Here is a 56,577-nt window from a genome sequence, read left to right on the forward strand (position 1 = left end):
CAACACCCGCCCCAGCACCCGCGCCGCATCCGGGAACCGCTCCGGCCCCGGCCCGGAGTAGTTGAGCCGGATAAAGGCACCCGAGGGCTCCGCGGGGAACCACTCCCCGCCAGGCGCGATCACCACACCCTCGGCCTCGCACTCCCGAACGAGCCGGTCCAGGTCGGTCGCGTCGGGCAGCCGGGCCCAGAGGTTGAGCCCACCGGGCGGCACGTGCTCCAGGTGCGCGTCCGGCACGTGCTCGGCCAGGCTCCGCACCAGCAGGTCACGTCGGGCGCGCAGTTGGTGGCGCAGGTTGCGCAGGTGGGTGCGCCACCCGGGCTGGGTGACGATGTCGAGCGCCGCGGCCTGGAGCACGCCGCTGACGTACATCGACTCCGCGCCCCGGTCGGCGAGGACGCGGTCGCGCGCGGGGCCGCGGGCGATCACGGCGGCGACCCGCACGGCCGGTGACGCGCTCTTCGTCAACGAACGCAGGTAGACCACGTGGCCCGCGTCGTCGTGCGCCGCCACGGGCCGCGCGCTGGTGTCGATCCCGAAGTCGTGCGCCCAATCGTCCTCCACCAGGAACGCGCCGTGGGCGCGCACGACGTCCAGGACCTGGCCGGCCAGTTCCGGCGACCACTGCGCGCCGGTGGGGTTGGCGTAGTTCGGCTGCGCGTAGAACGCCCGCGCCCCGGTCTCCTCGAAGGCACGTGCCAACTCGCCCGGGTCCGGCCCGCCCGCTCCGCTGGGCACCGGGACCACCCGCACGCCGGCCTGCGCCGCGGCCAGGATCGCTCCCCAATAGCCAGGCGACTCGATGAGCAGCGGCTGCCCGGAACCGACCAGGGCGCGGAAGATCGAGCTCAGGCCGCTCTGGCTGCCGGGCAGCACCACGACGTCGCGCGGCGCGGGCGGGGTGATGCCGGTCGGCGTGGCCTCGGCGAGTTCGCTCGCGAACCACGCCCGCAGCTCCGGCAGCCCGGCGGAGTCCGACTTGACCAGTGCCGCCTCGGTGCGGGCGGCCCGGGTGAGCGCGGCGCGCACCAGCCGTTCGGGGAGCAGGTCGCGGTCGGGGTAGCCCGCGTGCAGGCCGATCGCGTCCGGCGGGTTCCCGCGCAGGGGCGTGGCCAGCACCGGGAGGCGGGCCTGCGGTGAGCGCAGCGCGCCGGTCTGCCAGCCGTAGTCCGGCGGCCGCACCGCCCGTGCCGCGCGGACGAACGTCCCCACGCCGGGACGGGCCTCGACGAGCCCGAGGGCGGCCAGCGCGTGCATCGCTTTCTGGACCGTCACCGGGCTCGCGCCGTACTCGGCCATCAGCGCCCGGTTGGCCGGCACCCGCGCGCCCGGCGGAGCTTGGGCGATCCACTCGCGCAGACCGGCGACGATGCGCGCGGTGCTATCGTTGGACATGTCGGGACACGATAGCGTTACTGTCGGATCGACGCCGGTGCTATCGACTCCCCGAGCGCGAGTGGACGGCCTGGCCTGGGGACTGCTCGGCGTGCTGGCGTTCTCGTTCACCCTGCCCCTCACCAGGGTCGCCGTCGTGGGCCTGTCGCCGCTGTTCATCGGCTCGGCACGGGCGGTCGTCGCGTCGCTGCTCGCCGCCGTCGCGCTCACCCTGACCCGACAGCCCAGGCCGACCGGCACGCAGTGGGCCCGGCTGGCCGTGGTCGCCGGCGGGGTCGTCGTCGGCTTCCCGCTGCTGAGCTCCTACGCGCTCACCACCGCGTCGGCCGGGCACGGCGCCGTCGTGATCGCACTGCTGCCGGCGGCGACCGCGGTCATGGCCGTGCTGCGCGGCAAGGAACGGCCGCCGTCGGCGTTCTGGGGGACGGCCGTGGCGGGCGTGCTCGCCGCGCTGGTGTTCGCGTCGCTGTCGGGCGGCGGGTTCGGGCCGCCGCGCTGGTCGGACCTGCTGCTGTTCGGCGCGGTCGCCACGGCGGCGGTCGGCTACGCGGAAGGCGGGTTGCTCGCCCGTGAGCTCGGCTCCTGGCAGACGGTGTCCTGGGCCCTCGTGCTGTCCTCGCCGGTGATGATCACCTTGGCGGCGGTCTCGGCGGTTCGGCAACCGCCGGCGGGGACCGCGGTCCAGTGGGCGGCGTTCGCCTACCTGGCCGTGGTGAGCATGTTCCTGGGCTTCTTCGCCTGGTACCGCGGCCTGGCCATCGGCCCGATGGCGCGGGTCAGCCAGGTGCAGCTGGTCCAGCCCGTGCTGACCATCGGGTGGGCCGCGCTGTTGCTGCGCGAGCACCTGACCTGGCCGACCGCCCTGGGTGGACTGGCCGTCATCCTCTGCGCGGGCTTCGCCGTACGCATCCGACTCGACCGAGGCTGACGCCGCACAACCGTCCCAGCCGGTAGCGCTCAACAGCCCGCCGCGCGATCGAGCAGCAACTTGCGCTCCCGCTCGTTGCGGGTGAGCCCGGCCGCCCGCTCGAACTCCTCCCGCGCCTCACCGTGCCGGCCCAGCTTCGCCAGCAGGTCACCGCGCACGCTCGGCAGCAGGTGGTAGCCCTTCAGCGCGGGCTCGTCCACCAACTCGTCCACCAGCTCCAAGCCGACCGCCGGCCCGAACGCCATCCCGATCGCCACCGCGTGGTTGAGCTCGACGATCGGCGACGGCGCGACCAGCGACAGCGCCTCGTACAGGCCCGCGATGCGGGTCCAGTCGGTGTCCTCCGGCACGCGTGCCCGCGCGTGGCACGCAGCGATCGCCGCCTGAAGCGCGTACGGGCCGCCCGCGCCGCCCAACGACTCGGCCTTCGCCAACGCCGCCAGCCCCCGGCGGATCAGCAGCTGGTCCCACCGCGCCCGGTTCTGCTCCAGCAGCAGCACGGGTTCGCCGTCCGGGCCGACGCGGGCCTTGGCCCGGGACGCCTGCACCTCCAGCAACGCCACCAGGCCGTGCACCTCGGGTTCGCGCGGCATGAGGCCGGCCAGCACGCGGGCCAGCCGCAGCGCGTCCTCGCACAGCGCCGGGCGCATCCAGTCCTCGCCCGCGGTGGCCGAGTAGCCCTCGTTGAAGATCAGGTAGATCACGCCGAGCACGGACGCCAACCGGGCGTCCCGCTCGTCCTCCGCCGGCACCTCGAACGGGACACCGGCCTTGGCCAGCGCCTTCTTCGCCCGCACGATCCGCTGCGCCACGGTCGCCTCGGGCACCAGGAACGCACGGGCGATCTCGTCCGTGGTCAGGCCGCCCAACATGCGCAGGGTCAACGCCACCTGCGCCTCGGTCGACAGCACCGGGTGGCACGCGGTGAACACCAGCCGCAGCAGGTCGTCGTCGATGTCACCGATCTTGGCGGCGGCGTCCGGCGCGTGGTCGAACTCGGTGTCCCGCCCGATCTCCGCGAGCTTGCGCCGGTAGTTCTGCCCGCGCCGGAACTGGTCGACCGCCCGGTTCTTCGCCGTCGTCATCAGCCACGCGCCCGGGTTGCGCGGCACGCCCTGCTCCGGCCACTGCTCCAGGGCGCTGACCAGCGCGTCCTGGGCCAGTTCCTCGGCCAGTCCGACGTCGCGCACCATCCGCGCCAGACCGGCGATCAGGCGGGCGGACTCGATCCGCCACACCGCCTCGACCGCACGACGCGCATCGGTAGCCATCACGACCCGTGATCAGATCAGCTACCGATGCGCGTCGGCAAGCGGACGTCGCGCGCGCCGCCGGTCGGCTCAGCCCTTGGCGCGGGCGTCCTGCTCCGCGCGCAGCTCGCGCTCGCGCGCCTTGAGCTCCTCCGAGGCGTTGACGAAGTCGTCCTCGGTGAAGACCTGCCGGATCTCGATCTGGGACTCCTCGCCGGTGGGGTTCGGCACCCGCTTCACCCACTCGACCGCCTCCTCCAGCGACTTGAGCTCCAGCAGCCAGAAACCCGCGATCAGCTCCTTGGTCTCGGTGAACGGCCCGTCGACGACGGTGCGCTGGTCGCCGGAGAAGTAGACCCGCGCGCCCTTGGCGCTGGGGTGCAGGCCCTCGCCCGCCAGCAGCACGCCGGCCTTGACCAGCTCCTCGTTGAACGCCCCCATCTCGTTGAGCTGCTCCTCGGTCGGCTGGGCGCCGGCCTCGGTCTCCTCGGTCGCCTTCACGATCACCATGAAACGCATCTCGATCTCCCTGTCGGGTTCGTCGGCCGGTCCATCCTGGCCCTACTGACGCGACGATCGAACGGGGTGCCGGATCGACACGCGACCCGAGATTCTTCCAAGATTTTTTGGCGAGCCTCTGACCAGCGGTTCTACGTGATCGGCGAGCCGCCGGTCACGCCGATGACCTCACCGGTGATGTAGCTCGACTCGGACGAGGCCAGGAAGACGTACAGCGGCGCGAGCTCGGCGGGCTGCCCGGCCCGGCCCATGGGCGACTGCTCGCCGAAGCCCTCCACCTTCTCCGGCGGCATGGTCGCCGGGATGAGCGGCGTCCACACCGGACCGGGTGCGACCGAGTTCACCCGGATCTTGCGGTCGACCAGGTTCTGCGCCAGGCCCTTGGTGAAGTTCACGATCGCGGCCTTGGTGGTGGCGTAGTCGAGCAGCTGGAACGAGGGCTGGAAGCCCTGGATGGACGACGTGGTGATGATCGAGGAGCCTTCGGGCATGTGCGGCACGGCCGCCTTGCACAGCCAGAACATCGCGTAGACGTTGGTCTTCATGACCCGGTCGAACTGCTCGGAGGTGATGTCGAGCAGGCCGCCCTCCTGCGCCATCTGGTAGGCGGCGTTGCTGACCAGGACGTCGATGCCGCCGAACTCCTCGACGGCGCGGGCCACGACGGCCGCGCAGTGCGACTCCTCGGTCAGGTCGCCGGGGACGGTGACCGCCTTGCGGCCGGCCTCCTCGACCAGCCGGGCGGTGTCGCGGGCGTCCTTCTCCTCCGCCGGCAGGTAGGCGATGAGCACGTCGGCGCCTTCGCGGGCGAACGCCAGCGCGACGGCGCGGCCGATGCCGGAGTCGCCACCGGTGATCAGGGCCCTCTTGTCGGTCAGTCGTCCCGTGCCGCGGTAGGTCGTCTCGCCGTGGTCCGGCGTGGGGCGGACGTCGTCGGTCAACCCTGGGTACTTGATCGGGGTCTCGGCCATGTCCGCAGGGTGCCCACGCAGGTGGGGCCTGAACACACCGACGGCGCACCTCCCGGTGGAGGCGCGCCGTCGGCGAGCTGTCGTTCCGGCTACCGGCTACCGGCCGGTGCGCGTCCGCTTGCGCAGGGCGCGCTGGAGCGAGAAGGCGCCGGGGCCGAAGGCGGCGAGCAGCAGGAACACCCAGCTGTAGACGGCGGCCAGCTCACCCATGTTGTGCGCCGGCAGGAGCGCCTCGGGCTGGTGGACGGTGAAGTAGGCGTAGGCCATCACGCCGGAGAGCACGAACGCCGCCGGGCGCGCGGCCAGGCCGACCAGCACCAGGACCGCACCGACCAGCTCGATCACGCTGCCGTACCAGCCCGGCCAGGAGCCGAACGGCACCGCCGTGCCCTGGCCGTCGATCCCGCCGAGGAAACCGAGGCCCTGCAACCCGTGGCAGCCGAACAGGAACGACACGACGATGCGGAACGCGGCGAGCACCAGGTCGTTGCGCTTGGCGGCGCCTGCGCTGGTGGCGGTGCTGACGGCGGTGGTGTGGGCGGCGGCGCGGCGGGTGTCGGACGTCGTGGTCATCTCGGGCTCCCCTTCTCGGTGGTCTCACCTAGGCGACGAACGGGGACCCCGCCGGATCGACACCTACGCCGAACTTTTTTCCGGGAAGTCGAGCCGCAGGGTGAAACGGCTGGTCGGAGCCGGTAGGCGTTGGCCGCGGCGGAAGAACCGGACCGGCCGCGGGTCGGTCGCCTCGGCCCGCATGGCCGCCAGGTCGGCCTCGGTGGGCACGCGGGCGACCGACGGGCCGGGTCGGTGGTCGAGCGGTGGCGCCGGCGGGAGGTGCTCGTCGGGCAGGGCGGGGCGGTCGAGCCGGCACGCGACCAGGCCGGGTGTGTCGGGGAGGTCCAGCGGGAACACCGGTCCGGGCCAGACGTAGTCGAGGTCGTCCGGGACGTCGGGGAACAGCGGGCGGTAGAAGTCGGGGTCCTTGCGCAGGAGGGCGGACCGGTGGCTGCGGTGCAGGTCGTCGTCGCCGAGCCAGGGCGGGAGCAGGCCTTCGGCCAGGCACCACGACCACGACGGCTCCCGGCCGCCGGTGTAGTCGAGCAGCACGGCGCGCACGCCGTCCCGGTGCCCCCGGCGTCGCCACTCGTCGCACACCGCCACGCCGTAGGCGACCAGCGCGGGCGTGAACCCGCGCCACATCGCCACGGCCGGGTGGTTCTTCCAGCCGTACTCGGGCCAGACCAGGGCCCGCAGGATCTGCAAGGTCTCCACGCGCTGCTTGCCCAGGCGCCGGGAGTCGAGGGCGGCGGCGCTGCGGCCGAAGGTCGCGCACGGCAGGAACGTCTGCACCTCAGCCACCTACCCCGCGGGCCGGCACTCAACCGCACCGCCGGGCGGCAGGCAGGCAACAGACCGGTGGGCTGTTAACCTGCTGCGGTGGAGTTCCAGCGCGCCAGGCGGCCCGAGCAGGTGGAGCAGCGGCGGCGGACGATCCTCGACACGGCGTGCGCGATGCTGCGGGAGCGGCCCGTCGCCGACATCAGCCTGCGCGAGCTGAGCCACCGGGTGGGGCTCGCGAAGTCGAACGTGCTGCGGTACTTCGACAGCCGGGAGGCGATCTTCCTGGAGGTGCTGGACGAGGAGTGGGGCGCCTGGCTGGACGAGGTGCAGGAGCGGCTGGCGGCGCTGTCCGACCCGGTCGAGGTGGCGACGGCGGTCGCGACGTCGCTGTTGCGGCGGCGGCTGCTGTGCGAGCTGGTCAGCGGCATGGCGGGGGTGCTGGAGCGCAACATCCGGGTCGACTTCGCGCGCGTGTTCAAGCGCCGGGCGAGCGCCCGCACGGCCCGGCTGGCCGACCTCGTGCGGGCACGCGTGCCGGTGCTGGACGAGGCGGCGGCGCGGCACTTCGCCGGTGCGGTCCTGGTGATGACGGCCGGCCTGTGGCCGCACGCGAACCCGACCGACGCGGTCGCGCAGGTGATGCGGGAGATGGGCGGGCCGACGGCGGCCGACCTGGTCCGCGACGGCCTGACCGAGGGCCTGGTCAACCAACTGGTCGGCCTGGTCGCCCGCGCCACGACGTGACCACCGGCCCGGGGTGCCCGGCCGGGTCGCGCCGATCGACCACCCCACCGCCCCACGCCGCAACACGTCCCGGGCACGGCCGCCACGACCGGTCGATCGCCTAGGGTTCGGTCCCGTGAAGGCACTCGTGGTTCGCGGTGGCTGGGCCGGGCACTCGCCGGTCGAGGCCACCGACTCCTTCCTGCCGTTCCTGCGGTCCTCGGGTTTCTCCGTCGACGTGTCGGACTCGCTGGAGGTCTACGACGCCGGGCTCGGCGCCTACGACCTGGTCCTCCAGTGCTGGAGCGACGGCGTGCTGACCGACGACCAGTTCGCCTGCCTGGAAGCCGCGGTGCGGGGCGGCACGGGGCTGGCCGGCTGGCACGGCGGGCTGGTCGACGCCTTCCGCCACTCTCGTGGCTACATGCAGTTGGTCGGTGGCCAGTTCGTCGCCCACCCGGGTGATTTCGTGGACCACCGGGTGGAGATCACCTCGACGCACCCCGTGGTGGAAGGCCTGTCCGGGTTCCCGTTGCGGACCGAGCAGTACTGGGTGCTGTCGGACGGCCTCAACGACGTCCACGCGACCACCACCTTCGCCGCCGCGGCTCCGTGGCACGCGCAGCTGACCGTGCCGGCGGTGTGGACGCGCCGCTGGGGCGCGGGTCGGGTCTTCGCCTGCACGATCGGCCACCTCCCCGCCGACCTCGCCCTGCCGCCCGTCCGCACCATGGTGGAACGCGGCCTGCTCTGGGCCGCGCGCTCCACGCACTGACACCGCAGGCAACAGCCTCAACGGCAGGTCAGCCCTCCGCACCGCGGAACCCGCTCACGCCCCCGAAGCGGGCAACGCGGCGGGCTCGGAGTCGGCCAGGTTCTCCGGCAGCCGCAGACCCTCGTGCAGCGGCACGAGCTCGGATTGCAGCACCAGCGCCGCGCCACCGATCGCGGACGCCGTGGCGGCCGAACGGGACAGTCGCACGTCGACGCCGTGCGCGGCGCGGGAGAAGAAGGCGCGGTCCAGTTCGTCGCGCACCACCGGCAGGTAGACCGACCCGGCGATGGCGAAGCTCGGCCCCGTCAGCACCAGGACCTCCAGGTCCATGATGTTGGCCAACGTGCGCGCCGCCACCGCGATGTACCGCGCGGACCGCTCCAGGATCGCCAACGCCGACGGCTCGCCCCGCCGCGCCGCCCGGCTCACCGCCGCGAAGTCCGACGACACCGACTTCGCCCGGCCGGTCAACCCCGCGGAGCCCGCCAGCGCCGCGTCCGCCCGCGCGGCCGCGACCACCGCCGCGGGACCGGCCAACGCCTCCACGCACCCGCGCGCGCCGCACCAGCACTGCGGCCCGTTCGCGTCGACGCAGATGTGCCCGATCTCCCCGGCGTTGCCGCTGCTGCCGCGGTAGGTGATGCCGTTGATGACCAGACCCGCGCCGATGCCCGTGCCCATGTACAGCGCCGCCGAGATGGCCGTGCCGCCGATGCCGCCCGACCAGTGCTCGCCCAGCGCCGCCGCCGTGGCGTCGTTGTCCAGCACCACCGGCAGGCTCGTGGCCCGCTCCAGCTCCTGCGCGAGCGGGAAGTCCTCCCACTTGCGCATGGCCGGCGGGGTCAGGCCCATGCCGGTGTCCGAGCTGAGCGGTCCGGGGGAGACCAGGCCGAGGCCCAGCACGGTGGTGTGGTCCACGCCGACGCCGTCGATCAGGCCCTTCACCTCGGCGGCCATCCGCGCCACCACGGTCCGCGGTTCGGCCGCGCCCGCGCCCGCCCTCGAAATGCGCGCGACGACCGATCCGCCGAGATTGGTCAGCACGTAGGTGATGCCCGCGTGGTCCAGGTGCACGCCCACGGCGTACCGGGAGGAGTGGTTGAGCTGGAGCAGCACCCTCCGCTTGCCACCGGTGGACTCCGCCCGGCCGGTCTCCACGACCAGGCCCTCGTCGATGAGCTTGCGGACGACCGTCGAGATCGTGGCACCGGTGAAACCCGTGGCGTTGATCAGGCCGACGCGGCTGATCGTGCCCGCCGCGCGGATCACGTCGAGCACGGCGGACTTGCTGCTCGCGTGTTGCGTCGCCCGCGCCGGTCCGCTCACGAGGTCCCCCGCGTCCGTCTTAGTTCGTTCGTTGGACGAAGGGTAGCAACTTGACCGGTAGATGACGCCGAGGTGTTGACTTCGTTTCTTCGATGACTTAACAATCTGCCTCAACGCGGGACCGCGGCCGGTCTCGGGCCACGAGAGGAATCGACGATGTTCCTGAAGGCAAGGCGCTTCTCACGGGCGCGCACGGCGGCGGCCGGACTGGCCGCGGTCGCCATGCTCGCAACTGCGTGTGGCGGATCGGGTTCGAGCGGTGACGAGAACAAGGACACGCTGATCGTGTACACCGGGCAGTCCGGTGACTGGCAGCTGAACTTCAACCCCTTCTCGCCGACGATGCTCGAAGGCCCCGGCACGATCTTCGAGCCGCTGTTCTTCTTCAACAACATCCGCGACGTCGAACCCAGGCCGCGGTTGGGCAAGAGTTTCGAGTGGAACGCCGACGGCACCCAGCTCGACATCGTGCTGCGCGACGACGCCAAGTGGACCGACGGGCAGAAGTTCACCGCCAAGGACGTCGTCTTCACCCTCGACATGATCACCAAGAACCCGGCCATGAACGGCACCGGCTACAAGGGCGTCGCGACCGCCGTGGACGACACCCACGTGTCGGTCAAGTTCTCCGAGCCGTCCTACATGGAGGGTCCGCAGGTCCTCGGCCGGATCTGGATGGTCCCCGAGCACAAGTGGAAGGACATCTCGAACCCGTCGGCGGACGTCGTCAAGGAGCCCGTCGGCACCGGTCCGTTCATGCTCGACGAGTTCAAGGCGCAGGCCTTCACGCTCAAGGCCAACCCGGGCTACCACTCCGGCGAGCCCGCCCTCAAGAAGGTCCGCTACCTGGCGCTCTCGGGCAACCAGTCCGGTGAGGCCGCGCTGCGGCAGGGCCAGATCGACTGGCAGACCGGCCCGGTGCCCGACATCGCCAACGTCGAGAAGAACTACCCGGGCTACAAGGCCATCACCATCCCGATGAACCAGACGGCCCTGTTCACCTGCTCCAACGCCGCCCTCGGCTGCCAGGGCCCGCAGACCGACGTGGCCGTGCGCAAGGCGATCTTCTACGCGATCAACCGCACGCAGATCAACGCGCTCGCGTTCGAGAACACCTCCAGCGAGGTCTCGCCCGGCGCGGCGCTGCTCGACCGGGACAAGGACCAGATCTCCGGCAAGCTCAAGGAGAAGACGGCGCCGATGCAGCCGGACGAGGCCAAGGCCACGCAGCTGCTGGAGAGCGCCGGTTACACCAAGGGCGGCGACGGCGTCTACGAGAAGGACGGCAAGCCGCTGGCCTTGACCCTCAAGGTCGTCGCCGGCTGGACCGACTACATCACCGCCGTCGACACGATGAGCCAGCAGCTGCAGAAGGTCGGCATCAAGGTCACCGCGCAGCAGCTGTCCTGGAACGAGTGGTCCGACGCACGCGGTCGCGGCGAGTTCGAGCTGCTGATCGACTCGCTGCACCAGGGCCCCGCGCCCGACCCGTTCTACAACGCGTCCTACTTCTTCAGCACCGCCACCACGGCCAAGGTCGGCGAGGTGGCGAACCCGAACTTCGCCCGGTTCTCCAACCCCGAGGTCGACGCCGCGCTGGCCGCGCTGAAGGGTGTCGACCCCGAGGACGACGCCGCCCGGCAGCCGTACTTCGACACCATCCAGACCAGGATCGAGGAGTCGATCCCGTACATCCCGGTCCTGACCGGCGGCACCACCAGCGAGTTCAACGCGAAGAAGTTCACCGGTTGGCCCACCAAGGACGACCTCTACGCGTTCCCGGCCGTCTGGGCGCGCCCGGAGCACTCCGAGATCTACCTGAAGCTCAAGCCGGCCGGCCAGTGAACGACTGAGTGAGGCGATAGGCGGACCGATGAGGTACTACGCCCGAAAGTTCGCGTTCTACCTGGTCGCCCTCTGGGCGGCGCTGACGCTGAACTTCTTCATCCCGAGGCTCATGCCGGGCAACCCGGTGGACATCCTGATGGCGAAGCTGGCGCAACGCGGCGGAACCGTGGACCCATCGGCCCGCAGGGCGTACGAGCTGCTGCTCGGCACGAACAGCGGCGAGTCGCTCTTCCAGCAGTACACCGCGTACCTGGGCAACATGTTCCGCGGTGATCTGGGCATCTCGGTGAGCTCGTTCCCGACACCGGTGTCCCAGATCATCGCGGAGGCCCTGCCCTGGACCCTGATGCTCGTCGGCATCGCGACGTTCCTGTCGTTCGCCCTCGGCATCGTGCTGGGCACGTTCGTCGGGTGGCGGCGCGGCACGTGGTTGGACAACCTCGTGCCCGCCACCACCGTCCTGGCCGCCGTGCCCTACTTCTGGCTGGCCCTGATCCTGGTCGCGGTGCTGTCCTCGGCGTGGGGCTGGTTCCCGTTGCAGGGCGGCTACGACGTCGTGCTGTGGCCCGGCTGGAACGCCGACTTCATCGGCTCGGCGATCTACTACGGCACGCTGCCCGCGTTGACCATCGTCATCTCCTCCGTCGGCGGCTGGCTGCTCGGCATGCGCAACATGATGGTGTCGGCCACCGCCGAGGACTACGTGCTGACCGCCAAGGCCAAGGGCCTGCGCGACTCGCGGATCATGATCAGGTACGCGGCCCGCAACGCGGTGCTGCCGTCGGTGGCCGGTTTCGCGATCTCGCTCGGGTTCGTGGTGTCCGGCTCGATCATCACCGAGCAGGTGTTCTCCTACCCGGGCATCGGGTCCAAGCTCCTCCAAGCGGTGCAGAACAACGACTACGCCCTCATGCAGGGCATCTTCCTGGTGATCACGGTCGCCGTGCTCGGCGCGAACCTCGTGGTCGACCTGCTCTACGCCGTCATCGACCCGCGCACCCGCGTCAGCGGCTGAGAAGGAGAACGGACACCGTGACGAATCTCAGTGCTGTCACCGTCGAGCCTCCGCGCGGCCGGGCCGGCTGGCGGTCCATGCTGCCGCGCCGGTCGCCCAAGCTCGGCGTCGGCCTGGTCCTGATCGCGCTGATCACGCTGCTCGGCGTGGTCGGCCCGCTGCTGGTCGGCGACCCGAACGCGATCCGCGACATCAGCCTGACCCCGCCGGGCGGCGAGTTCTGGCTGGGCACCACGTGGACCGGCCAGGACGTCGTGGCGCAGCTCGCGCACGCGACCAGGGGATCGCTCTACATCGGCCTGATGGTCGGCGTGATGGCGACGTTCCTGTCGGCGCTGTTCGGCATCGTCGGCAGCTACATCGGCGGGTACGTCGACGAGGGCTTCAACCTGTTCTCGAACGTGATGCTGGTGATCCCCGGCCTGCCGCTGGTGATCGTCATCTCCGCGTTCGTGCCCGCCGACCAGCGCGGCACGTGGACGATCGCGGTGGTGCTGGCGATCACCGGCTGGGCCGCGTCGGCCCGCGTGCTGCGGGCGCAGACGTTGTCGCTGCGCAACCGGGACTACGTGGCCGCCGCGAAGGTCTCCGGCGAGAAGCCGTGGCGGGTCATCACCGTCGAGATCCTGCCGAACCTGCTGCCGCTGCTGGCCTCGCAGTTCGTGTTCTCGGTGATCTACGCGATCCTGAGCGAGGCGGGCCTGTCGTTCCTCGGCCTCGGCGCGTCCAACTCGTCCACGCTGGGCACGATGCTCTACTACGCGCAGAACAGCTTCGCGCTGCAACGCGGGGCGTGGTGGTGGTTCGTGCCACCCGGCCTGATCATCGCCCTGTTCGGCTGCGGCATGGCGTTGGTCAACTTCAGCATCGACGAGATCATCAACCCGAAGCTGCGCGACATCCCCCGGCGCGCCAAGACCGAGGCCGCGCGCACGCCCGAGCCCGCGGACCGCACGGACGACGACGTGGTGCTGACCGTGGACGGCCTGTCCGTCGTCTACCAGGTGGAGAACCCGGTGCACGCGGTCAAGGACGTGTCGATCACGTTGCGGCGCGGCGAGATCCTCGGCCTGGCCGGCGAGTCCGGCTGCGGCAAGACGACCCTGGCCTACGCGATCAACCGGCTGCACCGCCCGCCCGCCGAGGTGACCACCGGCTCGGTCACCTTTCACGACCGCGAGGGCGGTGACGTCGACGTGCTCGCGCTGACGCCCGGTGAGCTGCGGGCGTTCCGCTGGTCGAAGCTGTCGATGGTGTTCCAGGGCGCGATGAACGCGCTGAACCCGGTCATCACCGTCCGGGCGCAGCTCGACGACGTGCTCACCACGCACCGGCCGGAGATGACCAAGGCGCAGCGCAGGGCCAAGTGCGAGGAGGTGCTCAAGCTGGTCGGCGTGGACGTGCGCCGGCTCAGCTCCTTCCCGCACGAGCTGTCCGGCGGCATGCGGCAGCGCGTGATGATCGCCATGGCGCTGCTGCTCGACCCGCAGGTCATGATCATGGACGAGCCGACGACCGCGCTGGACGTGGTCGTGCAGCGCGGCATCCTGCGCGAGATCCTCCGGCTGCGCGACGAGATCGGCTTCGCGGTGCTGTTCATCACCCACGACCTGCCGCTGCTGCTCGAACTCGCCGACCGCATCGCCGTGATGAAGGAGGGCGAGGTCGTCGAGTACCGGCCCGCGCAGGACATGTTCGAGCGGCCCGAGCACCCCTACACCCGCCAACTGCTCGACTCGTTCCCCAGCCTGACCGGCGAACGCGGCTCGTTCGTCCGCTCCGGCGAGCAGATGACGCCGGTCGACCGGTCCGGCGAGCCCACCCCGTCCGGAGGCGTCCGATGACCACGTTGGCGGCGAACGAGCTGGTCAAGGACTTCCACGTGCGGGTCGGCCTGCGCCGGGTGCGGCTGCGCGCGGTGGACAACGTGTCGTTCACCCTCACGCCCGGCCGCACGGTCGCGCTGGTCGGCGAGTCCGGTTCGGGCAAGTCGACCATCGCCCGGATGATCGCCCGGCTGGAGAAGCCCAGCGCCGGTTCCATCACGGTGACCGGGCCGGACGGCGACCGGGTGCCCGAGCGGGCGTACCGGGACAACGTGCAGATGGTGTTCCAGGACCCGTTCGCCTCGCTGAACCCGTTCCACACCATCGAGCACCACCTGGCGCGGCCGTTGAAGCTGCACGGCAAGCCGCACGGCTGGCACGACGTGGTGCGGCTGCTGGAACGCGTGTCGCTGCCCGGCCGCGAGATCGCCGGCCGCCGGCCGCACGAGCTGTCGGGCGGTCAGCGGCAGCGGGTGGCCATCGCGCGGGCGCTGGCGCCGGGGGCGAAGGTCGTGGTGGCCGACGAACCGGTGTCGATGCTGGACGTCTCGATCCGGCTCGGCGTGCTGAACCTGATGTCGCGGTTGCAGCGCGAGGAGGACCTGGCCGTCCTCTACATCACCCACGACCTGGCCACCGCACGGCACTTCTCCGACGACATCCTCGTGCTCTACAAGGGGCGCGTGGTCGAGCGGGGACCGGCCGACGAGGTGATCCTCAACCCGCAGCACCCGTACACCAAGATCCTGGCCTCGGCCGCGCCGAACCCGGAGGCGCGCGGCCGGGCCGTCGAGATCGACCCAGCCGACGTGGAACGAGCGGGCGCCGCCGCCGCGTACGACCACAACACCGGGGCGTGGGAGGAAGTCGCCACATGACGGTCACCTGGTCCACCGGCGGGATCCGGTTGGTGCTCGGCCACGCCGAGGACCGGCCGGTCAGCCTGGTCTCGACGCGGCCGGGCGGACCGCCGGACGGCGTCGGCGTGCCGCTGGTCGAGGTGCAGGCCCTCGGCCACGGCCGGTTCCCCGGCAGCCACCGCTACGCCGACACCACGATCGGCGCCCGCCTGCGGTACCGCTCGCACGTCGCCTCGGTCGACGAGCTCCGGGTCGTGCAGCACGACCCGGGGAGCGGGCTGGTGGTGACGTCGGTCTTCCAGGGGGTGGCCGGCGTGCCCGCGGTCCGGACGTGGACCGAGGTCGACGTCGAGGGCGACGGCGAGGTCCGCCTGCAAGCCGTGACCTCCCTGTCGACCGGGGCGTTCCTGGTGGACGCCGGCCGTTCGGTGGACGAGGTCGACCTCGTGCACGGCGACTCGGACTGGGTCGCCGAGTCGCGCTGGCACCGCACGCCGCTGCGCGAGGCCGGTCTGGTGTCCATGGACCCGACCGTGCACCACCACGCGTCGCGCAGCAGGTTCGCGTTGACGTCGCGCAGTTCGTGGTCCACCGGCGAGCACCTGCCCACCGGTGTGCTGGTGGCGCGGGACGACAGCTGGGCGATGGCGTGGCAGGTCGAGCACAACGGCGCGTGGCACTGGGAGGTCGGCGAGACCGTCGCCGGCGCGTACCTGGCGGTCCTGGGGCCGACCGACGCCGAGCACCAGTGGTCGCGGGTCGTGTCGGCCGGGCACGGCTTCACCACCGTGCCGGTGTCGGTCGCGGTGGCGGCGGGCGGCGTGGACGAGGCGTTCGGCGCGCTGACGCGGCAGCGCCGGGCCACGGTGCGCGACCGCCGTGCGCCCGAGCTGCCGGTGATCTTCAACGACTACATGAACACCCTCATGGGCGACCCGACCACGGAGAAGTTGCTGCCGCTGGTCGACGCCGCCGCCGACGTCGGCGCGGACTACTTCTGCGTCGACGCGGGGTGGTACGACGAGGACGGCAAGTGGTGGGACAGCGTCGGTGAGTGGCGCCCGTCGCGGACCCGCTTCCCCGGCGGGTTCGGCGAGGTCGCCGACCGCGTCCGGGAGCGCGGGATGGTGCCCGGGATCTGGCTGGAGCCGGAGGTCGTCGGCGTGCGGTCGGCGTTGGCGAGGTCGTTGCCCAACGAGGCGTTCTTCCAGCGCCAGGGCGCGCGGGTGGGCGAGCACGGCCGGTTCCACCTGGACTTCCGGCACCCCGCGGCGGTCCGCCACGTGGACGAGGTCGTCGACCGGCTCGTCGGCGAGTTCGGCATCGGCTACCTAAAGCTGGACTACAACATCATGCCGGGCGCCGGGACCGACGTCGGCGGCGTCGCGCCGGGCGACGGGCTGCTCGGGCACAACCGGGCGCACCTGGCGTGGCTGGACGCGCTGCTGGCGCGCCATCCCGGGCTGCTGCTGGAGAACTGCGCGTCCGGCGCCATGCGGATGGACTACGCGATGATGTCGCGGCTGCACGTCCAGTCCACCTCGGACCAGCAGAACCCGTTGCTGTACCCGCCGATCGCGGCCGCCGCGCCCGCGTCCGTGCTGCCGGAGCAGGCGGGCAACTGGGCTTACGCGCAGCCGGGGATGACCCCGTCGGAAGCCGCGTTCACGCTGGCGACCGGCATCCTGGGCCGGCTCTACCTGGCGGGCCGGGTCGACCTGATGGACGCGTCGCAACGGGCGCTGGTCCGCGAGGCCGTGACCGTCCACAAAGGACTGCGGCCGGAGATCGCCACGTCGGTGCCGTTCTGGCCGTTGGGCCTGACCGGCCGCAGCGGTGCCTGGGTGGCGCAGGGACTGCGCGCGGCGGAGAACGGCTACCTGACGGTGTGGCGCCTGCCCGACGCCGCACCGGCCGTCGACCTGCCGGTGCCGCACCTGCGCGGGCGGGACGTGGCGGTGTCCCCGGTGTTCCCGGTGACGTCGCCGGAGTGGGCCTTCGAGTGGGACGTGGCACGAGGGGTGCTGCGGGCCGCCCACACCGGCGCCACCCCGGCCGCGGTCGTGGTGCGCTTGACGGCCTGATCGTCACACCGGAGCTAGGGCAGCCTCGGCTCGACCAGTTCGGCGACGCGCATCGCCGCCGGGCACGGGTCCTCGTCGGGGCTGCCCGAGTTCAGCACGACGTCGACCCGGGACGACTCGGTGACGCCGATGAAGATCCCGCAGCTGCCCGTGGCGCCGATGGCCTGCTTCGCCTGGTGGCGGCCGATCACGAGGTCCTGCACCACGTTGCCGTTCGACTGCACCTGGTCCAGGCCGGCCGTGGTCCGGATACCGACGCCGAGCCGTGCCTTCTGGGGCGCGAAGTTGCACACCCGCGCCGAGCCGAGCTGCTCCACCACCGGGTCGGCGGTCTGCGCGCCGGTGACCTGCTCGGCCTCGCCCTTGGTGAGCAGGCCGCACGGGTCGGCGCCGTCCAGCGGGCCACCCCTGCTGGGGCCGACCTGCGGCGCGGTGGTGCTCTGGGAGGTGGGGGTGCTCTGGGACGCGGTGGTCTGGCCGAGCTGACCGTCGGCCGGGCCGCCGCAGGCGGCGAGGGCCGCGACCACGACAGCGACACCGGCCAGGATGAGTCGAGGGTTCACGGGTTCTTCCTGGTCGGTCAGCTGACGCTTCGTGCGTCGACGGTAACCAATCGCACCGGACCGCCGCTAGACCGCCGTGCCACGCTCCAGCGCCGGCCGGGCGCCTGCGCGCCGGCCGTCCCGGCACCGACCGGGAGGCGGTGGCCGGCCGTCCCGCGACCGACCGGGAGCGTGGTGCCGCGGGCTCATCCCGGGTCCGGGCCCCGGCTGCGCAGCCAGTCGTCCAACCGGTCGCGGAACGCCCCGAGCTCGCCGGGTGCGGAGCGGGGTGCTCGGACGACCGGGACGTCCGGCTCGGCCGTGGGCCAGAACTGGAGCAGGAAGCTCTCCACCCGGTGCACGGGGGCGTGCGGGTTGGCGCGGAAGACGGCTTCGGCGGTCTCGGCGCCCCAGCGGAACGCGCGGGCGTGGTACGTGCCGGCGGGACCCAGTTCGAGGACCGCGGTCTCGGGCGCGGTGGCCGACACCGCTCGCCCGTGCACCGCGGCCTCGGTGAACCGCACGGTCCGCTCGCCGCGCCGCGCGCCGTCAGGTCCCCCGGTGACCGGCGGCACGTCCCACACCTCGACCTGGAGGAGGGCGTGCCGGGTGACGTCGGAGGCGACCCTCAGCGCGATGACGTCGTCCATCGCGCCGAGGAATCCCCCGTCATCGTCGAAAAGGAATCGCGGGGGCTCGCGCAACCCCCGCGATTCGACGTAGAAGTGTCCGTACTCGATGCCGACCACTCCACCCGTCGACCGGATCGGCTGGGCCACCATGGGGGCGACGGTATCAGCTGTCAGGTCAGCCGGCCCGCACCCAGAATTCGTCCAGGATGCCGTCGACCGGGCCGTTCTGGTCGTACAGGATGCGGTCCCACCGGTAATAAGCGGTCAGCGCACCGCCCGCGGAGCCGTTCTGGCTGCCGTTGACGTACTTGACCGAGAAGTTCCCGTCGCCGAGCCCGGCGCCCTGCCGGGTGGTGGCGAAGGGGAATTCATCACATTGCTGGCCGTCCTGCTTGGGCGGCAGCGTCGCGCACGCGGCGTCCTTCGCCACCCCGTTCGCGGTCCAGATGGCACCGCCGTACGGCACCCGGTTCAACCCCGGCGACCCGGGAATGCCGCCGTAATACCCGGGCACCACCTTCCCGGCTTTCGCCGGGTGCGTCGACCCGGGCTGCTCGTGGGCGGTCTTGATGTGCGTGACGACCTCGTCGTAACCCCGGCCGTACTGGTAGCCGAGGAACGGGATCACGTCGGTGAAGACGCACGCCTTCGGCTCGTTCGGGAAGTACGACGCCGAATCGCAGCGGATCCCCGGCCGGGTGACCGAGGTCAGGTTGACGACCCGCCCGAAGTCGTCGCGCGCGGTGCCGGTGACCGTGAAGATGTTGCGCAGGACCTTCTCCGGCTGCTGGGTGGCGACGTTCTCGTCGGAGGTGATGTTCCAGTTCACCCACTCGCCGTCGTCCCAGTCGCCGACGTCCATGGTCACCCACTCGCGGTCCACGGAGCATCCCGCCGTCAGGACAACGCACTCCAGCTTCAGGCCCAGCGTGGACCAGCCGGAGAAGCTGCCGTCGGCCTCGTAGTCGTCACCGTGGAAGAAGTAGTGGACCTGCCGGGTGAAGGGGTTGGCGACCGCCGCCGCCCGGTACTCGAGGGTGAAGCTGCCCTCCTCTTTGCCGTTGTACAGGTACACGCCGTGCACGGTGTTCTGCTGGCACCAGAAGTGCCGGAACATGACCCGGCCGCCCGGTGCGCCCGCCAGATCGCTGTCCAGGCACTGGGCGAGCAGGTCGGCGGGAGGTTCGGCCTCCGCCGCGGCGGTCGCGAGGCTCTTCTTCGTCTCCTCCGCGGTCGCCAGGTCATCGGTGGTGGTGACGGCGAAGGAGTGGTCGCGGATCGCGATCCGGCGCGATTCCTCCGCGGTGCCGGTGCGCGCCTCGGGCTGGACGGTGCGCAACGTCCCGTCGGCGTTCAAAGTGGTCGACACGATTCCGCCGGCGTGGTCCTCGGACTCGCCCGCGTGTGCCGGTGACAGTGGTGCGATCAAGGAGAAGACCAGTGCCGCGGGTAACACCGCGGCGGTCATCGCCCGTCGTCGAAACGATCTCATGTATCCCCCTGAATTGCGGTGCACGAAGATGCTCTTCAGTGGCCGCGGTGCAACGGCGGCCATTGCCCGCGCGGCAGTGCCGAGCGCGAGCGGAAGTGGTTCAGCCCGTCGGCCGGTGCCGTGCGATTCCCCATGGTGATGCTGCGCGATCCCCGCGTGATGTCGTCGATGCCGACATCGCGATCCAGCTCATTCACCTTGACCGGCCGGGCGGGAATGTGTGACCGCCATTCGGGTGAAATGAAATCCGTGCACGAAAGCGGCGGCCGCGAGTACCAGAAGGCACTCGCGGCCGCCGCTTTTTGTCCGACTGATCACACCGCCGTCGCGCGCACCAGCACCAAGCGTTCCGGGTAGAGGACCGGGGCTTGCACGCCGGCGGCGTCCAGCACCCGGCCGGGCAGCGTGATGCCCTCCGGCGACCACCACGGCAGCTGCACGCCCCAGTTGTGCGCGTTGCCGTCCGGCAGGTCGCCGGGCGCGCAAGGACGCACGCGGTACGAACGGTCGGGGGAGAGGCCGGGCAGGCGGACCGCACCGGGCGGGTACGACGCCGACGTGGCCAGCGCGACGATGGCGAACACGGCGTCCGAACCGTCCTGCGCCACCACGCCGTGCACCTCGATCGCCGGATCCGGGTGGTCGCCGTGCACCGACACACCGGTGTGCAGCAGGGGCCGCAACTCCTTGTACAGCGCCACCCACGACGTCAGCCGCGCCAACTCCTCCGCCGACGCCGCCGTGAGGTCCCACTCGATGCCGAAGTGCCCGAACAGCGCCGTGCCGGCCCGGAAGTCGATCGGGTGCTGCCGGTGCGTGGTGTGCGACGCACCGGCGCCCACGTGCGTGCCCATCAGCTCCAACGGGATCAGCGCGTTGGTCCACCGCTGCATCGACTGCCGCTCCAGCGCGTCGATGCAGTCCGACACCCACACCCGGTCGGTGCGCTCCAGGATCTCCAGGTCCACCCGCGCGCCACCGGACGAGCACGACTCGATCTCCACGCCGGGGTGGCGCCGCCGCAGTTCGTCCAGCAGCCGGTAGACCGCCAGCGTCTGCCCGTGCACGCCCGCGCGCCCGGTCGGCCGGTGCCCCGCGTCGACCAGGTCCCGGTTGTGGTCCCACTTCAGGTACGACACCGGGTACTTGGTCAGCAGGTCGTCCAGCCGCTCCAGGATGTGCGCGAACGCCTCGGGTCGGGCCAGGTCCAGCACCTGCTGGTGCCGCGCCGGGCCGGGCAGCCGGTCGCCCGCGGCCATCACCCAGTCGGGATGCGCCCGGGCCAGGTCCGAGTCGGGGTTGACCATCTCCGGCTCGACCCAGATGCCGAACTGCATCCCGAGCCCGGTCACGTGGTCGGTCAGCGGACCCAGCCCGTCGGGCCACACCTCGTCCGACACGTACCAGTCGCCCAGGCCCTGCCGGTCGTCGCGCCGCGAGCCGAACCAGCCGTCGTCCAGCACGAACCGCTCGGCGCCGACCGAGGCGGCGGCGTCCGCCAGCGCCTTGAGCCGGTCCAGGTCGTGGTCGAAGTACACCGCCTCCCAGGTGTTCGCCACGACCGGGCGCGGCGACGTCGGGTGCGACGGGCGAGACCGCAGGTGCCGGTGGAACCGCGCGGACACCTCGTCCAACCCGTGCCCGTAGGACGCGTACTGCCACGGCGACGAGTAGGACTCGCCGGGCGCCAGGACGACCTCGCCGGACAGCAGCAGCTCACCGGACCCGAGCAGGGACACCGAGTGGTACGTGCGCTCGGCGAACGTGCGGTGGTTGCCCGACCAGGCCGTGTGCACGGCCCAGATCTCGCCCGAGCGGTTGCCGAACCCGGCGGTGCCCGCGGCGAACAGGTACGCGGAGTCGTAGCCGGTCCGACCGGTCCGGTTCTCCCGCACGCGCAGGCCGTGCGTCCACTGGGTGCGTTGCGGGCTGCGCTCCCGGGTCCACCGACCGGTGAAGTCCAGGATCTCGACCGCCTGCGCCGGTACCGGCAGGGTCAGGTTGACCGCGTCCACGGTGAAGTCCGAGGAGCCGGTGTTGGACAGCACGGCGCGCTGCCGCACCAGCCCGGACGGGGTCAGCTCGACGACCAGTTCCAGCCCGAGCCCGGCGACCTCGTCCACCGCGCGCACGACCGACCCGTCCACCGACACGACCCGGAACGCGGTCGAGAAGTCCCGCCCGCCCCGGTTGCCGACGACCCCCGGTGTGCCCAACCAGCCCGCCGACTGCTCGGGGAGCACCGCCACGTCCACCGCGCCGTCCACCGAGTAGCCGATGGGTTGCGGCGCCTGTGCCAGCAGCACGGCGTCCAGTTCGGACTCGGAGAGCCCGCCCAGGTCGGCGCCCCAATGGCGGACCCGGGGCAGCGTGCCCCCGGAGAAGTCGAGCACCAGGCTCACACCTGCGGCCCGCAGGTGCGTCACGTCTGCCACTTGTGGTCTTCCTCTCTGGTGGTGAACCTCGTTGACTTACTTTAGTTGCTGGCGTAAGAATCGCCATACCTTGGATGTCACGCGGCAGAAACCCACCGCTCCGCCGGAAAGAGGAACGATGATCCGCACGACCTTGCACGACGGGTGGCGCCTGAGCGCGGTGGGTGGGCCGATCCCGGCGGTCGTCGCCGACCGCTTGGTGCCCGCCGCCGTACCCGGCAGCACGCACCTCGACCTCCTCGCCGCGGGTCTGATCCCGGAGCCGTACCTGGACACCAACGAAGCCGAGCTGGCCTGGATGCACCGCGCCGACTGGCAATACGCGCTGACCTTCGAGGCCGAGGCCGCCCAGTCGGGCGAGAAGGTCGAGCTGGCCTTCGACGGCCTCGACACCGTCGCCACGATCGAGCTCAACGGCCACGTGCTCGGTCGCACGGCCAACATGTTCCGCTCGTACCGCTTCGACGTGCGCGAGCACCTCGTGGACGGCCCGAACGAGCTCGTGGTCACGTTCCGCTCCGCCCTCGCCCACGCCGAGGAGCAGGAGGCGGCGCTGGGTTGGCGCGACCGCGCGTACCCGCACCCGATGAACGCCGTGCGCAAGATGGCCTGCTCGTTCGGCTGGGACTGGGGCCCCGACCTGCAGACCGCGGGCATCTGGAAGCCCGTGCGGCTGGAGCGCTGGACCGAGGCGCGGCTCGCGCGGGTCCGCCCCCTGGTCACGGTGGACGAGGACGGCACCGGCCGGGTCGAGGTGCACGTCGAGGTCGACCGCGCGGGCGGCACCGACCTCACCGCGGTCGCGACCGTGGCCGGCGTCGAGCGGCACGTGCGGGTCGAGGGCGACGCCGCCGTGGTCACCGTCGAGGTGCCGGACGTCGACCTGTGGTGGCCCGTGGGCTACGGCGACCACCCCCTCTACGACCTGAGCGTCATTCTGCGGTCCGGCGGCGCGGACGTCGACCGCGTCGACCGCCGCATCGGTTTCCGCACGATCATCGTCGACACCACGCCGGACGAGATCGGCACCCCGTTCACGTTCGTGGTGAACGGCAAGCCGGTGTTCGCCAAGGGCGCCAACTGGATCCCGGACGACCACTTCCTCACCCGCGTCACGCGCGACCGCCTGGTCCGCCGGGTCGAGCAGGCCATCGACGCGAACATGAACATGCTCCGGATCTGGGGCGGCGGGATCTACGAGACCGAGGACTTCTACGACGTCTGCGACGAGCGCGGCGTGCTGGTCTGGCAGGACTTCCTGTTCGCCTGCGCCGCCTACGCCGAGGAGTCGCCGCTGTGGGAGGAGGTCGAGGCCGAGGCGCGGGAGAACGTCGCCCGGCTGACCTCGCACGCGTCCCTGGCGCTGTGGAACGGCAACAACGAGAACCTGTGGGGCTTCGCCGACTGGGGTTGGCGCGAGCAGTTGCAGGGCCGCTCCTGGGGCCTGGGCTACTACACCGAACTGCTGCCGAAGATCGTCGCCGAGCTCGACCCGACCAGGCACTACTCGCCGGGCAGCCCGTACAGCCCCGGCGACCTGCACCCCAACGAGGACACCCACGGCACCCGCCACGAGTGGGAGGTCTGGAACCGGGTCGACTACACCCACTACCGCGACCACGCGCCGCGGTTCTGCTCGGAGTTCGGCTTCCAGGGGCCGCCGACCTGGGCGACGCTCACCAAGTGGGTGCACGACCAGCCGATGACGCCGACCTCGCCCGCGTTCCTGCTGCACCAGAAGGCCGAGGACGGCAACGGCAAGCTCGACCGCGGCCTCGCGCCGCACCTGCCCGCGCCGGCGGCGTTCGAGGACTGGCACTGGGCGACCCAGCTCAACCAGGCCCGCGCGGTGGCGTTCGGCGTCGAGCACTTCCGCTCGCACTGGCCCCGCACGGCGGGCGCGCTGGTGTGGCAGCTCAACGACTGCTGGCCGGTCACGTCGTGGGCCGCGATCGACGGCGACGAGCGGCCCAAGCCGCTGTACTACGCGCTCAAGCACGCCTTCGCGCCGCGCCTGCTCACCGTCCAGCCGCGCGACGGCGTGGACGCGCTGATCGCGGTCAACGACACCGACGAGGTCTGGACCGGCGACGTCGCGCTGGAACGCCGGACGTTCACGGGCGAGGTGCTCGCGGCGGCTAAACTCCCGCTCGACGTGCCGGCCCGGTCGGTGGCGCGGCTCGACCTGGCGGCCGAACTCCGCACGCCGGGCGACCCGAAGGGGGAGGTGCTGGTGGTGAGCACGGCGGACGCGCGCACCGCGCACCTGTTCCGGGAGGACCTGGAGCTGTCCTACGACCCCGCGCCGCTGACCGCCGAGGTGCACCGGGTGCCCGAGGGCTACCGGGTGGACGTCACCGCGTCCTCCTTCGCCCGCGACGTCGCCGTGCTGGCCGACCGGGTCGCCGAGGACGCGGTCGTGGACGACGCCCTGGTGACCCTCGTCGCGGGCGGCGCGCACTCGTTCCTGGTCCGGACCGCGACCGAGCTCGCCGACCCGTCGGTGCTCGCCGGTCCGCTGGTGCTGCGATCGGCCAACGGCCTCAGCGCGGTGCGCACGTGACCACCGGCTGGACCGGCTCCGTCGGCCTCGTCCTGGCCCGCCCCGCGCGGCTGCTGGGCGCGGAGCCGTTCTTCATGGAGTTCATCGCGGGCATCGAGGAACGGCTGGCCGAGGACGACCGGTCGGTGCTGCTGCACATCGTCGGCAACCAGGACGCCGAGATCGCCGCCTACCGCCGGTGGGCGGCGGGTGGTGTGGTCGACGCGGTCGTGGTGGTGAACCGCACCGTGGACGACCACCGCCCGGCGGTGCTGCGGGAGATGGGGCTGCCCGCGCTGTACGTCGGCGAGCCCGACGAGCTGGCCGTGCCCGCGGTGCGCACCGACGACGCCGGCCCCGTCCGCGAGGCCCTGGCGTACCTGCTCGAACTCGGGCACCGGCGCATCGCCCGGGTCAGCGGCCCGGACACCCTGCTGCACACCAGGGCGCGCACCGCCGCCCTGCTCGAAGGCTGCGCCGAGGCGGGCGTCGAGCCCGTGGTGGTGGAGGGCGACTACTCCGAGGAGTCCGGGGCGAAGCTCACCACCGCGCTGCTCGACGCGGTCGAGCCGCCCACCGCGATCCTCTACGACAACGACGTGATGGCCGTCGCGGGCCTCAGCGTCGCCAAGGAGCTCGGCGTCGCCGTGCCGGACCGGCTGAGCCTGGTCGCGTGGGACGACTCGTCCCTGTGCCGGCTCGCCTCGCCCGCGCTGACCACGATGAGCGTCGACGTGCACCAGTTCGGCGTGACCGTCGCCGAGTCCGTGCTGGAGCTCATCGCGGGCGTCGAGGTCGTCGAGCGCTGGTCGCCCAAACCCACGCTCATCCCGCGGGAAAGCACCCGGTAAAGGATCCACATGACCCACCACGCCGCCGAGTCGCGGTACGACGCCATGCCCTACCGCCGGTCCGGCCGCAGCGGGCTCAAGCTGCCCGCCGTGTCGCTCGGCCTGTGGCACAACTTCGGCCACGACCGGCACCTGGACGGTCAGCGGGCGATCCTGCGCCGCGCGTTCGACCTGGGCGTGACGCACTTCGACCTGGCCAACAACTACGGTCCGCCGCCCGGCTCGGCCGAGGAGAACTTCGGCCGGCTGTTCGCGCAGGACTTCCGGTCCTACCGGGACGAGATCCTGGTGTCCACCAAGGCCGGCTACCACATGTGGAACGGCCCGTACGGCGAGTGGGGCTCCCGCAAGCACCTGGTCGGCTCGCTGGACCGGTCGCTGGCCCGGCTCGGCTTGGACCACGTCGACGTCTTCTACCACCACCGGCCCGACCCGGACACGCCCATCGAGGAGACGATGGGCGCGCTGGACCACGTCGTCCGCTCGGGCAAGGCGCTCTACGTGGGCATCTCGAACTACTCGGCCGAGCAGACCGCGCAAGCGGCCCGGGTGCTGCGCGAGCTGGGCACGCCGCTGCTGATCCACCAACCGTCGTACTCGATGCTCAACCGGTGGGTCGAGGACGGCCTGCTCGACGTGCTGGCCGAGGTCGGCGCGGGCAGCATCGCGTTCTCGCCGCTGGCGCAGGGCCTGCTGACCGACCGCTACCTGGACGGCGTGCCGGCGGGCTCGCGGGCGGCGAGCGCCTCGCCGTTCCTGTCCGCGGCCAACCTGGACGAGGCGACGCTGGCGAAGGTGCGGGCGTTGAACGACGTCGCCAAGCGGCGCGGGCAGACGTTGGCGCAGTTGGCGATCGCGTGGGTGCTGCGCAACGTCACGTCCGCGCTGATCGGCGCCTCCAGCGTGCGGCAGTTGGAGGACAACGTCGCCGCGACGGCGAACCTGGCGTTCGAGGCCGACGAGCTGGCCGAGATCGAACGCCACCTGTGACGGCGCCCGCCACCCGGTCGATGGTGGCGGGTGTCAACGCCTCTTGACGAAACTTTGCTCACCCGCTTAACTAAGTCCATGGGCCAAGCACTCGACCCGGTCGTGGTCGCCATCGACATCGGCGGCACCAAGCTCGCCGCGGCGTTGGTCGAGTCCGACGGCACCGTCCTGGGCCGCCGCACCACGCCGACGCCCGCCGGTGACGCGGACACCGTCTGGCGCGGCCTCGAGGGCGTGCTCGACGAGCTGCTCGGCCTCGCCGCCGACCGCGCCGTGCTGGGTGCGGGCATCGCCTCGGCCGCCCCGATGGACCTGCGCACCGGCACGATCAGCCCGGTCAACATCCCCGGCTGGCGCGACTTCCCGATCACCACCCGGGTCGGCGACCTGCTGCCCGGCCTGCCGGTCCGGCTCGGCGGCGACGCGCTGTGCATGGCGCTGGCCGAGTACCACCACGGCAACGGCCGGGGCAGCGAGTGCCTGCTCGGCATGGTGGTGTCCACCGGCATCGGCGGGGGGTTCGTCTTCGGCGGCCGGCCGCACTTCGGCGCCACCGGCAACGCGGGCCACGTCGGCCACTTCGTGGTCGACCCCGCCGGCCCGCCGTGCGGGTGCGGCGCGAACGGTTGCTCCGAGGCCGTCGCCAGCGGCCCCTCGATGGTGCGCTGGGCGCTGGACCAGGGCTGGCAACCCCTGGGCGGCACGGCGGACGGCGTCGCGCTGGCCGCCGCCGCACGGGCGGGCGACCCGACCGCGCGGGCGGCGTTCGGGCGTTCCGGCGCGGCCGTCGCCCACGTCATCACGGTCGCCTCCGCGTTGTGCGAGATCGACCGCGTGGTCATCGGCGGTGGTGTGGCGCAGGCCTGGGACCTGCTCGAACCCGCTGTCACCGGGCCGCTCGCGGACTACGCGGGACTGGACTTCATGCGCCGGGTCGAGGTGTGCCCGGCGACGTTGGGCGTCGACTCGGGCCTGATCGGCGCCGCGGCGCTGCTCGCGGGCGACCGCGTCGCGTCCGTGCCCGTGGGGATCTGAGGGATCGCCGTGCGCAAGTTGGAGACCATCGTCCGGGAGTACCACTGGGGTTCGCGGACCGCGCTCGCCGAGATGCGCGGCGAGCCGTCGCCCAGTGCCGGGCCGCAGGCCGAGCTGTGGGTCGGCGCGCACCCCGACGACCCGTCCCGGCTGGCCGACTGCGACGTGCCGCTGGACGCCTACCTGGCCGCGAACCCCGCCGGGCTGCTCGGACCGGACAGCCTGGCCGCGTTCGGGCCGCGCCTGCCGTTCCTGCTCAAGGTGCTGGCCGTCGACGCGCCGCTGTCGTTGCAGGTGCACCCGAACCGCGAGCAGGCCGTGGTCGGGTTCGCCGAGCACGGCTACCGCGACGACCGGGCCAAGCCGGAGATCCTGGTCGCGCTGACCGAGTTCGAGACGCTGTCCGGCTTCCGCCGGCCCGCGGCGACGGTGGCGTTGCTCGACGAGCTGGACCTGCCGTCGTTGGCGCCGCTGCGGGCCGAGCTCTCGGTCTGCGACACGTGGAGCGCGCTGCGCTGGGCCTTGCACACGGCCGACGCGGCCCTGGTCGCCGAGGTGGCCGCGGCGGCGGCCCGCGTGCCCGCGCTGGCGCACGTCGCGGAACTGGCCGAGGTCTACCCGAGCGACCCGGGCGTGGTGGCGGCGTTGCTGCTCAACGCGGTGAGGCTGCGGCCGGGCCAGGCCGTCCACGTCGGCGCCGGCGTGCTGCACGCGCACCTGCGCGGCACGGGCGTCGAGCTGATGGTGAACTCCGACAACGTGCTCCGCGCGGGCCTGACCACCAAACCGGTGGACGTGCACGCCGTGCTGACGCTGGTCGACCACAAGACCGGGCCCGCCGCCGTGCTCGACGGCGAGGGTGACGGTCCGCTGAGGACCTACCGCACGCCCGACCCGGAGTTCCGCCTGCACGCCGTGCGGCCGGGTGCCGTGCTGCCGGGCGGGGGACCGCAACTCCTCCTGTGCACCAAGGGTCACGTCGTCGTGGGCCGCGGTGGTGAAGAGGTCAGGCTGGGTGGTGGCGAGTCGATGTTCCTGTCGCACGGCCCCGACGCGGCCGAGGTCGCCGGTGATGGCGAGGCCTTCTGGGCCACCACGAACCTCACGGTCTGAGGCGGCGCGCGCCCGACGTGGACGAGCACACGGGTGCGGCGGCTCTGCCGCACCCGTGTGCCCGAAGTCTTGCTACTACTGGAAGTTCACGTCACTGCACAGGTAGTACGCCTGGTCCATGTGGCTGGCCTGCCAGATCGTGAACACCACGTGGCGGCCGGTGCGGCTGCCCGCGTTCACCTGGGCCTGGTACAGGCCCGTGGTGCCGTAGCGACCGGTCGAGGTGACCAGCTCCAGGTCGCTCCAGCGCAGCGGCGTGGTCGCCGTGTTCACGCCCTGGCGGGTGATGTAGATGCGGAGGTAGTCCGCACCGTGCCTCGCCTGGTCCGTGATCGTGAGGGTGAACTGGCGCGGCTTGTTGGCGGTGTTCCACGCGCCGACCGTGTCGAGCGCGCGGTAGCGGCCGCTCTCGGCCAGACCACCACTGCACAGCTGGCCGTTCGGCAGGGCGCCCTGGTGGTTGCCGCCGACACCGTTGCGGTACAGGCCGTTCCAGTTCCACATCGCGTTCGGGTCGGCCTTCCAGGCCTGAGCGCACATGGGATCGGTCTGGCCCATGTTCGGGTTCAGGTGGTCACTACCCCAGCGCTGGTGGCAGCCGTAGTTGCGCGACGGCGGGTCCGTGACCGAGCCGTGTGCGCTTGCGACGCCTGATGCTCCCACCAGGACCACGACGCTGGCGGCGAGGACCGCCAGGACCGAGCTGAAGACGCCGATCACCGAGCGGAGTCTGAAGGTCATCTGTTGTCCTCCACGTTGAGGATTTACCGACTACCGGGCTGGGAGCGCTCCCAGATCCCAAGGTAGCGAACCGGGCACAATCTGTGAACCCCATCCGAGCACGAAGCTTCCCCGCCCCGAAAGCACCCCCAACCGGCCCAACCCACCCCCCCAAACGCGAGAGTCCAACCTCCAGTCCCCGAGAGTCCTACGTTCAGAACGCGCGTGTCCTACGTTCAGGACACGCGTGTCCTACGTTCGGAACACCCGAATTCAACGCTCAGGACACCGCCGCGATCAGCGGTAATAGCCCGCCACCGGCACGCTGGCCTCCTCCAGCAGCGCCGGCCCCTCCTGCGGCACGGGGGCGAACCCGCCACCCGGCTTCAGGGCGTTGAGCTGCTCGGTCGACAGCGCGAACACCACCCGCCCCAACCCCGACCGCTCGATCGCCCCGACGCACATCCCGCACGGCTGGCAGCTGGTGAACATCGTCGTCCCCGCCGCCACCTCCGGCGTGAGCGACCGGGCCGCCCACCGCGCCAGCTTCAACTCCGGGTGCGCGGTGATGTCGTCGTCGGTGAGGCTGGTGTTGCGCTCCTCCACCAGCACCGCCCCGTCCGGCCCCACCAGCAGCGACCCGAACGGCGGGTTGCCCGCCGCACGCGCCTCCGCCGCCAGTTCGATCGCCCTGTGCAAGCTCATCGGAACTCCTTCCGCACGGTGGCCAATGCCTGCCACGCGATTTCCGGCTCGACCGTCTCCTGTGGATCGCCGACGAACGGGTCCAGCACCACCGCCCGCGCCCCGAGCGAACGCAACTCCACCAGATCACCCACCACCTGCGCGACGGTCCCCTCACCCAACCGCCGCTCCGGCCCCGCCTCGTCGGCCGTGATGTGCAGCAGGATCCGAGGAGTCAACGCGGGCAACGGTTTCCCCTCCGCCGCCGCGATGACCTCCAACCGCCCCACCGCCTCCCGGAACCCCGCGGGCGTCAGCCGCAGCCCGTGCCAGGCGTCCCCGAGCCGCACGGCCCGTCGCAGCGCCGCGTCGGAGTGCCCGCCCACCCAGATCGGGATCCGCCCGGCCCGGTAGTCGGACTCCTCCCGCCACGCCGCCCGCACCACCCGCAGCCCTTCGTCGGTCAACCGACCCCGGTCGCCGAACGGCACACCCAGCGCCTCGTACTCCTGCCGGGCCCACCCCACGCCGACCCCGAGCACGAACCGCCCGCCGGACAGCTCGTTCAGGTTCGCCGCCATCCGCGCCACCAGCAGCGGGTGCCGGTACGGCAGCACCAGCACGGTGGTGCCGAGCCGGATCCGCGAGGTCACCCCCGCCAGCCACGACAACGCGGTGAACGGCTCGTAGAACGGGGCCGGGTACTGCGCGGCCACGTCCGGCGTCACCGCCACGTGGTCGGACACCATCAACAGGTCGAAACCCAGGCCCTCGACCGTCCGCGCCCAGTTCCGCAGCACGTCCGGCGAGGTTCCAGGGCCGAAGTTCGGGACGTTCACACCGATCTGCACGTGATCAAGACTAGGCGGCGACACCGCCGTGCTGAAGAGACTTCGCCCGGTCTACAGGCCTGTACGCCGTGGATTCCCCGGTAAACTGCCCCGGTGACCGGGAACCTCGATCCGACCGACTGGGCCATCCTCGACGAGCTCCAACGGGACGGCCGGATCGCGCTCAGCGAGCTGGGCCGCCGGGTCAACCTCAGCGCGTCGGCGACCACCGAGCGCGTGCGCAGGCTGGAGTCCACCGGCGTGATCACCGGCTACCGGGCCCAGGTCGACCTGGCCAAGGCCGGCTACGCAGTGCTCGCCGTCGTCCGCCTGAAGTACCCGGGCAACCGGCACGAGCCGCTGCACGCGCTGCTCGCCGAACGGCCCGAGATCCTGGAGTGCCTGCGCACCACCGGCGACGACTGCTACACGCTCAAGGTCGCCGCCACGTCCATGCCGCACCTGGAGCACGTGGTCAACGACCTGACCGGCTTCGGCAGCACGACCACCAACATCGTCTACAGCCAGACCCTGCCGTACCGGGGCGTGTCCCGAACCTGAGGACACACCCCGGTCGCGACTACCGCCAGGCCACGGCGGGCAGGCACTTCGCCGGGTCGAGGTCGCGCGCGCCCGCGACGATCACCCCGTCCGGGCGCACCCAGCACCTGGTCGCGTCCCACTGGTTGCGCCACTCGCCGAGCAGGGCGCCCTGCGCGTCGTACGCGTGCACGACCCCCATCTGATCCCACCCGTCCGGCGGCACCCAGTCGGACGGGTGCGCGATGCGGGCCACGAACGTGCCGTTGGCGATCCGCGCCTCCACCGACCGCCCGCCGTGCAGGTAGACGACCTTGGCGACCTGCCCGGTCACCCGGCCCACCGCCATGTCGTACCCCGCCCGGCCCGCGTGATCGGCCTTGCCGCCGTCGCCGCCGGCCGCCGAGGCCAGGCCGTCGAGCGCCAACGCGCCCGGCAGCCACCCGGGATCCCGGACCGCCGCGGCACTCGCGTTGTACGGCATGGTCGGCCCGTCGACGGTGCAGCCGAGCTGCTCGCTCGCGGTGTAGAGCAGGGCGAAGGTGCCCACCTCGTCGGTGAGGTACTGGTACAGGGTGGCCTTGCCCTGCCGCAACGTGCTGTCCAGGCAACCCTGCTCGATCTCGGCGACCCGTTGCGGCGACAGGCCGGGGACGACCGGTCCTCGCCACGCCGGTGAGGTGGACGTGGTGGTGGTCACCGCGACCGGGTCGCCGACCGCGGCGTCGCCGCCGGTCTGCCGCCACGGCGCGACGACCGCGACCAGCGCGACCACGGCCGCCGTCGCGAGGCCCGCGACGATCAGGGGCGCGAACCGGACGGCCCGGCGACCGCCGGTGACCTCCTGTTCCAGCCGTGCGCGCAGCTGTGCCCGGCGGTGCGGCGGCAGGTCCCGGGCCGGGGGGAGTGTGGTGTTCAACGGTCCTCCAGGGTGAGCGCGGGGACGGCGACGACCGGCGCCGGGCCGAGCCTGCGGGTCAGCCGGGCCTTCGCCTTGCTGACCCTGGCCCGGACGCTCCCCTCGGCGATGCCGAGCACACCGGCGGCGTCGGCGTACGACACGCCGGACCACACGCACAGCGCGAGCGCTTCCCGTTCGTTGCGCGGCAGTTCCGCCACGGCGGCCAGCAGCACCGCCATCCGCCGCTGGTCGTCGACCCGTTCGGCCACCTGGTCGGCGTGGTCGGGCACCGAGGTCTCCACCGGGGCCCTGCGCAACAGGCGCAGCCGCCGGGCCACCGTGCGCCGGTCACTGCGCACCACGTTCGTGGCCACGGCCAGCAGCCACGGCAGGGCCGAGTCGTGCTCCAGCCGCAGCCGATCACGCTTGCGCCAGGCCACCAGGAACGTGTTCTGGAGGTGGTCCTCGGCCGCCGCCCACGACGCGGTCAGCCGGAAGCAGTGGTTGTAGACCGCCTTGGCGTGCCGGTCGAACAGCACGCCGAAGGCGGGTCCACTCCCTGCCGCGGCCTGTGACCACAGGGTGCGGTCGTCAGGGTCATCGGTCGTCATGTCCCACTTGTGCCCGCCGGTCGAGGAGGTGTTGCCTCCCGCGTCCCGAGCGACGTGCACCAGGCCTTACGCGCTCGCGGAGTGCGGGCAGGTGTCGCGGTACTCCGAGATCGCCGTGCCGCGCGGCGCGGGGCAGAGGAACTGCTCGTACCGCACGTCGTTGTCGATGAACCGCTTCAGCCACGAGATGCTGTACTTCGCGATCGTCGTGTTCGAGCTGTTCGGCGCGTAGTGGCTGGCGCCGGCCAGCTCCAGGTAGGCCTTGTCCAGGGTGGACGGCAGGCCGGTGTAGAACCGCTCGGAGTGCGACGAGACGGACGCCACGGAGTCGTTCTCCGCGCCCACGATCAGGGTCGGCGTCTGCACGGTCGACCACGTCTTCGTGGTGTTCCAGGCGGTCAGGGGGATAGACGCCTGCAGGCTCGGCCGGTCCTTGGTGGCTTCCAGCGCGCCACCGCCGCCCATCGAGTGGCCCATCACGCCGAGGCGGGTGGCGTCGATGCGGGCGCGCACGCTGCTGCTGGTCGTCAGGTGGTCCAGCGCGGCCAGCAGCTGGTCGCCGCGCGAGGCGGGCTGGTCGTAGCGGGAGTTGGTGTCGATGATGAAGATGACGAAGCCCTGCGAGGCCAGGCGCGGGCCGAGCCAGGACAGGCTGGACTGGCTCGCGGTGTAGCCGGGCGAGACCGCGACCGCGCCGAACGTGCCCTCCGCGGTGCTGGTCGGGTAGTAGATCGTGCCGCCGCCGAAGCCGCGCACGCTCGTCGCGGACACCGTGGTCTGGCTGGTCGCGAACGGGCCGCGGGTGGCCTCGATGCTCGCCGTGGTGGGGGCGGGGCCCCGCTCGTACGGGTTCTCGGCGGCCTGCGCGACCGCGCCGGAAGTGGTGAGGGCGACCGTCGCGATCAAGATCAGGGCGCGACGGGACAGGGGTGACCTCAAGGACATGATTGTGCTCTTCCCAGCGGTGGTAAGGACCTGGCGGAGAAAGTCCTGTGTGGACTGCACTTACCGGTTCGGAGTCTGGCCCACTACCTACTCGCGGGTCAAGTAGTGCTCGGCCGCCGTCTCACCTGGTCGTCGCGGCGACGGCTCGGCCGGTACCGGGAACAACCCCGGGACCGAAACGCCCACCTGCGAGGAAGCGCTCCCACGAAGGTCTTGACCACGGCCGGTGCGGTCACCAGGATCGGGCGCGACAGAGCCGTCGCACCAGCAGACGAACGGAACCGCCGATGCCCCGCAGACACCTGAGCGCCGCGCTGGCCGCGGTGCTCGCCGCCGGTCTCATCACCGCAGGCGCGGCAGGCGCCGCCCCGGGGACGGCCGCGCGCCAACCGGTCATCGGTGAGCCGCGCACCGAGCACGGCTGCGCCCGGATCGAGCACGACCTCCCCGAACTGGCCCAGTGGCCGAGGGTCGACAGCCGGGTCAAGTCCAACCCGGCCGACGAACGGCGGGTCAAGCGGATCCTGGCCGGTATGACGTTGGCCGAGAAGGTCGGCCAGATGACCCAGCCGGAGATCGGCGCGATCACCCCGGACGAGGTGCGCGAGTACGGCATCGGCTCGGTCCTCAACGGCGGCGGCTCGTGGCCGAACCGCGACAAGCACGCCGCGCCCGAGGCGTGGCTGGCCCTGGCCGACGCCTATTGGGACGCGTCCAAGGCCAGTCGCACGCAGGTGCCCGTGATCTGGGGCATCGACGCCGTGCACGGCAACAACAACGTCTACGGCGCCACGGTCTTCCCGCACAACATCGGCCTCGGCGCGGCGCACGACCCCTGCCTGATCAGGGACATCGGCAAGGCGACCGCCGAGCAGATCCGCGCCACCGGCCAGGACTGGGCGTTCGCGCCGACGCTGGCCGTGCCGCTGGACGACCGGTGGGGCCGCACGTACGAGGGCTTCTCCGAGGACCCGCGCATCACCCGCGCGTACGGCTACGAGGCCACCCTGGGTCTTCAGGGCAACGGCAAGCGGCGGGTCGGCGTGCTCGCCACCGCCAAGCACTTCATCGGTGACGGCGGCACGATCGGCGGCAAGGACCAGGGCGTCAACCCGTCCTCCCAGGCCGAGATGATCAACGTGCACGGCCAGGGCTACTACGGCGCGCTCGCCGCCGGCGCCCAGACCGTGATGGTGTCGTTCAACAGCTGGACCAACGAGGAGCTGGGCATCACCGAGGGCAAGCTGCACGGCAGCAAGCTCGCGGTGAACGACATCCTCAAGGGCAAGATGGGCTTCGACGGCCTGGTGGTCTCGGACTGGAACGGCATCGGCCAGGTCGCGGGCTGCACCAACTCGTCCTGCCCCCAGGCGATCAACGCGGGCATCGACGTGGTGATGGTGCCCAACGAGTGGCAGGCGTTCATCGCCAACACGATCGCCCAGGTCGAGGGCGGCCAGATCCCGATGGCCCGCATCGACGACGCGGTCACCCGCATCCTGCGCGTCAAGCTGCGCTCGGGCGTGCTGGACGGTGAGAAGCCGTCGCAGCGCGACCACGCCGGCTCCGCGGACGCGCTGGAGGCGCGCAAGCTGGCGCGTGAGGCGGTGCGCGAGTCGCAGGTGCTGCTCAAGAACGACAACCGGGTGCTGCCGCTGAGCCCGCGGTCGAAGGTGCTGGTCGTGGGCAAGAGCGCGGACAGCATGCAGAACCAGACCGGCGGCTGGACGTTGACCTGGCAGGGCACCGGCAACACCAACGCCGACTTCCCGAACGGCACCACCGTCCTGGGCGGGCTGCGGGAAGCGCTCGGCGCGGAGAACGTGGTGTTCAGCGAGACCGGCGACGTCGACCCGGCCGGGTTCGACGCGGTGGTCGCGGTGATCGGCGAGACCCCGTACGCGGAGGGCGTCGGCGACCTCGGCAAGCGCTCGCTGGAGGCGGCGAAGCTGTACCCGAACGACCTGGCCGTGCTGGACAAGGTCAGCGGCAAGGGCGCGCCGGTCGTGACGGTGTACGTGTCCGGCCGTCCGCTGCACGTCAACAAGGAGCTCAACCGCTCGGACGCGTTCGTGGCGGCGTGGCTGCCCGGCACCGAGGGCGGCGGCGTGGCCGACCTGCTGGTCCGCGGCAGGCACACGTACCCGGGCTTCACCGGCGAGTTGTCGTTCTCCTGGCCGCGCAGCGCCTGCCAGACCCCGCTGAACGCGGACGGCGACCCGCTGTTCAAGCCGGGGTACGGCCTGCGGAACTGGCAGACCGGCAACGTCGGCCGGCTCGACGAGACCTCGCCCGAGTTCGGCTGCTCCGGCAACGGCGGCGGTGGCACCGCGACCGAGGACCTGGAGGTCCACGTGCGGACCGACGTGGCGCCGTACAAGAGCTTCATCGGTTCGCCGGACAACTGGGGCGGCACCGAGCTCGGCCCGGACGGCGAGGCGGCGCACGGCTCGATCAACGTCGTGCCGGCGGACGTGAACGTGCAGGGCGACGCGATGAAGACGACGTGGACCGGCACCGGGCCGGGTCAGGTCTACGCGCAGGACCCGGCGGGCGGCAGCGACCTGCGCGGGTACCTCAACGCCAACGCGGCGCTGGTGTTCGACGTGATCGTGCACCAGGCACCCGCCGCGCGGACCGTGGTGAGCGCGCACTGCCAGTACCCGTGCTTCGCCGAGGTCGACGCGACCGGGCTGTTCGGCGGGCTGCCGACCGGCGTGAAGTCGACGGTGAAGATCCCGATCTCGTGCTTCGCCAACGGCGGGCTCGACCTGGAGAACGTCAACACGCCGTTCCTGGTCTACACCGAGGGCGCGTTCCAGGCGTCGTTCGCGAACGTGCGCTGGGTGCCCAAGGCGGCCGCCGACCCGGATGCCAGGACGTGCGCTGAACTGGGCTGATCCGCTCCTGCTGATCGCGCACGGGGGCGGGCCGCGACCAGGCCCGCCCCCTGTCCGCTGTCCGTACTGACTCAGTACCCGACGGTGAACCGCTGCCGCCGGTGCCTCGGCGTCTCCGCCTCGTCCAGCAAGGCGACCGCCAGGTCCTCCACCGAGATCGTCGTGCCCACCTGGTCGTCACCGCCGAGCCGGAAGGCGCCGGTCCGCTCGCCGGGCTCCAGCACGACGGGCGGGCTGAGGTAGGTCCAGTCCGCGGCCCGGTCGGCCAGGCACACCGCCAACTGCTCGGCGCACGCCCGCGCGATCGGCTTCAGCGCGTCCGGGAAGTCGGGCGCCTCCTCGACCGTGTGACCCGCGGGCGTGACGAGCGTGGCCGCGCCGCCCACGACGAGCAGCCGCACCCCCAGCCGCGCCGTGCCCGCGAGCAGCGCACGGGTGGCCGCGACCAGTTCGGCCTCCTGCCCCGGTGCCGGCCGGGTCGCGCTGATCACCAGGTCACGGCCCGCGCCGAGCCGCACGACGTCCGCGACGGCACGCGCGTCGCCGACCTCACTGCCCGGACCGGGCCGACGGCTGACGGGCGTGACCTCGTGGCCGCGCCGCCGGGCCTCCTCGACCACCCTGCCGCCGACGCCGCCGAACGCGCCGAACACCGTGATCCGCATGGCTTTCCCCCTTCGGTTCGACTGGTTTCCGCTGTGCCACGACGAGCGCGCCCAGCACGACCACCGCGCCGAGCACCTGGGACGCGGTCAACCCCTGGTCGAGCACCAACCACCCGACGAGCGTGGCGACGACCGGGCTGAGCAGGCCGAGGAACGTCACCTGGGTGGCCTGGAGCACCCGGATGCCGCGGAACCACAGGGCGTAGGCCAGCGCGCCGCCGATGATCCCGAGGTAGGCGAAGCCGCCGACGTTCGTCGCGGTGAGCGCCGGCGGCGGGCCTTCGACCAGCAGCGTCACCGGCAGCAGCACCACACCGCCCGCCACCAGCTGCCACCCGGTGAGGGCCAGCAGCGGTGCCGGTGACGTCCAGCGCTTGCTCAGCACCACGCCGGCCGCCATCGCGACCGCGCCGCCGAGCGCGGCCGCCACGCCGACCGCGTCGAGCCGCGCGTCGGCCCGCAGCACGAGCAGCGCGACGCCGACCATGCCCGCGACGGCGGCGAGCGCCGTGCGCGTCGTCATCCGCTGCCCGAGCAGCAACGCCGCGAGCCCCGCCACCACCAGCGGCTGCACCGCGCCGACGGTCGCCGCGACACCGCCGGGCAGCCGGTACGCGGCCAGGAACAGCAGCGGCAGGAAGATCCCGATGTTGAGCGTGCCCAGGACCAGCGACCGCCACCACCAGTCGCCGCGCGGCAGCTGCCGCGTGATCGCGACCAGCACCAACCCGGCTGGCAGCGCCCGCAGCAGGCCCGCCAGCAGCGGCCGGTCCGGCGGCAGGTACTCGGTGGTGACGAAGTAGGTCGTGCCCCACACGGCGGGGGCGAACGCGGTCACCCATTTGCTTAGCACTAAGACAAAGTAGCTCATCGCTAAGCTATCTCCGCAGTGACTTACCTCACCGCTAAGCTAGTTGGATGGCAGACCACGTGGACCTGGTCCTCGGCCAGTGGCAGGCGCAGCGCCCGGACCTGGACGTCTCACCGATGGCCGTGATCGGCAGGCTCAGCCGCCTCGCGCGCCTGGTCGACGGCGAGCTGGGCAAGACGTTCGCCGCGCACGACCTGGACCGCGCCTCGTTCGACGTCCTGGCCACCCTGCGCCGCAGCGCGCCGCCGCACCGGCTGACCCCGACCGAGCTGATGCGCGCCTCGATGGTCACCTCGGGTGCCGTCACTCAGCGGCTCGACCGCCTCGAAGCGCGCGGTCTCGTCGCCAGGACCCCCAACGAGCACGACGGCCGGGGCGTGGTCGTCGCGCTCACGGACGCGGGGCGGGACCTGATCGACCGGACTCTGCCGGACCACTTGGCCACCGAGAACCGGCTGCTCAGCGCGTTGTCCCAGCGTGAGCGCACGGCGTTGGCGGCCACCTTGAAGCAGGTGCTGGAGTCGCTCGGAGACAAGTGAGCGGTGCTCACTTGAGACGCGGCACGACTGTGTTGCGCCAAGTTTCTTCACTTACCAAACTTACGGCGCTATCGTGCGTTCCCAGCGAATGCCGCTCAACGCCGAGAGGTTCGGTAGCCATGAGAAGACGTCCCACCGCCAGACGCGTGACCGCCGCGGTCGTCACCGCGGCCCTGCTCGGCACCACGGCCACGACCACGGCCTCCGCCGCGCCGGACGAGCGGCACCACCGGCCGGAGACGGTGAAGATCTCCGACCAGGACGCCACCCCGCAGACCCGGTCCCTGTTCTCGTACCTGCGCGAGCAGCAGGGCAAGGGCGTGCTGTTCGGCCACCAGCAGACGACCGAGTTCGGCGTCACGTGGGACGAGTCCACCGAGACCGACGGGCTGAAGTCCGACGTCAAAGCGGGCGTCGGCGACCACCCGGCGCTGTTCGGCTGGGACACCGGCCACCTCGGCCACGGCTCCTCGCCCGGCGACCCGGCCCCGGAGGAGAACTTCCAGGCCACGGTGAAGCTGATCGAGACCGCGCACAACGAGATCGGCGGCGTGCACACGCTCGCGTCCCACATGGACAACTTCGTCACCGGCGGGGACTTCTACGACACCAACGGCGACGTCGTCACCCGCATCCTGCCCGGTGGCGACCACCACGCGCAGTTCAACGCCTACCTCGACCGCGTCGCCCGCCTCGCGCACGAGGTCGACGACGCCGACGGCAACCCGATCCCGATGATCTACCGACCGTTCCACGAGAACAGCGGCTCGTGGTTCTGGTGGGGCGCGGCGCACGCGTCACCGGCGAAGTACATCGAGCTCTTCCGGTACACCGTCGAGTACCTGCGTGACGTCAAGGACGTGCACAACTTCCTGTACGCGTACTCGCCGGGCGGCGGCTACGGCGGCGTGGACGACGTCTACATGCGCACGTACCCGGGCGACAACTACATCGACGTGTTCGGCATCGACAGCTACGACGGCAGCAACGCGTCGCAGCAGTGGCTGAACGGCGTCGTGGCCGACCTGGGCATGATCGCGCGCATCGCGCAGGAGAAGGGCAAGGTCTCGGCGTTCACCGAGTACGGCATCAGCGGCGCGTTGAAGCCCAACGGGCAGAACGGGAACCTGAACTGGTTCACCGCGATGTTCAACGCCATCAAGGCCGACCCGTGGGCCAGCCGCAGCGCGTTCATGCTGACGTGGGTGAACTTCGGCACCGAGCAGTTCTTCCTGCCCTACCCGGCGACCGCCACCGAGCCCGAGCACGAGTTGCTGCCCGACCTGCGGCGGCTGCACGACGACCCGTTCGCGGTGTTCAGCTCGGAGCTCGACCTGCGCGACGTCTACGGGCGCAAGGTGAAGGCCGCGGCGCACCAGCCGTTCCTGCACGTCGTGTCGCCGCCGGACGGGGAGCGGATCACCACGCCGACCACGACGGTCCGCGTGCGACTGCTCGACGCCAAGCCCGCCGTCGTCTACTACACCGTCGGTGACGACCCGACCAGGCACCTGTTGAGGCTGGACCGGCGCACCGGGTACCACACCGGGACGTGGCACATCGGCGCGGAGAACCTGACGAACAAGGTCACGCGGCTCAAGGTGACCGCGTTGACGCCGACCGGCAAGCCGCTGGTGGTGACCAACCGGGTCATCCTCGGCGCGAAGCCGCCGCTCGCGCCCGGCGTGGTGGACGACTTCGAGGGTCACGTGGACGACGTGGCGTTGGGCGCGGAGTACAGCCCGTACGGGACGAACCGGATCTCGCTGGCGGCGGAGAACGGCGGCAAGGCGCTCAGGTTCGACTACGACTTCGCCTTCCAGACCTACACCGGTGTGGGCAAGCGGATCTCGGGTGACTGGTCGACGTACACGGGCTTGTCGTTCTGGCTGCGGCCCGACGGGTCGAACCACAAGCTGGTGCTCCAGCTCAACGCCGGTGGGGTGGCGTACGAGGCGTACCCGTCGATGGCGGGCACTGCCGCCGGCGTGGTGACGATCCCGTTCGCGGACTGGCGACCGGCGCCGTGGGACACCGGCAACGCGCACCGGCGGATCACGCCGGAGGACCTGGAGAACCTGTCCCAGTTCAACGTCTTCATCAACCAGGTCGAGGGCAACCCCGTGGTGAGCGGGACGTTCTACCTGGACGACATCCGGGCGAGCTGACCCCGCCCCTTGACCCCGCCCCCTTGACCCCGCCCGCGTGCGCCGCCCGTGCCCGGCGCGCACGCGGGCGGTTCCATTCGGCCGATTGTCACGACCGCCCGCGTTCGGTTGGCTTGGGGTGTCGATGATCCGATGGGGGACAACCGTGACGCAACGACGCTTCGCCCTGGCCGGCGCGCTCCTCCTCACCGCCGCCCTCCTCCCGGCCGCCCCGGCATCCGCTTCCGACGTGAGCCCGCACTGCCAGGAACCGGGCTACTGCCTGTTCTCCGGCAGCTCGTTCACCGGCACCCGCGCGGTCCTGCCCGCTGCCTACGGCTGCCACCCCGTCAGCGACCTCGGCTTCACGACGGCCCGTTCGGCGGCCCGCGGCTTCGGCGACGGCAGCGGCCTGGTGCTCTACTCGGACACCACCTGCACCACCCGTGCGGCCACCGTTTACCACGAGGTCCCCACCACCACCGCCAAGTCCTACCGCCACCTCCCCATCCCCACCTGACCCCGAGAGTCCAACCCCCACCCCGCGAGAGTCCAACGTTCAGAACGCGCGTGTCCTACGTTCGGAACACCCGAATTCAACGCTCAGGTTCATCCGGGCACGGGCGGACGCGGCCTCCGGACGTTCCGAGCGTTGAACTCACGCGTTCTGAACGTAGGACTCTCGCGTTCTGAGTGTTGGACTCTCGCGTTCTGGAGGTAGGACACGCGAGTGGGGGCTAGAGGGTGTGGGTCCAGTCGGCGACGGCGCGGTGGTAGTCGGGGGCGTCGGGCGCGTAGTTGATCGAGTGCCCGTACCCGTCGAGCAGGTAGGTGTGCAGCCGCGCCGGGCCGGAGGAGTACGGCGCCTCCGAAGCGCGCAACGCCTGCGCCGACGTGCAGTCGCTGCCCGGCGGCCACCCGCAGAAGCTGGTGTCACGAGCGCCGCGCCCGCCGGCGTGCACAGCCTGCCGTGCACGGCAGGCGGCGTGCCGAGCACCGCCACCGGCACGCGCAAGTCCTCACACGTGACCGACGCGGCGCTCGCGGTTGCGGGCACCAGCCCGATCGACGCGGTGAGCAGGGCGACCGCGGACAACCGCGAACGCGACCAACGCACGACTGACAACTTCCGGGGGAGTCAACGGGGAACCGCCGTCATCAGCAGACCGCTGGGGTAGGCGGCGGAGGTGAACCTGGTGCGCACGGGCTTGCCGGGCACCGGCACGAGCCGCCACCGCGACAGCACGGTGGCGAGGGTGATCACGATCTCGGTCTGGGCGAACACGTTGCCCAAGCACTGGCGCGCACCCGCCGCGAACGGCACGAACGCGCCGCGCGGCACCTCGGTGGACGCGGACAGCCACCGGTCGGGGTCGAACCGGTGCGGGTCGGGGAAGGACGCCGGGTCGTGGTGCAGGGCGTGCGGGTTGACGATGACCTCGGCGCCCACGCCCAACTCCACCCCGTCGAGGTCGACCGGCGCGACGGTCCGGCGCATGAGGATCCAGATCGGGTACATCCGCAGCACCTCGTTGACCACGGCGGCGGTGTACGTCAGCCGGGGCACGTCGGTGAAGGTGATCGGCCGCCCGCCCAGCACCTCGGCGACCTCGGCGACCTCGGCGACCACCCGCCGTTCGACTTCCGGGTGCCGCGCGACCTCGTGGAACGCCCAGGTCAGCGCCAGCGCCGTGGTCTCGATGCCCGCGGTGAGCAGGGTCAGCACCTCGTCGTAGGTCTGCTGGTCGGTCATCCCGCGGCCGGCCTCGTCCTGCGCCCGCAGCAGCACCGACAGCAGGTCGCCGCGGTCCCGGCCGCCCTCCGCGCGCCTGCTCGCGATGACCTCCAGCACGATCGCGCGCATCCGCGCGATGGCCCGGTCGAACTCGCGGTTGCCCGGCAGCGGGAGCCTCTCCACGAACGACGGCGCCAACGCGCGCACCATCCCCTGCTTGATCACCACGAACACCGACCGCCGCACCTCGGCGATCACCCGCTGCCCCAGCTCGGTGGAGAACAACGCCTCGCCCACCACCGTCACCGCGAGGCCCTGCATGTCGTCCTCGACCACCCGCACCTCGCCGGGCGTCCACGACCGGGTCAGCGCGGCGGCCGCGCGCTCCATCGTCCCGGCGTAGCCGGAGATGCGCTCGCGGTGGAACGCGGGCTGCATCATCCGCCGCTGCCGCAGGTGGAACGCGCCGTCGGAAAGCACCAGGCCATTGCCCAGGTACGGGCGGAACTTGTCGAACATCGCACCTTTGCGAAAACGCGGACCATCGGTGACCAGGACTTGGTGCACAAGCCGAGGACTGGTCACGAAAAACGTGGACAACGGACCGAGGTCCACTCTTACCACATCGCCGTGATCGCGCAGTGATGAGGTGAACCGGTGCCGTCGGCGCATCATCTCCACCGAGTGCCCGAGGAACGGGATGCGGCCGGGCGCCACCGGGACATCCACGTCCGCTCCTCTCGGCCCCCGAAAGGGACGGCTCACGATAGGGCCCGTTCGGCGGCGGCTGACAGAGTCCATTCGGGTGGGGTTGGTGTCACACCGATGGCTGGCTGCGTGTTACTACCCGCCCGTGTCAACCGGGCGTTCCTCGGCCGCGTCGCATCCCGACCGTCGGCAACGTGCACGAGGTCGCCCAGGCAGCGGTGGGATCCCGCGTGGTGCACGCCGACATGCGCGAGCCGAACTCCGTGCTGGGCAGCGACGCTGAACATGCTGGTCTACGCGGGGGTCGGCCGAAAGGGATGAATTCTCGTCGGCGAAAGTCACGGTAAGTGTTCGTGATTCACACGTCCGGTCGAGTCTTGGCCAGTGGGGGGTGGGTAAACTGCCGCCGACCTCAATATCACGGCAAGGCAACGGGAATGTCGATCCCCACTCAAAGACCAGCGGCCGTGCCACCACCCGAACGTGGTCGCGAGCTCTTGGCGCGGAAGTGGTCGTACCTGCTCAGCGGAGTCGTCGTCATCCCGCTGGGCAGGAACGAACTCGACCGTGAAATGCGCGAGCGCCTCGACGAGCTGTGCGCGGCGGTGCACGACGAGTCGTCCACCGAGCCCTCGTCGGCCCGACCGGTCGAGCGGATCGGCGAACGGCTCGTCGGACTGGGCTACGTCACCGAGGACGGCTTGCGCGTCACCCTCGACGTGCTCGGGAAAGGGCTGCTCGCGCTGCCGGAGTTCCAACCCGTCGAGCGCTACGCCAGGGGGATCGTCACGGTCCTCGGCTCGATGTCGGCCGGGTTCCTGGCGGCGAGCAGGCGGGCGGTGTTCGAGCAGCAGGAGGTCATGCAGCTGTCGCTGCTCAAGGCGGTGCGTGACGCGCAGTGGAACCTGAGGGAGAGCGAAGCCCGGTTCGAGGAGGTCGTCACGTCGTCCGCCAGCGGGATCCTGGTGGTCGACCTGGACGGGCGGCTGGTGCGGGCCAACGCCGCGATCGGCGACATCCTCGGGTACACCACCGAGGAGCTGACCGGCTTCGCCCTGGACGAGCTCGTGCACCCGGACTCGGCCCGCGTCCTCGCCGAGGCGATGCGGGCGCTGGTGGACGGCGGGCAGGAACGGGTCCGGCAGCCCCAGCGGCTGCTGCGCAAGGACGGCGACGTCGCGCGGATCTCGTTGACGGTGTCGCTGGTGCGGGGCGCCGACGACCAACCGGGGCACTTCGTCGCCGTGGTCGAGGACGGCACCGAGCTGATGCTGTTGCAGTCGGAGCTGAACCGGCAGGCGTTGCACGACGTGTCGACCGGGCTGCCCAACCGGCAGTACTTCACCACCCACCTGGAGAGCGCGCTGCGCCGGGCCGACCCGGTGCGGGGTGTCAGCCTGTTCCACCTCGACCTCGACGCGTTCGGGATGGTGTGCAACAGCCTCGGCCGGCAGGCCGGTGAGCGGCTGCTCGTGCACGTGTCGCAGCGGTTGAAGGCCGCGGTGGCGCGGGAGAAGGCGATGATCGCCCGGTTCGACGGCGACGAGTTCGCCGTCCTGGTCGAGAACACCGCCACCACGCCGGACGTCGCCACCACCGTGGCCGAGATCAACCGCGAGCTGTCGGAGCCGGTGTACTTCGACGAACGCGGCTTGGCCGTGTCGGTCAGCGTCGGCGTGGTGCGCCGACCGCCGCCGGACTGGGGTCCCGCGGAGGTGATGCGCGCCGCCGAGCAGGCGTTGCGGCGGGCCAAGTCGGGCGGCCGCGGCCAGTGGGAGCTGTACCACCCCGGGCAGGACGCGACCGTGCGGCGGGCGGACGAGCTCGCCGTGACCATGCCCGGCGCGTGGGAGCAGGGCGAGGTCGAGGTGCGGTACCGGCCGGTGGTCGACCTGGCCGGGCGTGCGCTGGTCGGCGTGGAAGCGGGGCTGCACTGGGACCGCGGCGACGACTCGCTGGACCACTCGACGTGCGCGGCGTTGGCGGAGCGGAGCGGGTTGATCCTGCCGTTGGGCGAGTGGCAGCTGGCCACCGCGTGCGGCCAGGTGAGGTGGTGGGGACAGCGCTCGGGACGGGCCACCGTGCCGCTGCACGTGGGCTTGACCAGGCACCAGTCGCGTGACGGCGACCTGGTCCGCCGGGTGCGGCGGGTGCTGGACGACACGGGCCTGCCCGCGTCGCGGTTGACGGTCGGTATGCCGGTGGCGGTGTCGGCGGAGTCCGACGCCGTGGACAACCTGACCGTGCTGGCGGAGCTGGGCGTCGGCACGTCGTTGGACGACTTCGGGCTCGGCCCGGACGACCTGGCGGTGGCCGCGGAGCTGCCGGTCAGGTCGGTGCGGGTGGCGCGGCGGCTGGTCGAGCGGCAGGCGCGGGGCGAGGCGGAGTTCCTGGCGGACCTGGTGCCGTTGGCCCGGCGGGCCGGCGTCGAGGTGCTCGTCGACGGGCTGGCGACGCGCGAGCAGGCCGAGTGGTGGCGCGCCGCGGGCGTGGCCGCCGGCACCGGTTCGTTCTTCGGCGACCCGATGCCCGGCGGTGCGTTCGACAGTCCGATCGAATGGTACGACTAGCGGTACGAACGGCCCCTACCCGGGACGGCTTGGAATCACCCCTTCACAGCGAGTTTCCTTACCGTTACAGTTCTGGGAGCGCTCCCAGTCCAGTTCCGGTCAGTGTGGACCACGCGACGGGCGGCCTCCGGCAGGCAGGTCGACGTGGTCCCGCTCGCGAAGGAAGTGATGTGGATGACGGAACTCTCGTCCCGTCCGGATGCGCCCGCGAACGCCTTGCGGACGCTGAGCATCCCCCTCCTGCGGGGTTCGCTCGGCGTGGTCTTCGTCTGGTTCGGCGCCCTCAAGGTGACCGGCACGACACCGGTGGCCGAGTTGGTCGCGCAGACCGTCCCGTGGCTCGACCCGGGCGTCTTCGTGCTCACGCTCGGAGTGGTGGAAGTGGCGCTGGGGATCGCCCTGGTGGTGGGTCGCCGGTTGCGCTGGGTGGCGTTGCTGGTGGTGCTCCACCTCGTCGGCACGTTCTCCACGCTCGTCGTGCAGCCGTCCGTCGCGTTCCAGACGGGCAACCCGCTGCTGTTGACCATGACTGGTGAGTTCGTGGTCAAGAACCTGGTCCTGATCACCGCAGGCCTCGCGGTCATGTCGGCCGACGCACCCGTGCGGCAACGGGTGGCGCGGGCCGGGTCGCGCGGGCGGTGATCCCGCGGTGCTGCGGGGCCCCGACCGGCCCCGCAGCACCATCACCCCGGGTCGCCGCGGCGGGCCAGGTACGCGGCCACGCCGTCGAAGTAGAGGTTCAGGCCGAACGCGAAGTCGGCGTCGACCTCCCGGTCGTCGTACAGGTTGTCCAGGTCGAACACGCCCGCGTCGACCACGCGGCCGAGCGCGGGCATCCGCCGGGGGTCGACCAGCAGCCGCAACGCCCGCGCGTACGCCCGCCCGAACGCCTCGGGGTTCTCCCGGAACCCCACCGCCAGCTCCGCGGTCAACCGCACCTCGCCGTGCACGAGCGTCAGCAGCCCCATCACCACGCCGACCTTCTCGTCCTCCCGCAGCGGTGTGGCGGCCAGCGCGGCCAGCGCGCGGTCGAACCACGCCAGGTTCTTCGGTCCGAGCGGCGGCCCGTCCATCGGGATCCGGGCGAACCACGGGTGCTTGCGCAGGGTGGCGAGCACGCTGTACGTCCACACCGTGAGCCCGTCGCGCCAGTCGCCGTGCGCGGGCAGTTCCGGCGGGTCGTCCAACGCGGCGTCGGCCATCAGCTTGAGCAGCGCGTCCTTGCTGTCCACGTGCCGGTAGAGCGCCATCGTCGAATTGCCGAGCTCCTGGGCCACCCGTGCCATGGACACCGCGCCGAGCCCTTCGGCGTCGGCGACGGTGATCGCCGCCCGGGTGATCTCGCCGACCGTGAGCGCGGGTTTGCGACCACGTCGCGGTGTCTCGCGCAGGCCCCAGAGCAGGGCGATCTCCGCCGGTAGGCGGTCGTCCTCGGTCATCTCCACCCTCTCGTCGCCGCGCCGGTCGAGTCTAGGGCTTCCATCGGAAACTGCGTATGAGCTACGCTCTTTAGCGTACCTGATACACATAAGGGGGCAGTGATGATCGTCGAGGCGACCGGCCTGCGCAAGGCGTACGGCTCGACCGCGGTGCTGGACGGGATAGACCTGGAGGTCGCCGAGGGGTCGGTCTTCGCGTTGCTCGGTCCCAACGGCGCGGGCAAGACGACCACGATCCGGATCCTGTCCACGCTGTCGCGCCCGGACGGCGGGCGGTTGCGGGTGGCCGGGTTCGACGTGGTCCGCGAACCGGCCAAGGTGCGCGGCGTGATCAGCCTGACCGGCCAGTACGCCGCCGTGGACGCCGAGCAGACCGGCCGGGAGAACCTGGTCATGGTCGGCAGGCTCATGCACCTGGGGCGGTCGGCGGCGAAGGTCCGCGCCGCCGAGCTGCTGGAGCGGTTCGACCTCGTCGCCGCGGGCGACCGCCGGGTCAAGACCTACTCCGGCGGCATGCGGCGGCGGCTGGACCTGGCGATGAGCCTGGTCGCGGCGCCGAAGGTGATCTTCCTGGACGAGCCGACCACCGGCCTGGACCCGGCCAGCCGCACGACCATGTGGGACGCCATCCGCGACCTGGTCCGCACCGGCACCACGATCTTCCTCACCACCCAGTACCTGGAGGAGGCCGACCGCCTCGCCGACCGGATCATGGTGCTGGACCGGGGGAAGGTGGCCGCCTACGGCACCGCGGACGACCTCAAGGCCAGGGTCGGCGGCGACCGGCTGGACCTGCGCTTCACCTCCGCCGCGGCGCTCGACGCGGCGACCGCGCTGCTCGGCGGCTTCGGCGACCACGAGCGGCTCGTGCTCAGCGTGCCGTCCGACGGCACCGCGACGCACCTGCACACCGTGCTGGACGACCTGCGCGCCGCCGCCGTGGTGCCGGCCCAGGTCTCCTCGCACCGCCCGACCCTCGACGACGTCTTCCTCGCCCTCACCGCCCGGGAAGGGGTGGCCGCATGAGCCACGCGATCGCCGACTCGATGACCATGATCGGCCGCAGCATCAGGCTGGGCAGGCGCAACGTCGACACGCTGATCATGTCCATCGTCCTGCCGCTGCTGATGATGGCCCTGTTCGTGTACGTCTTCGGCGGCGCGATCAACACCGGCACCGGCTACATCAACTACGTGGTGCCCGGCATCATCCTGCTGTGCACTGGTTACGGCGCCGCGGCCACCGCGATGTCCGTGGCCGACGACATGACCAGCGGCATGATCGACCGGCTGCGCTCCATGCCGATCCGCAGCTTCGCGGTGCTGACCGGGCACGTGACCGCGAGCCTGGCCCGCAACGCCCTGTCCACCACCATCGTGGTGGGCGCGGCGATCGCGATGGGCTTCCGCCCGTCCGCGTCCCCGCTGGAGTGGGTCGCGGTGGCCGGGCTGCTCCTGCTCTACGTGCTGGCGCTGTCGTGGCTGGCGGCGGGGCTGGGCGCGGTGGCGAAGTCGGTCGAGTCGGCCAGCGCGTTGAGCTTCTTCATGCTGTTCCTGCCGTACCTGAGCAGCGCGTTCGTGCCGACGCACACCATGCCGTCGTTCCTGCGGGGCGTGAGCGAGCACCAGCCGATCACACCCGTCATCGAGACCGTGCGCGGCCTGCTCACCGGCACGCCGATCGGCGACCAGGGCTGGATCGCGACCGCCTGGTCGGTCGGCCTGCTGCTCGCCTCGTTCGTCCTGGCCACCGCCCTCTACCGGCGACGCGTCAACGACTGAACCCCTCGCCGCCCCGGCACCCGCGCGGTCACGGTCCATTGTGGACTTGCCGGGTCCGGGGCGGCCCACACGGCTAGCATCGGCGCATGCCGGACAACGCCGGAGTGCCGCGCCGGGTCTTCATCAGCCACACCTCCGAGCTGCGCCGCTATCCGGCAGGCACGTCGTTCGTGGCCGCCGTCGAGTCCGCGATCACCCGAGCGGGCGACGTCGTCGCCGACATGAGGTACTTCGCCGCCCGCGACGAGCAGCCGGAGCAGGTGTGCCGCGACGCGGTGGCCGCCGCCGACGTCTACGTGCTGCTGGCCGGTTTCCGCTACGGCTCCCCGGTGCGCGGCCGGCCGGAGCTGTCCTACACCGAGCTGGAGTACGAGGCCGCGGGCGACGCGGGACTGCCCCGGCTGGTGTTCCTGCTGGACGACGAGGCGGAGGGTCCGGCCGGGCTGTTCCGCGACCCGCGGCACGGCGCGCGGCAGGAGGGTTTCCGCGAGCGCCTGCGCGACAGCGGCGTCACCGCGGCCGCGGTCTCGTCACCGGCCGAGGCGGAAACCGCCGTCTACCAAGCCCTGACCGAACTGCGCCGCCCGCACGGCCCGTCCGCCCGCGTGTGGAGCATCCCCGCACGCCTGACCCGCTTCACCGGCCGTGGGCAACTGCTGGACGGCCTCCGCAACGCGCTCCTGTCCCGCGTGCCCGCGGTGGTGCAGGCCGTGCACGGCATGGGCGGCGTCGGCAAGACCACCGCGGCCATCGAATACGCCCACCGCCACGCGGACGACTACGACATCGCCTGGTGGGTCCCGTCCGGAGCCGCCGAGCTGATCCCGGACCGGTTGGCCGAGCTGGCGAGGGCCTTGCGCCTGGCCGACCCCACCGAGACAGCCGACGTCGCGACAGCCCGGCTGAGGGGTGAACTCCGCATCCGCGACCGCTGGCTCGTCATCTTCGACAACGCCGAGAACCCGGCCGCGCTCGCCGAGTACCTGCCCACCGGGCCCGGTCATGTGGTGATCACGTCCCGCAACCCCGACTGGACCGACATCGCGCACCCCCTGGGCGTCGCCGAGTTCACCAGAGCGGAGTCGGTCCGCCTGCTGCGCGAACGGGCTCCGCTGACGGAACCGGACGCCGACCGGATCGCCGAGGCGTTGGGCGACCTGCCGCTGGCCGTCGACCAGGCGGCCGCGCTGCTGGCCGACACCAACCTCACCGCCGAGACCTACCTCGACCTGCTGGCCGAGCGGACCCACGACCTCCTCGCCCAGGGGCAGACGTCGGCGGGTGCCTCGTGGACGGTGGCGCTGGACCGCCTCGCCGCCGACGACCCGGCCGCGGTGCAGCTGCTCACCCTGGTCTCGTGGCTGGCGCCCGAGCCAGTGCCGTTGACCACGATCACCGAACAGCGCGAGCACCTGCCCGACCCGCTCGCGACCGCCGTCGCCGACCCGCTCGCGCTCGCCGCCACGCTCGGGACGATCCGCCGCCGCGCCATGGCCCGCGTCAGCCCCGACAGCCTGCACCTGCACCGGGTGCCCGCCGCGCTGCTGCGCGCCCGGTCGGAGCAGAGCTGGGCCGACGTCGCGCTCCGAGTGGTGTTCGCCGCCGCACCCGGAGATCCGTGGAACAACCCGGCGGAGTGGCCGGTCTGGCGGCAACTCCTACCGCACGTGCTGACCGCCGCCGACCTGGGTCGGGACTTCGACCTGGTCCTGGGGCTGGTGGAGCGAGCAGCGTCGTACCTGCGCGGCCGGGGCGAGCCCGGTCAGGCGCTACCCCTGCACGAACGCCTCCACGAGATGCTCCGCACGCGGTACGGCGACGACCACCGGAGAACCCTCGTGTCCGCTCGCAACCTCGCGAACTGCCTCTCCGACATCCGCGACTACCAGCGCGCCCGTGAGCTGCACGAGGCGACGTTGGCGCGCAGCAGGGCGGTGCTCGGTGAGCACGACGCGCACACCATGAACTCGATGAACGACCTCGCGACGGTGATGTGGAGGATGCGCGAGTTCGAGGCCGCTCGCGAACTGGGGGAGGAGGTCCTGGCCTACCGGCGGAGGGTGTTGGGCCAGGACGACGCGAGCACCCTCGTGGCGGCGAACAGCCTGGCGAACATCCTCCGGGCACTGGGCGAGGGGGAGCTCGCGCGGGAACTGCACGAGGACACCTTCAACCGTCGCCGCGGGCTCTTGGGCGAGGACCACCCCGACACCCTGGCGTCCGCGAACAACCTGGGGTTCGCCCTACAGGGGCTCGGCGAGTTGGAACGGGCTCGCGAGCTGCACGAGGACACGCTGGCGCGTTGCCGACGGGTGCTGGGCGAACGGCACCCGCGGGCGTTGCAGTCGGCCGGCAACCTGGTCAACACCCTGCGCGGCCTGGGCGAGCACGAGCGAGCCGACGCCTTGCAGAGCCGGACCGAGGAGCTCAGGCGCGACCCGTGAGCGCTACTCCTTCAGCCGGTGCACGACGACGAACCCGCCGTGCAGCGGCAAGTGCCGGCGTTGCTCGTCGGTGGCCACGTACTCGTCCAGCACGGCGCTGATCCGGCGGTCCAGCTCGACCACGTCCTCCGGCGACAGGTGCAGCGCGAACCGGGCGTAGGTCCGCACCGACTCGGGCCCGGCCTCCCGCAACTCCTCCTGGAACGCCTCCAGCGGCGCCGTGCTCGGCACCGGCCCGGTGTCGGCCAGCGGTCCGTCCAGCCACCAGGACACCCCGGTCGACCGGTAGGGCTTCTCCCACGCCCCGCCGGCGCCCGTGCGCACCTCGCCCGGCTCCAGGAAACCCGCCGACGCCAACTGCCGCACGTGGTAGAGCACGGTCCCGGGGTCGCGGCCCAACCGCTCGGCCAACTGCTTGTTGGTCAACTCCTGCTGCGCGCACAGCCGCAGGATCCGCAGCCGCAACGGGTGGGCCAGCGCTTTCGTCTCCTCGACCGTCGCCGGACGCCGTCGCCGATCAGCCATGCGCACAAACTTAGCCGACCGGTGGACCACTCCACCGATGGAGAAAACTCCACCGATGTGCGATCCTCGACCAATGGCACCGACGACACCCCTGGGCACGGCCTTCTGGCGCCTCTGGGCGTCGTCCGGCGTGTCGAACCTCGCCGACGGCACGTTCAAGGTGGCCCTGCCGCTGGTCGCCATCCAGACCACCCGCGAACCGACGTTGATCGCGGGCCTGGCGTTCGCCCTGACCCTGCCGTGGCTGGTCTTCGCGCTCCCGGCGGGCGCGTTGGTCGATCGCCTCGACCGCCGCCGCACCATGCTCAGGGCCAACGCGACCAGGGCGTTCCTGCTGGCCGTCCTCGCCGCCGCGGTGGCGTTCGGCTGGACGAACATCTGGCTCCTGTACGCGATCGCGTTCGCCGCGGGCATCGCCGAGACGCTCTACGACACCTCGGCCCACTCCCTGCTGCCGCAACTGGTCGACCGCGATCGCCTGCCCCGCGCCAACGCCCGCCTGTTCGCCGTGGAGCTCACCGCCAACGAGTTCGTCGGCCCACCGCTGGCCGGTCTGCTGGTCGCCGCGGGTGCGTTGGCCGCCTTCACCGCGCCCGCCGCGCTCTGGCTGGTCGCGTTGGCCGCCCTGTGGTCGGTCCGGGGCACGTTCAAGATCCACCGCGAGCACCGCACCACCCTGCGTGCCGATATCGCCGAAGGCCTGCGGTTCCTGGTGCGCCAACGACTGCTGCGCAGCCTCGCCGTCATGGTGGGCCTGTTCAACGTCGCCAACACCGCGTCGGGCGCGGTCCTCGTCCTGTACGCCGTGGGACCGGCGTCGGCGATGGGCCTGACCGGGCAGCTCTTCGGCCTGCTCCTCACCACCACGGCCATCGGCAGCCTGGTCGGTTCCCTGGCCGCCGAACGCGTGATCGCCGCACTGGGCCGCGGGCGTTCGCTGGCGGTCGGGTTCGCCACCGGGACCCTGATGGTCGCGGCACCGGCGGTGACCGCCAACCCGTACGCGGTCGCGGCCGCGTTCACGGTCGCGGGCGGCGGGATCGCGGTGCTCAACGTGGTCGCGGTCTCGCTGCGGCAGCACATCACGCCGGACCGCCTGCTCGGCCGCGTCAACAGCGCCTACCGCCTGGTCGCCTGGGGCACGATGCCGCTGGGCGCGGCGATCGGCGGCGCGCTGGGCCACGCGTTCGGCCTGCGCGCCGTCTTCGTGATCATGACCGCGGTCTCGCTCGTGACGCTCCTCGGCCTGACCACCGTCACCAACCGGAAGATCGAGCAGGCGGTGTCTTGATGCGGCTGCTCGCGACCTCGCGGGACAACTAGCCGGCGGCGGTGGCGGTGTGGGCCAAGGCCCGGAGGAACCAGTCGAACGCCTCCGCCGTGCTCTCCGGCGGCGGCCACCCGTTGACCACGGCCAGCAGTCGCAGGTAGCGCTCGCGGCGGGGGTCGTTGGCGGCTTGCAGCAGCGCCGCCAGCCGTTCGACCGGCACGGTCGGCAGCCGGGCCAGGACCGCCGCGACCACCCGACCGGCCTCCACCGACGTCGGCTCCACGGCCGCGGCCACCGCCGGGCCCACCGCGTCACGCACCACCGCCGCCGGATCGGGCCGCAGGCCGTCGCGGACCACGACGTGGTGCTCGGCCAGCCGCCGCACGCCCGCCCGGAAGCCCGGGTCCTGCGCGAGCCGCGCCAGCTCGACCCAGGCCTCGACCTGCGCGACCTCCGGCTGCTCGGGCAACTCCGGCGTAAAGGACCGCATGATCCCCGCGAAGGCGGGATCGTTCGCCAGTTCCCCGAACGCGCCGTCGAGGAACTCGCCGACGAGCTGCCGGCGACCGTCCTCGGAGAGCTTGGCCAGTCCGTGCACGAGACCCACCTCCTCGGGGCCGGCACCGCGCTCGGCCACGGCCACCAGCACCGCCCGGCGCAACCGCAGCACGCCGATCTGCGCCGCCAACGCCTCCGCGTGCGCCGCCGCCACCTCCGCCACCGTGAGCTCGCGGTCCAGCACCCGCCGGATCGTCGGCAGGTCCAGTCCGAGCTCGCGCAACGTCCGCAGGAGGTCGAGGCGGGCGACGGCGTCGTGGCCGTAGAGCCGGTAACCGGCGGGGCTGCGACCGGACGGCGGCACGATCCCCGCGTCGGAGTAGAACCGGATCGCCTTGACCGTCAGCCCGGTCCGCCGAGCCAGCTCACCGATCGTGAAGACCGCGTCGCCGTTCATGCGCACCACCCTCGTGCCTCCCCCTACCGGAGACTCAAGCCGGTTGCCCGAGGGGCCACCGGATTGTCGGTGTCGGGTGGGACGCTGCCCCCCGTGCGGATCGCTCGGCCGTGAAAACGGGGGTGTTGCGGTGGTGGCTCGCGACCCCGGCCGTCACCGCCCCAGGAGCTCACGGGCCAGCGCCGCACCCCACCACCGCTCGACCCGGTCCGGGGTCCACCCCCGTTCGACGGTGAGCGTGGTGTAGACGTCGATGTTGCACAGCGCCGCGTAGACGTCGACGGCCGACGGCACGTCCAACCCCTCCCGCAGCACCCCGTCCGGCCAGGACGAGAACACCTGGACGCGGGTGTCGTCGCCACGCCGGCGGCCCTCGTCGTACGCCGCCGCCAGCTCCGGCTCGGTCCGGCCGGCCTCGCGCACCAGCGCGATGACATCCCCCGACCGCTCGAACAGCCGCCGGTCGTACGCCGCCATCGCCGCGAGCTGCCGGGCCGGTTCGCCCGACGCGTCCTCCAGTTCGGCCACCATCTCCGTGATGTCGGCGGAGGTCGTCGCAGCGTCGGCCACCGCCCGCACGAGCCCCGCCTTGTCCCCGTAGGCCGCGTAGACCGTCGGCACGGACACCTGCGCCTCCTCGGCGACCGCGCGCACGGTCGTCGCCGCCCAGCCCTTGGTGACGAAGAGGCGGCGAGCCGCACGAGCGATCTCGGCCCGCGTCTCCTGCGCCTGCGCCACCCGCCGCAACGAGTCGTAACGACGCTTGCCCGTCCCGCCCACTTCTTGCCACCCTCTATATTGAATATATGCCGCGTAAACCGAATGCTGTCGGTGGGTCGACCAGGCCGTTCGTCCGGATCGCCGGGTTCGCCGGCCTGGGCTTCGCCACCCTGATCGTCCTGGCCAACGCCATCATGGTGCCCACCGGCCCACCCCGGACCGGCGCCACGGACGTCGTCGCTTACTTCTCCACCCACCAGGCCATCGTGGGCCTGTCATCCGCCCTGACGCCGACGGCCTGGGCCCTGTCCACCCTCTTCGCCGCAGGTGCCGTGGTGGCATCCCGGCAATCCGACCGGGACCGTGGCGAGGCCTGGTCCCTGGTCGGCTTCGCCGGCGTGGTGCTCCAGAACGGCACTTTCGCCGCCGTGATCGCCCTGCGCCTTGCCCTACCACCGACCACCCGAACCGCCCCCGACGCCACCGGCGCCCTCTGGTCCCTGCACGACGCCCTGTTCACCCTGAACGGCGTCTTCCTGGCCATGGCGCTCGTGGGCCTGTCCATCAGCGGCCGCCACGCCAACCTGATCGCCCGTTGGCACGCCACCCTGGGCCACCTCGCGGCAACCCTGCTCTTCACCTCCGCCACCCTGACCCCACTGATCACCGCCGAACCGGGCCCCCTGGCCCTCCTCGGCCTGGGCGGCTGGCTCCTGTGGGTGGCCTGGATCGTCCTCTACGCCACCACCCTGATCCGCCGACCGCACCGCTGATCGCGCACGGTTCGGTGCGTGGTGGTGTCGCCACCCTCAGGGTGCGGCCTGGAGCCTGTCCTGCGCGGACCGTGCGGCCAGGATGGGCAGGAAGCGGTGGACCTTGGCCTGCCGGGCGAGTCGTTGGTAGGCGTCGGTCACGGCCTCGCGGACGACCTGGTAACTGATCCGCCCCGCCAACCTGCGCGTCAACTCCTCGGCGGCCTGGTCCAACTGCACCTCGACCGGGGCGTGCAGTCGGCGGGGATCACGCACCTGGTGCCCCTCTAACTCGTCCACCATCGAACCCCTCCAACCACGCGCGAGGAACTCAGATCACCGCTGCGGATTGACCGTGAAGTTGAACGAAAGGCAAATCCAGTCTGTACTTCCGGTGAACGAATGCCACCATCCGGCCCAGCTGGCGATAGGTAGGGCGACGTGGTGACCATCGCTTGATGCGCTCCGAGGGGGTATACCGACCCATCAAATGCGACTTGCGCACCGCTCTGCGGCCGTCTCAGCGCTACGCCTGCGGTCCTCTACGAAGATCGGCCCGTCCGCTGCCGTGAACGTCGGGATCGAGTGCGGATAGGCGTGTAGAGCCGAGGCTGCCTCAACACGCCCTCAACTGTTACAGCGTCCTGCGAGGACGGATAGGCGAGGCAGCACTGCTGCTGCGGTGATGCGCACCAGCACAGCAAGTTGCGTTGTGGCAGCTGCAGTAGCTCTGTAGTTATATAGGTGGATGACTGTGCCACTTTCTCCGCTGAATTCCCTCGCTCTTGTGCATCTCCGCGCGCTGCTGAGAATGCGCGACTAACGGTGCGAA

At 71.7% G+C, this 56,577-nt stretch carries 52 protein-coding genes; 25 read left to right on the forward strand and 27 right to left on the reverse strand.

Annotated elements, in window-relative coordinates; translation table 11 throughout:
• The coding region (locus ACYVLT_RS18760; RefSeq protein WP_461121477.1) for an aminotransferase-like domain-containing protein at positions 1-1,395 on the reverse strand (1,395 nt) is incomplete at its 3' end.
• Between the two features lie 61 nt (positions 1,396-1,456).
• Between ACYVLT_RS18760 and ACYVLT_RS18765 the strand changes: the two genes are divergently transcribed.
• Entirely contained in the window at positions 1,457-2,323 is an 867-nt protein-coding gene (locus tag ACYVLT_RS18765; RefSeq protein ID WP_461121478.1) for a DMT family transporter, read from the forward strand.
• 29 nt (positions 2,324-2,352) lie between these two features.
• On the opposite strand, the gene ACYVLT_RS18770 is transcribed toward ACYVLT_RS18765, so the two are convergent.
• The 5 genes from ACYVLT_RS18770 to ACYVLT_RS18790 all read right to left on the reverse strand — a co-directional run bounded on the left by ACYVLT_RS18770 (position 2,353) and on the right by ACYVLT_RS18790 (position 6,413).
• Positions 2,353-3,594 carry an RNA polymerase sigma factor gene (locus tag ACYVLT_RS18770; RefSeq protein ID WP_461121479.1) on the reverse strand — a complete coding sequence of 414 codons (1,242 nt, stop codon included), beginning with the start codon at positions 3,592-3,594 and terminating at the stop codon, positions 2,353-2,355.
• A 69-nt stretch (positions 3,595-3,663) separates the two neighbouring features.
• The gene (locus ACYVLT_RS18775; RefSeq protein ID WP_461121480.1) at positions 3,664-4,092 is read right to left on the reverse strand and encodes a YciI family protein; all 429 of its coding nucleotides are present in this window, start codon (positions 4,090-4,092) and stop codon (positions 3,664-3,666) included.
• Positions 4,093-4,223: 131 nt separating this feature from the next.
• Positions 4,224-5,063 carry an SDR family oxidoreductase gene (locus ACYVLT_RS18780; RefSeq protein ID WP_461121481.1) on the reverse strand — a complete coding sequence of 280 codons (840 nt, stop codon included), beginning with the start codon at positions 5,061-5,063 and terminating at the stop codon, positions 4,224-4,226.
• A gap of 96 nt (positions 5,064-5,159) precedes the next feature.
• Positions 5,160-5,636, reverse strand: coding sequence for a DoxX family protein (locus tag ACYVLT_RS18785; RefSeq protein WP_461121482.1), 477 nt, complete (start codon positions 5,634-5,636; stop codon positions 5,160-5,162).
• Between the two features lie 63 nt (positions 5,637-5,699).
• Positions 5,700-6,413: an MSMEG_6728 family protein gene (locus ACYVLT_RS18790; RefSeq protein WP_461121483.1), complete on the reverse strand. Its 714-nt coding sequence runs from the start codon at positions 6,411-6,413 to the stop codon at positions 5,700-5,702.
• 87 nt (positions 6,414-6,500) lie between these two features.
• Here ACYVLT_RS18790 and ACYVLT_RS18795 point away from each other — a divergent pair, with 87 nt between their 5' ends.
• Both ACYVLT_RS18795 and ACYVLT_RS18800 read left to right on the forward strand, forming a co-directional pair.
• The gene (locus ACYVLT_RS18795; protein ID WP_461121484.1) at positions 6,501-7,148 is read left to right on the forward strand and encodes a TetR family transcriptional regulator; all 648 of its coding nucleotides are present in this window, start codon (positions 6,501-6,503) and stop codon (positions 7,146-7,148) included.
• A 115-nt stretch (positions 7,149-7,263) separates the two neighbouring features.
• Entirely contained in the window at positions 7,264-7,902 is a 639-nt protein-coding gene (locus tag ACYVLT_RS18800; protein ID WP_461121485.1) for a ThuA domain-containing protein, read from the forward strand.
• A gap of 54 nt (positions 7,903-7,956) precedes the next feature.
• Here ACYVLT_RS18800 and ACYVLT_RS18805 read toward each other — a convergent pair whose 3' ends face one another.
• Positions 7,957-9,228: an ROK family transcriptional regulator gene (locus tag ACYVLT_RS18805; RefSeq protein WP_461121486.1), complete on the reverse strand. Its 1,272-nt coding sequence runs from the start codon at positions 9,226-9,228 to the stop codon at positions 7,957-7,959.
• 156 nt (positions 9,229-9,384) lie between these two features.
• On the opposite strand from ACYVLT_RS18805, the gene ACYVLT_RS18810 reads away from it, so the two are divergent.
• The 5 genes from ACYVLT_RS18810 to ACYVLT_RS18830 are packed head-to-tail and all read left to right on the forward strand — an operon-like array spanning position 9,385 to position 16,861.
• Positions 9,385-11,073, forward strand: coding sequence for an ABC transporter substrate-binding protein (locus ACYVLT_RS18810; protein ID WP_461121487.1), 1,689 nt, complete (start codon positions 9,385-9,387; stop codon positions 11,071-11,073).
• A 28-nt stretch (positions 11,074-11,101) separates the two neighbouring features.
• Positions 11,102-12,091 (forward strand): ABC transporter permease, encoded by a 990-nt coding sequence (locus ACYVLT_RS18815; RefSeq protein ID WP_461121488.1) that lies wholly within the window; start codon positions 11,102-11,104, stop codon positions 12,089-12,091.
• A gap of 17 nt (positions 12,092-12,108) precedes the next feature.
• Complete coding sequence (locus ACYVLT_RS18820) at positions 12,109-13,935, forward strand: dipeptide/oligopeptide/nickel ABC transporter permease/ATP-binding protein (RefSeq protein ID WP_461121489.1); 1,827 nt, start codon at positions 12,109-12,111, stop codon at positions 13,933-13,935.
• A complete protein-coding gene (locus ACYVLT_RS18825; protein WP_461121490.1) occupies positions 13,932-14,795 on the forward strand; it encodes an ABC transporter ATP-binding protein in 864 nt (287 codons plus the stop codon). Before ACYVLT_RS18820 ends, ACYVLT_RS18825 begins: the two co-directional genes overlap by 4 nt.
• On the forward strand, positions 14,792-16,861 hold the full coding sequence (locus tag ACYVLT_RS18830) for a glycoside hydrolase family 36 protein (RefSeq protein ID WP_461121491.1): 2,070 nt from the start codon (positions 14,792-14,794) through the stop codon (positions 16,859-16,861). Before ACYVLT_RS18825 ends, ACYVLT_RS18830 begins: the two co-directional genes overlap by 4 nt.
• Positions 16,862-16,875: 14 nt before the next feature.
• Here the strand turns inward: ACYVLT_RS18830 and ACYVLT_RS18835 are convergent, their stop codons facing one another.
• The 5 genes from ACYVLT_RS18835 to ACYVLT_RS18855 all read right to left on the reverse strand — a co-directional run bounded on the left by ACYVLT_RS18835 (position 16,876) and on the right by ACYVLT_RS18855 (position 21,962).
• Positions 16,876-17,424 carry a DUF3558 domain-containing protein gene (locus ACYVLT_RS18835; RefSeq protein WP_461121492.1) on the reverse strand — a complete coding sequence of 183 codons (549 nt, stop codon included), beginning with the start codon at positions 17,422-17,424 and terminating at the stop codon, positions 16,876-16,878.
• Between the two features lie 185 nt (positions 17,425-17,609).
• Complete coding sequence (locus tag ACYVLT_RS18840) at positions 17,610-18,185, reverse strand: hypothetical protein (RefSeq protein WP_461121493.1); 576 nt, start codon at positions 18,183-18,185, stop codon at positions 17,610-17,612.
• 25 nt (positions 18,186-18,210) lie between these two features.
• Entirely contained in the window at positions 18,211-19,503 is a 1,293-nt protein-coding gene (locus tag ACYVLT_RS18845) for a NucA/NucB deoxyribonuclease domain-containing protein (RefSeq protein ID WP_461121494.1), read from the reverse strand.
• A gap of 59 nt (positions 19,504-19,562) precedes the next feature.
• A complete protein-coding gene (locus ACYVLT_RS18850) occupies positions 19,563-19,724 on the reverse strand; it encodes a hypothetical protein (RefSeq protein WP_461121495.1) in 162 nt (53 codons plus the stop codon).
• A gap of 117 nt (positions 19,725-19,841) precedes the next feature.
• Entirely contained in the window at positions 19,842-21,962 is a 2,121-nt protein-coding gene (locus ACYVLT_RS18855; protein WP_461121496.1) for an alpha-galactosidase, read from the reverse strand.
• A 118-nt stretch (positions 21,963-22,080) separates the two neighbouring features.
• Between ACYVLT_RS18855 and ACYVLT_RS18860 the strand changes: the two genes are divergently transcribed.
• The 5 genes from ACYVLT_RS18860 to manA all read left to right on the forward strand — a co-directional run bounded on the left by ACYVLT_RS18860 (position 22,081) and on the right by manA (position 28,493).
• Positions 22,081-24,525 carry a glycoside hydrolase family 2 protein gene (locus ACYVLT_RS18860; RefSeq protein WP_461121497.1) on the forward strand — a complete coding sequence of 815 codons (2,445 nt, stop codon included), beginning with the start codon at positions 22,081-22,083 and terminating at the stop codon, positions 24,523-24,525.
• Positions 24,522-25,355 (forward strand): LacI family DNA-binding transcriptional regulator, encoded by an 834-nt coding sequence (locus ACYVLT_RS18865; protein WP_461121498.1) that lies wholly within the window; start codon positions 24,522-24,524, stop codon positions 25,353-25,355. The genes ACYVLT_RS18860 and ACYVLT_RS18865 overlap by 4 nt, the downstream gene beginning before the upstream one ends.
• A 9-nt stretch (positions 25,356-25,364) precedes the next feature.
• A complete protein-coding gene (mgrA, locus tag ACYVLT_RS18870; protein WP_461121499.1) occupies positions 25,365-26,345 on the forward strand; it encodes an L-glyceraldehyde 3-phosphate reductase in 981 nt (326 codons plus the stop codon).
• Positions 26,346-26,423: 78 nt separating this feature from the next.
• Positions 26,424-27,380 (forward strand): ROK family protein, encoded by a 957-nt coding sequence (locus ACYVLT_RS18875; protein ID WP_461121500.1) that lies wholly within the window; start codon positions 26,424-26,426, stop codon positions 27,378-27,380.
• 9 nt (positions 27,381-27,389) lie between these two features.
• The gene (gene manA / locus ACYVLT_RS18880; RefSeq protein WP_461121501.1) at positions 27,390-28,493 is read left to right on the forward strand and encodes a mannose-6-phosphate isomerase, class I; all 1,104 of its coding nucleotides are present in this window, start codon (positions 27,390-27,392) and stop codon (positions 28,491-28,493) included.
• Positions 28,494-28,568: 75 nt separating this feature from the next.
• Here manA and ACYVLT_RS18885 read toward each other — a convergent pair whose 3' ends face one another.
• The 3 genes from ACYVLT_RS18885 to ACYVLT_RS18895 form a co-directional block, all read right to left on the reverse strand.
• On the reverse strand, positions 28,569-29,234 hold the full coding sequence (locus tag ACYVLT_RS18885) for a lytic polysaccharide monooxygenase auxiliary activity family 9 protein (protein WP_461121502.1): 666 nt from the start codon (positions 29,232-29,234) through the stop codon (positions 28,569-28,571).
• A 276-nt stretch (positions 29,235-29,510) separates the two neighbouring features.
• Positions 29,511-29,918, reverse strand: coding sequence for a nucleoside deaminase (locus ACYVLT_RS18890; RefSeq protein WP_360446673.1), 408 nt, complete (start codon positions 29,916-29,918; stop codon positions 29,511-29,513).
• Positions 29,915-30,748, reverse strand: a complete 834-nt coding sequence (locus tag ACYVLT_RS18895) for an LLM class flavin-dependent oxidoreductase (RefSeq protein WP_461121503.1) — start codon at positions 30,746-30,748, stop codon at positions 29,915-29,917. The genes ACYVLT_RS18890 and ACYVLT_RS18895 overlap by 4 nt, the downstream gene beginning before the upstream one ends.
• Positions 30,749-30,841: 93 nt before the next feature.
• On the opposite strand from ACYVLT_RS18895, the gene ACYVLT_RS18900 reads away from it, so the two are divergent.
• Positions 30,842-31,288 carry an Lrp/AsnC family transcriptional regulator gene (locus ACYVLT_RS18900; RefSeq protein WP_461121504.1) on the forward strand — a complete coding sequence of 149 codons (447 nt, stop codon included), beginning with the start codon at positions 30,842-30,844 and terminating at the stop codon, positions 31,286-31,288.
• 19 nt (positions 31,289-31,307) lie between these two features.
• Here ACYVLT_RS18900 and ACYVLT_RS18905 read toward each other — a convergent pair whose 3' ends face one another.
• From ACYVLT_RS18905 to bdeA, 3 genes are all read right to left on the reverse strand, one after another.
• Positions 31,308-32,186 carry a hypothetical protein gene (locus ACYVLT_RS18905; protein ID WP_461121505.1) on the reverse strand — a complete coding sequence of 293 codons (879 nt, stop codon included), beginning with the start codon at positions 32,184-32,186 and terminating at the stop codon, positions 31,308-31,310.
• Entirely contained in the window at positions 32,183-32,779 is a 597-nt protein-coding gene (locus ACYVLT_RS18910) for an RNA polymerase sigma factor (RefSeq protein ID WP_461121506.1), read from the reverse strand. Before ACYVLT_RS18910 ends, ACYVLT_RS18905 begins: the two co-directional genes overlap by 4 nt.
• Before the next feature lie 66 nt (positions 32,780-32,845).
• Complete coding sequence (gene bdeA, locus ACYVLT_RS18915; RefSeq protein ID WP_461121507.1) at positions 32,846-33,724, reverse strand: bis(hydroxyethyl) terephthalate hydrolase; 879 nt, start codon at positions 33,722-33,724, stop codon at positions 32,846-32,848.
• 287 nt (positions 33,725-34,011) lie between these two features.
• Here bdeA and ACYVLT_RS18920 point away from each other — a divergent pair, with 287 nt between their 5' ends.
• Positions 34,012-36,624, forward strand: a complete 2,613-nt coding sequence (locus ACYVLT_RS18920) for a glycoside hydrolase family 3 N-terminal domain-containing protein (protein ID WP_461121508.1) — start codon at positions 34,012-34,014, stop codon at positions 36,622-36,624.
• 71 nt (positions 36,625-36,695) lie between these two features.
• Here ACYVLT_RS18920 and ACYVLT_RS18925 read toward each other — a convergent pair whose 3' ends face one another.
• Positions 36,696-37,289: an NAD(P)-dependent oxidoreductase gene (locus ACYVLT_RS18925; protein WP_461121509.1), complete on the reverse strand. Its 594-nt coding sequence runs from the start codon at positions 37,287-37,289 to the stop codon at positions 36,696-36,698.
• Entirely contained in the window at positions 37,174-38,160 is a 987-nt protein-coding gene (locus tag ACYVLT_RS18930; protein ID WP_461121510.1) for an EamA family transporter, read from the reverse strand. The genes ACYVLT_RS18925 and ACYVLT_RS18930 overlap by 116 nt, the downstream gene beginning before the upstream one ends.
• A gap of 47 nt (positions 38,161-38,207) precedes the next feature.
• Between ACYVLT_RS18930 and ACYVLT_RS18935 the strand changes: the two genes are divergently transcribed.
• The 3 genes from ACYVLT_RS18935 to ACYVLT_RS18945 all read left to right on the forward strand — a co-directional run bounded on the left by ACYVLT_RS18935 (position 38,208) and on the right by ACYVLT_RS18945 (position 41,366).
• Positions 38,208-38,699: a MarR family winged helix-turn-helix transcriptional regulator gene (locus tag ACYVLT_RS18935; protein WP_461121511.1), complete on the forward strand. Its 492-nt coding sequence runs from the start codon at positions 38,208-38,210 to the stop codon at positions 38,697-38,699.
• A gap of 119 nt (positions 38,700-38,818) precedes the next feature.
• A complete protein-coding gene (locus ACYVLT_RS18940) occupies positions 38,819-40,867 on the forward strand; it encodes a glycosyl hydrolase (protein ID WP_461121512.1) in 2,049 nt (682 codons plus the stop codon).
• Positions 40,868-41,012: 145 nt separating this feature from the next.
• Positions 41,013-41,366, forward strand: coding sequence for a hypothetical protein (locus tag ACYVLT_RS18945; RefSeq protein WP_461121513.1), 354 nt, complete (start codon positions 41,013-41,015; stop codon positions 41,364-41,366).
• A gap of 217 nt (positions 41,367-41,583) precedes the next feature.
• Here the strand turns inward: ACYVLT_RS18945 and ACYVLT_RS18950 are convergent, their stop codons facing one another.
• Both ACYVLT_RS18950 and ACYVLT_RS18955 read right to left on the reverse strand, forming a co-directional pair.
• Positions 41,584-41,808 (reverse strand): hypothetical protein, encoded by a 225-nt coding sequence (locus ACYVLT_RS18950; RefSeq protein WP_461121514.1) that lies wholly within the window; start codon positions 41,806-41,808, stop codon positions 41,584-41,586.
• 176 nt (positions 41,809-41,984) lie between these two features.
• Positions 41,985-43,310 carry a cytochrome P450 gene (locus ACYVLT_RS18955; RefSeq protein WP_461121515.1) on the reverse strand — a complete coding sequence of 442 codons (1,326 nt, stop codon included), beginning with the start codon at positions 43,308-43,310 and terminating at the stop codon, positions 41,985-41,987.
• A 476-nt stretch (positions 43,311-43,786) separates the two neighbouring features.
• Between ACYVLT_RS18955 and ACYVLT_RS18960 the strand changes: the two genes are divergently transcribed.
• On the forward strand, positions 43,787-45,859 hold the full coding sequence (locus ACYVLT_RS18960; RefSeq protein ID WP_461121516.1) for a putative bifunctional diguanylate cyclase/phosphodiesterase: 2,073 nt from the start codon (positions 43,787-43,789) through the stop codon (positions 45,857-45,859).
• A gap of 174 nt (positions 45,860-46,033) precedes the next feature.
• Positions 46,034-46,501: a DoxX family membrane protein gene (locus ACYVLT_RS18965; protein ID WP_461121517.1), complete on the forward strand. Its 468-nt coding sequence runs from the start codon at positions 46,034-46,036 to the stop codon at positions 46,499-46,501.
• 41 nt (positions 46,502-46,542) lie between these two features.
• On the opposite strand, the gene ACYVLT_RS18970 is transcribed toward ACYVLT_RS18965, so the two are convergent.
• A complete protein-coding gene (locus ACYVLT_RS18970) occupies positions 46,543-47,298 on the reverse strand; it encodes a TetR/AcrR family transcriptional regulator (protein WP_461121518.1) in 756 nt (251 codons plus the stop codon).
• Between the two features lie 102 nt (positions 47,299-47,400).
• Between ACYVLT_RS18970 and ACYVLT_RS18975 the strand changes: the two genes are divergently transcribed.
• From ACYVLT_RS18975 to fxsT, 3 genes are all read left to right on the forward strand, one after another.
• Positions 47,401-48,324, forward strand: a complete 924-nt coding sequence (locus tag ACYVLT_RS18975) for an ATP-binding cassette domain-containing protein (RefSeq protein ID WP_461121519.1) — start codon at positions 47,401-47,403, stop codon at positions 48,322-48,324.
• Complete coding sequence (locus tag ACYVLT_RS18980; RefSeq protein WP_461121520.1) at positions 48,321-49,079, forward strand: ABC transporter permease; 759 nt, start codon at positions 48,321-48,323, stop codon at positions 49,077-49,079. The genes ACYVLT_RS18975 and ACYVLT_RS18980 overlap by 4 nt, the downstream gene beginning before the upstream one ends.
• Before the next feature lie 86 nt (positions 49,080-49,165).
• Positions 49,166-51,523 (forward strand): FxSxx-COOH system tetratricopeptide repeat protein, encoded by a 2,358-nt coding sequence (gene fxsT, locus ACYVLT_RS18985; RefSeq protein ID WP_461121521.1) that lies wholly within the window; start codon positions 49,166-49,168, stop codon positions 51,521-51,523.
• Between the two features lie 3 nt (positions 51,524-51,526).
• On the opposite strand, the gene ACYVLT_RS18990 is transcribed toward fxsT, so the two are convergent.
• The gene (locus ACYVLT_RS18990) at positions 51,527-52,048 is read right to left on the reverse strand and encodes an ArsR/SmtB family transcription factor (protein ID WP_461121522.1); all 522 of its coding nucleotides are present in this window, start codon (positions 52,046-52,048) and stop codon (positions 51,527-51,529) included.
• Positions 52,049-52,121: 73 nt separating this feature from the next.
• On the opposite strand from ACYVLT_RS18990, the gene ACYVLT_RS18995 reads away from it, so the two are divergent.
• On the forward strand, positions 52,122-53,339 hold the full coding sequence (locus tag ACYVLT_RS18995) for an MFS transporter (RefSeq protein ID WP_461121523.1): 1,218 nt from the start codon (positions 52,122-52,124) through the stop codon (positions 53,337-53,339).
• Between the two features lie 28 nt (positions 53,340-53,367).
• Here the strand turns inward: ACYVLT_RS18995 and ACYVLT_RS19000 are convergent, their stop codons facing one another.
• A complete protein-coding gene (locus ACYVLT_RS19000; RefSeq protein ID WP_461121524.1) occupies positions 53,368-54,273 on the reverse strand; it encodes a MerR family transcriptional regulator in 906 nt (301 codons plus the stop codon).
• 153 nt (positions 54,274-54,426) lie between these two features.
• On the reverse strand, positions 54,427-55,053 hold the full coding sequence (locus ACYVLT_RS19005) for a TetR/AcrR family transcriptional regulator (RefSeq protein WP_461121525.1): 627 nt from the start codon (positions 55,051-55,053) through the stop codon (positions 54,427-54,429).
• 26 nt (positions 55,054-55,079) lie between these two features.
• On the opposite strand from ACYVLT_RS19005, the gene ACYVLT_RS19010 reads away from it, so the two are divergent.
• On the forward strand, positions 55,080-55,766 hold the full coding sequence (locus ACYVLT_RS19010; protein ID WP_461121526.1) for a hypothetical protein: 687 nt from the start codon (positions 55,080-55,082) through the stop codon (positions 55,764-55,766).
• A gap of 36 nt (positions 55,767-55,802) precedes the next feature.
• On the opposite strand, the gene ACYVLT_RS19015 is transcribed toward ACYVLT_RS19010, so the two are convergent.
• On the reverse strand, positions 55,803-56,048 hold the full coding sequence (locus ACYVLT_RS19015; protein ID WP_461121527.1) for a three-helix bundle dimerization domain-containing protein: 246 nt from the start codon (positions 56,046-56,048) through the stop codon (positions 55,803-55,805).
• Positions 56,049-56,577 lie beyond the last annotated feature (529 nt).

The sequence above is a fragment of the Saccharothrix stipae genome (genome assembly GCF_054781895.1).

What these genes read in the sequence shown, in the direction of transcription:
- ACYVLT_RS18780 (WP_461121481.1), bottom strand. Translation starts at nt 5,063, where the DNA reads ATGGCCGAGACCCCGATCAAGTACCCAGGGTTGACCGACGACGTCCGC.
- ACYVLT_RS18970 (WP_461121518.1), bottom strand. Translation starts at nt 47,298, where the DNA reads ATGACCGAGGACGACCGCCTACCGGCGGAGATCGCCCTGCTCTGGGGC.
- mgrA (WP_461121499.1), top strand. Translation starts at nt 25,365, where the DNA reads ATGACCCACCACGCCGCCGAGTCGCGGTACGACGCCATGCCCTACCGC.
- ACYVLT_RS19000 (WP_461121524.1), bottom strand. Translation starts at nt 54,273, where the DNA reads ATGAACGGCGACGCGGTCTTCACGATCGGTGAGCTGGCTCGGCGGACC.
- fxsT (WP_461121521.1), top strand. Translation starts at nt 49,166, where the DNA reads ATGCCGGACAACGCCGGAGTGCCGCGCCGGGTCTTCATCAGCCACACC.
- ACYVLT_RS18930 (WP_461121510.1), bottom strand. Translation starts at nt 38,160, where the DNA reads ATGAGCTACTTTGTCTTAGTGCTAAGCAAATGGGTGACCGCGTTCGCC.
- ACYVLT_RS18990 (WP_461121522.1), bottom strand. Translation starts at nt 52,048, where the DNA reads ATGGCTGATCGGCGACGGCGTCCGGCGACGGTCGAGGAGACGAAAGCG.
- ACYVLT_RS18910 (WP_461121506.1), bottom strand. Translation starts at nt 32,779, where the DNA reads ATGACGACCGATGACCCTGACGACCGCACCCTGTGGTCACAGGCCGCG.
- ACYVLT_RS18925 (WP_461121509.1), bottom strand. Translation starts at nt 37,289, where the DNA reads ATGCGGATCACGGTGTTCGGCGCGTTCGGCGGCGTCGGCGGCAGGGTG.
- ACYVLT_RS18845 (WP_461121494.1), bottom strand. Translation starts at nt 19,503, where the DNA reads ATGACCGCCGCGGTGTTACCCGCGGCACTGGTCTTCTCCTTGATCGCA.
- ACYVLT_RS18785 (WP_461121482.1), bottom strand. Translation starts at nt 5,636, where the DNA reads ATGACCACGACGTCCGACACCCGCCGCGCCGCCGCCCACACCACCGCC.
- ACYVLT_RS18810 (WP_461121487.1), top strand. Translation starts at nt 9,385, where the DNA reads ATGTTCCTGAAGGCAAGGCGCTTCTCACGGGCGCGCACGGCGGCGGCC.
- ACYVLT_RS18940 (WP_461121512.1), top strand. Translation starts at nt 38,819, where the DNA reads ATGAGAAGACGTCCCACCGCCAGACGCGTGACCGCCGCGGTCGTCACC.
- ACYVLT_RS18885 (WP_461121502.1), bottom strand. Translation starts at nt 29,234, where the DNA reads ATGACCTTCAGACTCCGCTCGGTGATCGGCGTCTTCAGCTCGGTCCTG.
- ACYVLT_RS18875 (WP_461121500.1), top strand. Translation starts at nt 26,424, where the DNA reads ATGGGCCAAGCACTCGACCCGGTCGTGGTCGCCATCGACATCGGCGGC.
- ACYVLT_RS18815 (WP_461121488.1), top strand. Translation starts at nt 11,102, where the DNA reads ATGAGGTACTACGCCCGAAAGTTCGCGTTCTACCTGGTCGCCCTCTGG.
- ACYVLT_RS18890 (WP_360446673.1), bottom strand. Translation starts at nt 29,918, where the DNA reads ATGAGCTTGCACAGGGCGATCGAACTGGCGGCGGAGGCGCGTGCGGCG.
- ACYVLT_RS18840 (WP_461121493.1), bottom strand. Translation starts at nt 18,185, where the DNA reads ATGGTGGCCCAGCCGATCCGGTCGACGGGTGGAGTGGTCGGCATCGAG.
- ACYVLT_RS18770 (WP_461121479.1), bottom strand. Translation starts at nt 3,594, where the DNA reads ATGGCTACCGATGCGCGTCGTGCGGTCGAGGCGGTGTGGCGGATCGAG.
- ACYVLT_RS18775 (WP_461121480.1), bottom strand. Translation starts at nt 4,092, where the DNA reads ATGCGTTTCATGGTGATCGTGAAGGCGACCGAGGAGACCGAGGCCGGC.
- ACYVLT_RS18975 (WP_461121519.1), top strand. Translation starts at nt 47,401, where the DNA reads ATGATCGTCGAGGCGACCGGCCTGCGCAAGGCGTACGGCTCGACCGCG.
- ACYVLT_RS19015 (WP_461121527.1), bottom strand. Translation starts at nt 56,048, where the DNA reads ATGGTGGACGAGTTAGAGGGGCACCAGGTGCGTGATCCCCGCCGACTG.
- ACYVLT_RS18920 (WP_461121508.1), top strand. Translation starts at nt 34,012, where the DNA reads ATGCCCCGCAGACACCTGAGCGCCGCGCTGGCCGCGGTGCTCGCCGCC.
- ACYVLT_RS18980 (WP_461121520.1), top strand. Translation starts at nt 48,321, where the DNA reads ATGAGCCACGCGATCGCCGACTCGATGACCATGATCGGCCGCAGCATC.
- ACYVLT_RS19010 (WP_461121526.1), top strand. Translation starts at nt 55,080, where the DNA reads ATGCCGCGTAAACCGAATGCTGTCGGTGGGTCGACCAGGCCGTTCGTC.
- ACYVLT_RS18825 (WP_461121490.1), top strand. Translation starts at nt 13,932, where the DNA reads ATGACCACGTTGGCGGCGAACGAGCTGGTCAAGGACTTCCACGTGCGG.
- ACYVLT_RS18830 (WP_461121491.1), top strand. Translation starts at nt 14,792, where the DNA reads ATGACGGTCACCTGGTCCACCGGCGGGATCCGGTTGGTGCTCGGCCAC.
- ACYVLT_RS18965 (WP_461121517.1), top strand. Translation starts at nt 46,034, where the DNA reads ATGACGGAACTCTCGTCCCGTCCGGATGCGCCCGCGAACGCCTTGCGG.
- ACYVLT_RS18935 (WP_461121511.1), top strand. Translation starts at nt 38,208, where the DNA reads ATGGCAGACCACGTGGACCTGGTCCTCGGCCAGTGGCAGGCGCAGCGC.
- bdeA (WP_461121507.1), bottom strand. Translation starts at nt 33,724, where the DNA reads ATGTCCTTGAGGTCACCCCTGTCCCGTCGCGCCCTGATCTTGATCGCG.
- ACYVLT_RS18995 (WP_461121523.1), top strand. Translation starts at nt 52,122, where the DNA reads ATGGCACCGACGACACCCCTGGGCACGGCCTTCTGGCGCCTCTGGGCG.
- ACYVLT_RS18860 (WP_461121497.1), top strand. Translation starts at nt 22,081, where the DNA reads ATGATCCGCACGACCTTGCACGACGGGTGGCGCCTGAGCGCGGTGGGT.